The organism is Lentilactobacillus diolivorans DSM 14421 (genome assembly GCF_001434255.1).
GTDB lineage: Bacteria > Bacillota > Bacilli > Lactobacillales > Lactobacillaceae > Lentilactobacillus > Lentilactobacillus diolivorans.
In genome coordinates this window covers 1-41,374 of sequence record NZ_AZEY01000050.1, presented here as the reverse complement: position 1 = coordinate 41,374, position 41,374 = coordinate 1, and the positions used below count along the sequence as shown (strand labels likewise).

Here is a 41,374-nt window from a genome sequence, read left to right as displayed (position 1 = left end):
GCCCATACCGATGGTAACGTGCCAAATATGAGCGTCCATATTCCGGATCAAACCCCTTATACCTTGGGCTACTTGATTTACTTCTTTGAGGTCGCCGTTGCGATTTCCGGTTACTTAAACGGGATTAATCCATTCAACCAACCAGGTGTTGAAGCTTACAAGCAAAATATGTTTGCTTTATTGGGCAAGCCGGGTTATGAAGACTTAAAAAAGAAACTCGAAAAAGATTTATAATATAAAGACCTATAGCGATTAAAAGTCGTAATCATTTTTAGGATTACCAAAAGGAGTCCCACATTTCAATATCGAAATGTGGGACTCCTTTTGGTAATCTGCTAATTATCTAACAGACCATGGAACGAAAAGTGCGCATAAGGCTACTGTGACTTGAACTTATTGAACAACTTTTCAAAATTAATTGTTCCCAAGCCGGTTGCTTGATTGTAGAGTTTGCCAGGCTGGCCAGTGTAATATAAATTATTATCATCAGCATCACTTAGAACATTAAATGGCGTATCAGCCTGGGCTGCAAATTGATAAATCTGGGGGTTCCAGAAGCCGGTTCCAGCTTGCAAGCCACTATTCATAACAGCATTGGCGGCAGCCATCTGTGGCGACGCATAACTTGTACCACCGCCAATCGTCCAAATCTTAATCTGAGGGGCCTTGGCCTTTTTCTTCGTCCCGCTAGGAGCCGAAAGATAAGTCGCGTAGCCAGTCACGATGTCCGCATTACTTGAAACATCTGGTAAATTTCTGGAGTTGCCGGTTCCAAAAATAATCCGAGGATGCTTGTTAATGAAGTAATGCCCCTTCTTATATCTTAGAAGATCAACTGCCCGAAAAGTATTGACGCCTGAAAAGCCTTGTTGATATCTTGGCGTTGGATTTAATGCAGAAAAACCACCACCACTACCTGGAAAGTTGGCGCCCTGGTTTTTGGCTGGCACAGCGGAATAGGTATCCCCCCAAGCCCTTTCTTTTTTAACAGTGACAACTCGCTGATTAATAACTTTTTCGTATGGGAGTGTCGTCCCGCCGACAATGACTTGGTATGGTGAAGTTGTCACAGCATGATTCTCAATTTTACTGGGCATATCACGCGGACCATTATCACCACTGGCTCTAAAAACAGTGATCCCCTGAGCAGCCGCTTGTTCCAGAATTAAATTAAAGGCATGATTATACTGACGAAGAGTTGAACTATGATCATCCCACTGGTTAGCTAACTCAACGGTTGGTGCAATACTTGTGGAAATCTGCTGATCTCGATTGTCTGAAATGGCTTGGGCAAATGTTGCAAAATATGTCGATGGGCTTCCCGTTGCACCATTAGCCGATTGACCACTATAAAAATCAATATCCGCATCAGGTGCCAAGGCGCTGGCCGATTGAACGTCAAGTGTCGCTTCAATTTGAGATTCCGTTAACGATTTATTCAAACTATTTGTCACTTTTTTAGCATTATCAATTGTATAGACTTTATGAATTCGGCTTAAATTGTCATTAACACCTGCTTGTTTCCAATACGTTTTTAAATCACTATTATGAAAATCGCCATCAGAAATAATCCCAATTCGTTGACCTTTACCGGTTAATCCCTGCTGATAAAGCGGATTAAGGTGATAATGATCAGCGAATTTTCCAGCACCATATTTTTTGGAAAACTGGTTGGCAGATAAATTTGTTTGTGGCTTTTCTCCGTTAGTTGGGACATCGGTACTTGTTGCCCGTTTTTTTCCACTCTGCCTGGTTTGCTTAGTAGTCGGTTTCTGAGCATATAATCCAATGACTGCCACGACCCGGTTGGATAATTTACCAGGCAATCGATACTTGGTGCGTGAAAGGCTTCCTTTCGCCTTAGTATACTTCGCTTTAAAGGCTTTATTCATATCCGCTCGATGCCCGCTAACCTTAATCGCCAGGTTTCCAGCAAACGTGGTTGTTTTCAAGTGATACTTGTTTAAGTATTTTTTAACCATGTTAACATACGCGTTTGGTTGACCAAATTTTTCCGCAAACTGCGTCGGTGTTAAATATTGATGATAATCTGACGCAGAAGGATCAACTGTATCATAAACATAGTTTGTTAAGTCTGATTCGCTAGTGGGTTTAAAAACAACACTAGCCGTCGTAACATGATTATCCACCTTTTTCGGTTTAGGTTTGGCATTAACCGTAATTGTGATCCCCAAGGCCAGCAAACCGCTCACGGTGCTAACAATGATTTGTTTTCCTCTCATGTAAAAGCCCCCAATAACTACCTAAATTTTAAACTGATTTAGTTTACCTAGTCCATGTTACCGTATTATAACAGTTCAATAAATCGATTTTTGTTTTAACACTCATTATTTTGCCCAACAAATTTTGAATTCGACCATCATATCATGGCAAACAAAAAAGGCCGGACAAAATAATTTGCCTCAGCCTTTATATCACTTAAATGAAATCGATTAATCAGCAACATCTTAATAACCAGAGTTAAAAGTTATCTCTAGGATCTCCAATTAGCTTGTTGTAAATAACTAATTAACGTTTCGCCTTGAACGACCATTAGTTTGCCCTTTATCCAAAATTTCCGGCTCATCATTTTTAGCGCGGGCATACTGACGGCCAAATTGGTCGCTTCTGTTTTTAGTTTGATTGTTATTAGAACGTGTTAGGACATAGTAGATGGCAACGGATGCCAGTAAAAGTAATGTAATCATTTAGAAAGCCTCTCTTTATTAGTAAACTTAATTGACGACAACATAAAAATCAATTTCTTAAAGATTGATGATTATCAGATTAACTTGATAATTGATTTTAGTTTACCTTCAATCAGGAAACAGTCAAGATATTTGACGTCCCAGCTACCATCCCAATCTGCAAACCGCTATTAAACACTATCAGGGCGGACTTGGGGAACGGTTTAAGGAAGGGTAAAGATTAGCTCTTTTCCGTTCGCTATTACGACTACTACCGATTCTTTACAAGGAGCTTGCCACTAATGATACAAAATACCGCCAGTAAAACAATGGTACTGACAATTAGTCCCAAGACACAGCGAAACGTATCGTGCATCCCAGACCGGAGCACCCCGATAAGTTAATCGCCTTTCACCCCATTCTCCGGAATCTAATCGCTTCTTTTGGCACTTTTTCCGACCGAATGCGCCACAATCGCCCTTTTCTTTACCGCGCTATTTTTATCTTGATTTCCCTCAAATAGTAAGTTTACAGCTGCCCGTCCCATTTCGATTGGGTGTAAATCTACCGAATGGAAATGCTGATCCGTTAATTCATTGGGTAATGAATTATTATAGCCCACCACTTCAATTTTCTTATCCGGATATAATGCCTTATACCAGTTGTAAATTCGCAGTCCCGTGTAATCATCAGTAGCGACCACTCCATCCATTTTCGGATGTTCTTGAATAAATTGGTTAACTTTCTGCTCATCGTTTTCAGGAACTGAAAAAACAACTGCCTGTTTATCACGTCGATGCATTGCCTGCAAATAGCCTTCCCGACGGTCTAATTCATACGGCCAGCCATTTTGGGATTCAGCAAAGACCGGATTTTGAACATGCAACTGATCAATTAAATAGTTTGTCCCATCAGCACCAGCCTTAATGTTGTCGTTATCCACATAGAGCCATTTTTGGCCGGCAGCCGGTTTCCCAATTGTTACAAATTCAACCGGTTGCTGTCTTAATAATTTGATGACGTCATCATTGATGTGCGAGTATAACAAAATAAAGCGCTTAATTTGCGCCCGATTAATCATCGATTTAACATTGTCTAAAACCTGCTCAGTTGTGTTGCCAATCGCAATCGATAACACATAATTTCGTTCCGTTAACTGCTCGTTAATCCCTCTTAACAAACCTACGTAAAAAATATTATCAACCACTCGATTATTAACTGGGAAGATAACGCCAACCGCATTAGCTTCCTGGTTCGTCAAATTTCGAGCATTGTAATTTGGTTGATAGCCCATTTGCTCCGCGACCCGCTTCACTTCTCGTCGAGTCTTCTCGCTAATTCGCTGATTGTCATTAAGTGCCCGTGATACAGTTGAAACTGACAACCCCATCTGTTTGGCAATATCGCGAATCGTTGCCATTTTAAATCACCTCTCATCTTTTGAATTGTGATCATGTCGTCCGCATTAAAATTTTGTATCTTTTATTAATATTCGGCCATAGTACTAGATTTTGCAAGTGTTGTGTGATAATTTCATCATATGAGGTGAATATTAATGAAAACAAGCAAGTCATTAGCCGCTATTTTTGTAGTGGTTGCATCAGTTACGCTTATCCTTGCCGGTTGCGGTAATTCTTCTAAGAAATCATCAAATCCTAGTAGTAAGACCAGCATGCAGAATCCGACGGCGGATAAATCAGCCAAAGAAGCATTAACATCAAACAATAATCTTTGGTATATGAACGGAACAATTAACTACAAGAGTAAGACTGGCATTGATGCCTACAAATTTAATAAAGAGAACAACACCGTCACGATCTATAGTGTCGATAAGATGTACAAGACCTACAACGATGCCAAAAAGGCTAATGATTTGAATAAGCAGGGAACTTTGACCTATTCCTTTAAGAATACATCAAGTGATAACCCTGTCCTTTACATGAAAGGAAAACTTTCAGACATTCCAATGGATCAAACCGTTTCCGTTAAAGACAAAGTTGCCGGTAAAAATCACGAAGCCAATTTGAAAGTCGCTGGGTATAAAGTTGTCCGCGACTTGGATAATGATCCAGCTAAGCAAGTCCTGGTAACACCAACCGATTAAAGTTAATTCTCTAAACCATCAATATTGTCCAAAAATGAGAGATTATGACAAGCCCATCTTGTCTAGTCTCTCTTTTTTGTGCCCATGACGATCGTCGCCACCAAACTTACGTTAATGTCTGAATTTCCCGTTATTTAGCAACCCACTCGGCAGCCAGGTCGGCTTCACAAAAATAACCAATAAAGTAATTACACCAATGATGAACGGCACCACCATCCCAACTTTTAGCCCTGAATTATGGTACTGCACATCAACTCGATAGGAGCCACTCGTTAAATGATTCAACTGAATCACGCCTGATGGGGAGATTTGCCACGACACATTTTTACCGTTCAACCTGACTTGGTAGCGGTGATCATAGGCCACAAACGGTAACTCAATATTACTCCGCTTACCTGTCAGGTTGAATTCAAAATAAATGCCATCAGGCTTGGGTCGATAGCTCATCGGAATCGTTTCCCCATTAGCCAAATTAAACCCTTGATGCTGCATAATTCTGGGTAAGGTTGTCCCGTTACAAGTCTTAACCGGGTAATAGTCCCAGCTAATACTATACCCCAATAAATTTTGGTACTCAGCCTCATTGGTTACCTTATAAATCTGTTGGCCATTTTGATCCATTGGAACCCCTCGTTGCGCGACAACGCGATAATTAATTTCCTGAGTGTTAATTTGTGATTTGATAAACTGCTCGGACCGCAGTAATGCTGATCCAACAAATAAAACCGTACCAATGACGGCAATTCCAACCGGCGAATAATGAAAATCAAGCCTTCTAATCATCGCAATCGAATTAACAACTAACAGGTAACTGAAGCAAACTAACGGTATGATCAACAACCGCCATGGAAACTGAATGATACTTAACGGTGTATCAGCCAGCTTTTTCCAAGGAATAAGCTGAGACTGCAATAAAATCAGCAATAGGCCCAGCACAAATAAGTCAATTTGAAATTTACTCATCCGCTTAAAATTAACGAGGCTCACCACAATTCCAAGCAGACTTCCCAGCCCTAAATACATTGATGCATTATTAATTGTGAAAAATTGAAAGATGTTTTTAAATGCAGTTCCGGTTAAACCATACGGAACTGATGGTGTCCAATACCTCACTGGCGTTATCAGCGTGAAGTAAATTAAGGGAACACAGGTTAAGCTGGAAAGTAATCCCGCTAAGACTGCTCCCTTAAATAGCGACTGCCAGCGTTTTAAACTAAACAGGACCTTATAATTAAACAGAGTCAAAACCACTAAGCTAAAGAGAACAATGACGAATGTGAGGATATGGCTTAATAAAATGCCGCTAAGCCCGATGGCCAAACCAACCCATTTCCCAGTTTTCAACCATTGATAAAAGCCAGCAAAGACCAGGGGAATCCAAATCAGGCTCCACATAACCCCAATATCCATTGTTTGATAATCATAGGCCAGAACCATATTGGAGGTCATATACAGCAGTGCAAACAAGTAGGCAGAAAGATCATCCTTTTTGATACTTTTAACGCTGTAAAATGCAATCACTAATCCTAGGAAGGTCTTGATCATATCGGCAATAAAAATGCCTCGGATTGAATCCTTAAACAGCATTTGAGCAAATGCATAGAGATATAACGGCCATTTTGGATAAAGGGAGATGACTGCATTACCATTATTATTAAATGCAAAAGTCGCAATTAATGGGTTTAAACTTCCGTGACTGATATTTTGACGTAGTTCATTGATTTCATGGAGATGGAATTGCATATCATTTGCTGCGAACAACCAACCATGCCATAAAAATAGACAATGGATCGCAATTGCAATTAACGCAAAGCTCCCATACACAAACGACCCCTGGTGCTTATTGATAAATAGTCTCATGTTTTACCTCTCATCTATGTCTCGTTTATGTCTCGTTTTAAAAAACGATTTGATCAATCATTGACGCCAACTATGTCATTTAGTTTTACCCATTTACTACTCTTAATGATACGGGGTGAACGATCAGTTTTCAATTGTCATTTTACAAAAAGCCCTTACAATAATTATGTAAGAAGGTGTTGAAAAATGACCCGAATAAACCCAATCAACAAATTAACGGTGATCAATCAAGCTGCGTTTCGCAAATGGTTGGTCACCCATCACAACACAGAACCGGAATGCTGGGTTAACGTGAAGCGTGGGATTCCAACGGATAACCACCATTTTTGGTATGTAGACGCCGTTGAAGAAGCAATGTGTTTTGGCTGGATTGACAGTACTTATAAAGTAATTGAACCAAGTAAACCGGCAGCTCAAAGGTTTGTGCCTCGCCGACCGGGAAGTACCTGGTCAGAGCTCAATAAAGCCCGCTGCAGACGGATGGAGAAGCTTGGACTCATGACTGATGCCGGCAGAAGGGTCTTACCAGATATGACGATAACTGACTTTAAAATTGATAGCCGAATCAAACGAGCTCTTAAACGCCGACCGGGCGCATGGGACTTCTTTCTTGGTTGTCCACCACTTTATCAGCGAGTTCGCATTGATACGATCCAGATTAAAAAGAATCAGCCCAAGCTGTTTCGGTCAAGAATGACCAAATTTGCGAATGCTTGCCGGGATCACAAAATGATTGGTCAATGGAATGACGGTGGCCGACTATCGTAGCGTTGGTAACCTATGCTGCCGATCACGTCCCTTGATAATTGCTTACAAAACACAAAAATCGCTTAATTGACATCCCCGACTCAAGAGATGCTGATTAAGCGATTTTAGTTCAAAAACCGACTCATTATTTCTTTAAAACTTGGTTTAATGCAGCCGCCGTATAAGACTTTGATTGCGTCAAAATTCCTTTGGGCGCGCCTTCATACAAAATATGGCCACCAAAACTACCAGCATCCGGGCCAACATCAATTAGCCAGTCTGCCTGCGTCATCACCGTCAAATTATGCTCAATTAAGATTAACGTATTCCCTTGTTCGACTAACTCGTTGAACAGGTTTAATAGTTTATCAATATCCTGCATGTGCAATCCGGCAGTTGGCTCATCAAGAAAAATCATATTTCCCTGACCGTTTAATTGTGTTGCCAATGATAACCGTTGCAATTCACCACCGGACAAGGTTGTTAATGATTGATTTAGTTTAAGGTAGCCCAAGCCGACCCGCTGCAGATCATGGATTCGCGGTCCAATAACCGAATCGTCGGCAAAACTCTCAATGGCGGCATCCACGCTCATTTCAAGAACATCTGCAATGGTATGGCCTTGATAATAATAGCTCAGCGCTTCAGGACTATAACGCCGACCGTGACAGGCCTCACAGGTTTGAACAACCGGATCCATAAACGCCATGTTGGTAATGGTAACACCCTTTCCCTTACAAACCGGGCAGGCACCCTTACCATTATAGCTGAATAAACTACTGGAAACCTGATTAGCTTTAGCAAATCGTTGGCGAATTTTATCAAAAATTCCTAAATAGGTGAGTGGCGTTGACCGCAAATTAACACTGGCTGCCCGCTGATTTAAATTAATAACCGGCGTTTCAATACTATTCATTAAAGATTCTGCCAAAGAACTTTTCCCGGAACCGGCAACCCCAGTTAAAACCGTCATCACACCCAAAGGAACTTGGACATGGACATCGTTTAAGTTATGAGTCTGAATATGATCGCGTTTTAACCAACCATCTTTAGGGGTTCGCGGTGCTTTTAGCGAATAAGATCGACGAAGATATTGCCCGGTTAACGTGTCCGATTTGAGTAATGCGTCAAAAGTCCCGGTAAACGTAATTTGACCGCCACCACTACCGGCAACCGGACCAATTTCAACCGCGTAATCGGCGCCAGTCATCATTAGTGGGTTATGTTCAACAATCAGAATCGTATTCCCCTGATCTTGGAGCTTATGAAGGGCCTGTTTTACCAGCCGAATATCGTGAGGATGCAAGCCAACACTAGGCTCATCCAATATATAAACCAAATCCGAAAGCGAACTATTCAGATATTTGGCAATCTTTATTCGTTGGGATTCACCACCGGAAAGGCTACTGGTTCCTCGATCTAATGACAAATAACCTAACCCGATATTAATAAGTGAGTTTAACATCGTCGTCAATTCACGAATAATCGAAGCAGCCAGTGGTACCTTGATATGATTTAAAAAGGTAACAACCTCTGAAAGATTCATTGCGCAAACATCAGCGATATTTTTATCATCAATATGGTTTGACCGAACCAAATCATTAACCCGAGTTCCATGACAGGCTGGGCAATCTTTGTGGGTCACAACTTTGGCAATCTCCTGTTTATGATGTTTTGCTTCCGCCTTATGAAGAATCGATCGGCGAATTCGGGGAACAATCCCCTCATACAAAGCTGTCGGATGCCAATTTGCCGGTGCATTGTGCAATTGTTGCTGGGGCGCATGCATCAATAATTCCCATTCCTTATCAGAATAGTCTTTTAACGGCTTATCATTATCAAACAACCCACTGTTCGCATATCGTTTCCAGCGCCACGTATCGACGCCAAAACTAACAAATGTAATCGCACCTTGATTTAACGATTTATTCTTATCAACTAACGCAGATTCATCAATCTCATCAACATAGCCCAGGCCTTGACAAGTGGGGCACATTCCTTGAGGCATATTGAAAGAAAAGGTGTCAGAATAGCCAATAAATGGTTTGCCAATTCGCGAAAATAATAATCGTAACAACGAATAAATACCTGTATAAGTCGCAACTGTTGAGCGAGCATTTTGACCTATTTTCTTCTGCTCGATGACAATCGCAACCGGCAAATGATCAATTGCTTTAACTTGAGGTTGACCATACTTGGGTAAATACTGCTGGGTAAAACTAGGAAACGTTTCATTTAGTTCCCGACGTGATTGGGCCGCAATCGTGTCAAACACTAATGAAGACTTTCCCGCCCCGGACAGGCCAACAAAAACAGTCGTCCGCTTCTTAGGAATTCGAATATTAATGTCTTTTAAATTATTTTGCTTAGCACCATGTACGGTAATTTCACCATCGGCAAATAAGTTATCTTGAGTCATGTCATCATTCCCTTCAATAAAGTCAGTTTATCCAGTGTAGAACAGTGGTTGGGAACAAGTCAAGCGCCTCAAAGGCCGTTAAATGCCGGGGTTGATTGGTAACACGAGGCAATTTGGAGTGGGCAAATAACCAATCCAAATATTACCAAACTCAGGAATCCAGATTGATCACAAATTTAAAACATGGTGTGTCCCTCCGCCTAATGGTAAATTTCAAGAACAGGACCCGGCCATATAAATAACTTCAGCCAACATTTCGATATTTGGGAAATGTTTAGATTATTTGGATTGGCTATCGAGCTAAAACGTGCGAAAGAGAAGCAGTTCCCAGAATATAAGCAGTTTAGCGGGTAAGCTCCAGAATCAGGAACTTACCCGCTAAAGGGGCGTATTGCTACCAAGCTGAAACGTGGTGTGACAAGCAACCCCCGGCCATATAAATAACTTCAGCCAACATCCCTAAAGACCAGGGATATTGGCTGAAGTCACTTATATTCTGGGGGCTAATCGCTTGTCGCACCACTCTATTTCTATGCCAGTGAATCCCACGCCGGCAATTCAATCGGCGCCTGCTTCAATAAGGCTTGTTGCTCGTCGGTCAAATACTTCTTGTGAACCACGACCTCATAAACATAATCATCCATCCAGTCGTCGTTCATCGTGAAATAACCCTTGGTACCATTCTTATCACCCCAAGAATTCTCAACCTTCCACTTAGTTGGTTTTCCGTTATCATCCAAGTCAACACCGGCAAAAGTCATCGCATGTGAGACCATGGCTTGGTGATATTCAAGCCGTTTACCTTTATCCATTTCCAAATCAACATTGAACAAGTCGGAATATCGGTATAAATGGCTATCCAAAAAGCCCTTTTTTCGATCCATTTGCTCCAGCACATCGTTACCAAACCAAACTGTTTCGCCATCTTTTAATTGAGCGATGGTTGTCTGTTTCAACACCTCCATTGGCAGGTTTAAGAACGTAATGTGCTTACCGCCAACAACGTTGTCTTGACTTGGCAGCGAGAATACTTTGTTGTATGCTTTGTCGGGCGAATTGGAAAGCACCACGTAATCATCCAAATCGGTATCAAAATATTGATCATAAAATTCCTTTGGCGTTAACCCAGAAATTTTATGATACTTTTTATCATCATCCCGATAAGCAAAATTAACCGTGGTTGGTGGTTCACCAAATGAATAAGCCACAATTCGATAAACTTCGCTCAACATTTGTTTACGTGCTGCATTAATCTCATCATCGGACTTATTCGCGTTGACCATATCACGAAGTTTCATTCCGTCAATTCGCAGTTTGCGATTTAAAACCGTCCCAAAAGCACCCGTGTTTTCAGTATTAACAGTTTCAGGAAAATCACTAACTGGAACCACGCCATATTTTTGAACAAGGGCAGCCGCCATTGCCCATTGGCCACCATCATCATCGGGCATGCTTAAGTAGTAATCAACTTCCCGATCATCGGCCGGCCGGCTGGCAGTTGCAATAATCCGATCATAGTAAATGTTTGCCCGTTCAATTTTATCCCAAAAGAATAAATACTTTTGCGATAAATCAAAATCCTTTAATTTGTACTTTTTCGCAAACTTATGGCGTAACGTATTAACCAATGAAAATAGCCAGCAACGGCCACTTTGCTTTTGATTGGTCACAGCACCCGTTTGTAAATCCACTGAAAAAACCGGGTCCAAACGAACTTGGGCATCGGGATCCTGAGCCGCTTGATTAATCCCATTTTGTGTCACAATTCGTGATAGGACATCACTCTTAGGTTCTTTTTTAAAATTGTCATGCAACTGACCGAAGTCTTTCTCGCTCAATGTAAAATCAGTTTCACTCATAGTCTCGCATCCCTTCTATGTAATTGCTAACTATTGTAGTGCTTTTACTAAATTTCGGCAATCAGCTTTAGGGCCACATCAAAGTTAATTTTTTCATTGATTGGGTCCAGCTCGTAATAATCACTGAATCGTTAATCCTTTTATGGACTATAAAGGCATGACATACACTTGACATGGATTCCACGTGTCCCACAATGTCGGAAAAATTTCCAGTTTTTTAAATCCCATTGCTTGGTAAAACTGATTTGTTTTGTCATAAGCGAGATAATGTCCCTCCGCAACCGTCCTAACTTGCAAAAGGGAATAGCCATGCTGCCGACTGTATCCCGTTATCGTATGAATCAATTGCCGACCCAATCCCTGTCGATGATACATAGGGAGGATACCCATAACGTCAATTTCAGCCGTATCTGGACTACTCTTCTTGACGGTCGCGAAACCGACAATAATTTGTTCGTTAATGATAACCGCCCACAGTGGCAATCTTTGGGCATGATCAACGTACTCGGTGATCGCTTCTGGAATCCCAAACCAATCCGGCAGCTGACTTAAAACATCCTTGGCAATTTGTTGTTTTTCGATTGGGGGTTTTAATTTGTCTAATTTTGGACGTCATTACCATCCAGCCTACCTTTACTCATTACTTTTCCGATTAAAACATATCACCAACAAAAAATAAACAGCGACCCACCAAAATACCAATGATATGAAGGCCATCAACAAAAACTGCCAATCCCAAAATCGAAAACCGATAACATAACATGCGAACGTCAAAAAAGATGCGATGAGAATCATCGGTAATAATGTTATTATTCGCAGAACTTTTGACTGTTTGGGGTTCCGCCAAAATCCGACAATGTTTCCTGAAAAGAAAAATGCAAGCGAACTAATCATGTCTTGTAATATAAGCGTCTTGGCCTCCTAAAACCCACATATATTATCTGTATATTAACATAATACTTATTAATTAGAAACGGGCTTTAATACTTTTTGAAAAAGGGCACAAAAAAACAGGATAACCGTTACCCTGTCCCCAAATTAGTTTTAATTATTAGATTCTGCCCTTTAATCGTGGCGTGACAAAGTAGGCAATCACTGCGCCCACAATTCCCTGCAGTAAATTAGTGCCAATGCCGACAAACCCGGCATAGGGCGTATATAATACTGAGTCAGCAACAAAATAGCCTGCAACCATCACAATAATGCCAATAATAACTGCCAACGCCTTTGTCCATTTGGTATCCACCTTCTTATGGGCAATTAAACCAACAATCAGTCCTTCGGCACCATGAACAATTAAGGAAAACCACATATACTGCGTATAACCGGATGTTAAGTCAAGCAGTAAGCCACTGGCACCCCCGACAACGCCACCAACAACCGGTCCTAATAAAATAGCACTAATAAAGATTCCGGCATCACATAAGTTAACGTTTCCGTGAGTCATCGGAACCGGAATAATAAAGAATCGGCTAATGGCAACTGTTGCAGCAATAAACATCGCCGTCAGGATTACTTTAAACAAATGTTTTGATGCACTCCCGCCAACACTTTTTCGATCCATTCAAAAACCTTCCTTCTAATTAATTTCTTTATAGTTTGCTTCTGAAAATTGATACATTGCCCGCTCACCACCAATTAACTTGGGTCGGGAAACCAACCCGACAACGTTAGCAGCACCAACTTTTCGATGGGTCATTCTGACAGGAATCTGGACAAACTTAACATGCATCCCAATCTCCGTGCCCCCAATATCAATCCCACCGAATGCCGTAATGTGTTCCACCTCAACGGGGTCGGACATTTGTTGATAAGCGGCAACTTGCGTCCCACCACCAGCATGAATCGCCGGGACAACCGATACAATCTCTAAATCGTGTTTTTCGGCAACCTCACGTTCCACTAGAAGCGCCCGGTTAATATGTTCACAGCCTTGAACAGCTAAGTAAATTTTTCGTGGCTTTAGAAAGCTTATCAACTCGTCAATGATTGTTTGGCCGACATCCAACCGCGAAGATGTTCCCTTCCAAGCGCCACTAACCTCGCTCGAACTACAGCCAAGAACAAAAATCCCGTTTTCAGGGAATGTGATCTTATCAAAATATTCAGTTAGGACTGCTTCCAGGTCACGCTTAATTGTCTCTAATTGCATCAAATTTCCTCCCGATCTTTTCCAAGCGTAAACTTGGTCACATCATTTAAAGTCTTAGTTAAATCCAAACCAAATTTCCGCTTATTTTCAGAAACCTGCCCAGTTCGTGACACGGCCTCATAGACGCCAAAGACCGATCGCTGAACTGCCGTTTCAAAGCTAACGCCAAAGTTCAGATAGCCGCATAACAACGTAGAAAAAAGATCGCCGGTTCCATAAAAGTGACCTGAAACAAAGGGTGAACTAACCCATTTTAATTGCCCATGGCTGAGAAAACAACAACCAATTCCGGCATCTCGTTTAATGCCAGTAACCACCACTCTCGCATTGAGCTTATTTTTCTGGCGACACGCTTCAATTGCACGGACAACCTCAGCATCTGATGCATTGTCTGTCAACTGGTTTCCACTTAGCAACTGTAACTCCGTAACATTTGGTGTAATGACCGTTGCCGCCTGAATCAACTGCTTAATGGCATCAAGATAACCGTCGCCAAATCCATCATACATGACACCACGATCCCCCATAACCGGATCAACCAATACATGTTTTAACTTTAGCGTGGTTAAATAATCATGCAGCAACTTAACTGTTTTGGGTTGACCAACATACCCAACTACCGCTGACGCCAAGTTCAAGTCAGTGATCTGGTTCCAATGACCGATTGTCTTCTTTATCCAATCATCATTGTTTGTGGTTATCGGCGTGCCAAATCCTTCTGACTGCGTGGAAAGAATTTCAGTCGGGATTGCAGCTGTTTGAATCCCAAATCCGGAAAAGATTGAAATCGCAGCAGTCATGGACATCCGTCCAACCGCGGAGAAGTCTTCGGCAACCAGTACATTCGAGTCTAACATGTTAATCTTCCTTCCCACTAGCATCTAACTGAATTGTAACGCGCCTCGACTATAATTAACCATTTACCAATCAAATGTCACAATTTCACATAAAAGCAAATTTATTATAACAAGTTTTATGTAAGAAACAATCCCCAATATCTCAGGAAACCGAAAACCGTGATGAAGAAAATGGTTACCGACCACGTTATTTACAGGATCTCGCAAGTTGAACCACATCTGAACCCAACCGTTGACAATCGGGTCAAACTAGTTTAAAGTAAATTAAAATTCAATTTGAACAACTTACGAATTATTAAGCTATGAGGAGAAGAGTAGCCGCTTGAATCATTTTCAGAGAACCCGGATGATGAGAATGGGCAATGATTCAGCGACGAAGATGAACTCTAATCAGCAATTATTCCGTTCACGCGAAATAATCGGTAGGAACCGTTAACTTCCCGGGTATTATTGGTACCGATGAGGCATTGTTTGTAAAAGCAATGTGAATTAAGGGTGGTAACGCGAGCATTCGTCCCTTGGCTGTTAAAGCAGTCAAGGGACGAATGCTTTTTTCGTAAGTTGCGTACCAATTCATTTCAGTTCATTTATTAGTCGTTAACACGTATTGATATTCTAGGAGGAATTCACCCATGACAGAATCAGCAACCCAAATCAAATTTCCATATCGTTACGATATCGTTGGTAGTTTACTAAGAACCCAAGCTTTAAAGGACGCTCATGCAAAGTTTAGTGCCGGCCAAATTGATGCCAGCCAATTAAAAACCATTCAACGTCAAGAAACTCGTAAAATTGTTGCTAAGCAAGTCGATCTCGGTCTGAAAGATATTACTGATGGTGAATTTAACCGCAGTTGGTGGCACCTTGACTTCTTATGGGGCTTAACCGGTGTCGGTCACTATGACTATCACAAGAGCTATAAATTTCATGGAAGTAAGACGCGAACCGACAATGCGGAATTGGTCGGTAAAATTGCATTTAATCCTAACCACCCCTTCTTTGAGAGCTTTGAGTATCTTAAGTCAATCACTCCAGATGGTGTGACCCCTAAGCAAACAATCCCATCACCATCAATGCTTTTCCGTGATAACAGAAGTGATAACTGGTCAGACTACTATGACTCATGGGACGCTTATTTAGACGACCTGGCCAAAGCCTATCACGAAACGATCTTGCGTTTCTACGAACTTGGCTGCCGCTATATCCAATTAGACGATACAACTTGGGCCTTTTTGATTAGTAAATTAAACGAAACAGCCAGCGACCCAGAAACGCACGCCAAATATATTAAGCTCGCGGAAGATGCTGTGCTGGTTATTAACAAACTACTTGAAAACCTACCAGAAGATTTAACAGTCACAACTCACATTTGCCGAGGTAACTTTAAATCAACTTACTTGTTCTCTGGCGGCTATGACGACGTTGCTGATTATTTGGGCCAACTTCACTATGATGGCTTATTTCTCGAATATGACAGCGACCGAGCCGGTAATTTTGATCCACTTGACCGAATCTGGAATGGCGACAGGGACAAACGAATTGTTTTGGGGTTAATCACCTCCAAATCCCCAGAGCTTGAGAATCAAGATACCGTTATTACTCGTATTAAACAAGCCGCTGAAAAAGTACCATTAGAAAATTTGGCGCTTTCAACCCAATGTGGATTTGCTTCAACCGAAGAAGGTAATAAATTGACTGAGGACCAGCAATGGGCTAAATTAACATTAGTTAAATCAATCGCTGAGAAAGTTTGGCACGCTTAATTTAACAATTCTAAAGTAAGGCCAGGGGAACCCATACTCAAATTTATTTGAAATAGGTTCCCTTTATTGTTTTATTACGACACTAACAAGGAATCCGAGGTGAACTATCTTGCTCGCATGGATTAGCTTACAACACAGCATTATTCAGATCCAAACACTTCAGTAGCTGGTCACGTACCCGAACGTGTGCACAGACTTAGTTAAAATGATGTTCCAACTTCAAAATACGGCTGAGAAACTGTCACGCGCTCATGAATACTGGAGTGTTTAAAAAATGAAAACTAAATATCCAAGAAATATTAATCATGGTTATGCATATACCTTTTTCTCATATTTTGGTATTACCGGACTGTGGGTAATGTATCTGCAAACCCAAGGACTTAGTTTGGTTGAAATTGGCTTGTGTGAAAGTATTTTTCACATCGCGAGTTTTATCTTCGAGGTCCCCACGGGCGTTCTGGCCGATCGCTTCACCTACCGATCAGTGTTAATTATGGGTCGCATTTCAGCCATCCTATCCGCCATTGTCATTTTACTCGGTCATAGTTTTTGGTGGTTTGCGATTGGGTTTGTACTAAGTGCACTTTCCTATAATCTTCAATCAGGGACAATTGATGCCTTGATGTATGACTCACTAATTAAGTCCAAGCAAACTAACGTGTTTCCCAAAATTATCAGTAATGTCAACGTGATCATCGAATTTGGTGACACAGTTGGTGTTGTTATCGCCGGGTTCTTTGTTCATTGGCACTTTGGCCTAACCTATGTTATCAGTATTCTAATCGGTTTCCTAGGTTTAGTAACCGTTCTTTTGATGAACGAGCCAAAACTTAACACATCACTTAATGAACCGCATCAAACAATAAAATCCATTGCAGTCACCGCTTACCAAACGCTAAGCCACAACCGACAACTGCGTGGATTAATGTTGTTTCAAGCCTTTTTTACGGGAATCTGTACCACTTACTATTATTATTTCCAATCACTGATGAGTAAAAATCATTTTTCGAGTATATTCATTTCATCATTGTTGATTGTGTCAGCAATCGTTAACATTATTGGCATTAAATTAACTCCGACTATTCAAAAGCAATTTTCGAAACGAAAACTGCTCACATCACTAAGTTTTTGCTTAACAATTTTATTATTAACCAGCTGGCTTAACCTGCTGCCTTTGCTAATCACATTATTTTTAGTTTCTCAATTACTGGGATCTTTAGTTGAGCCCATTTTTAGTAGTTACTATAATGATCTTATCGATTCACAGCAACGAGCGACGTTATTGAGTGTCGCCAGTGTTCTGTTTTCAGTTTCAATGATCGCTCTTTTTCCAGCGATGGGATGGCTCATCCAAACTCACAATTTTTCATTTGCCTTTGGATCGGTAGGGATTATTTTATTAATTGTCTTAACCATGATGTTTCATAATTTAAGATTAACAAATCACAATTGAATTAGTCATCAATTTATTTACGGAACAGAGCGGGACAAAAGGCGCTTAACTTCCAGTGTAATCGGATTATCCGAATATTCTGAACTTGAATATTTGGATAATTCGGTTACACGGCCGGAAGTTGCCTTTTGTCCCGCGTTTTTTCTCAGTAATAATCGCGTTTACATTAACAGAGACTGAGCAAAATCACTTTTGTCTCAGCCATTTTTTATCTTGAGATTTTGTTATCTTAATGACCATCCATCCGTAAAATACCGCCAAACAAATTCAGAAACTAATTTTTACTTCATCCCAAATAATCATCCTCTTTTATAATAGCCTAGTATGCTTTACAAACTAGTAGATTATGATATCCTACTAGTATGCAATGCAAATTAGTTGGGAAGTGATTATTTGTCTAAAGCTGACGTTTCCAGCCAGATGCTTAAAGGAATTCTTCAGGGGTGCTTATTAATTTTAATCAGTGATCAACCTTATTATGGTTATGCCATTAGTCAGGAACTTTCCAAATATGGTTTTGCGAATGTTCCCAAAGGGACAATTTATCCATTATTAATGAATATGGAGAAAAAGGGCCTTATTATTGGCAAAACACAACCATCAAAAGAAGGACCACAACGAAAATACTACTATGTAACGGATGCGGGTAACCAAGCTCGACAACACTTTCTCACACAATGGAAATCTTTATCCACGGGCGTCAACGATCTAATCAATGAAAGAAGGCATAGACAATGAAAACCGATAACCTCATAGAAACCAACAACCAACTTCGTAAAAAATTAAATACTGAAAATCGGAAATACTATGAAGACCTGTTACGCTACATTCGCGGTAAATCCACGTTTAGTCGGGAAAATGTTGTCGAACAGCTTTTATTGGATATCCTACATGATTTAATCGATGCCCAAGACAACGGTCAAAGTGCCGAGGACTACTTTGGTAAAAACCCACAATCCTTAGCCGATAATATTTTACAAACGTTACCCAAATCATTCTCCGAGATCCTTAAGCTTGCTTGCTATATCGTCGTGGGCTATGTGCTTTTATTTACAATTCCCACTATTATTCTGCCAACAAGCAAGTTTGATATTGGTAATTTGATCATCGTGGGTACGACTGCTTTTATTTTTTCACTAGGCCTTCTATGGGTAATTGGGAAAGAAACTTATCAGAAAAACAATTTGAAAAAATTTGCCAGCTATACCGTTAGCATACTCGTTTATGTTGGCCTCGTCATCGTCAGCGTCTTCTTAAAAACACCATTATCTGTAAGCTTGCCTGGTTGGTGGGGGATTGGAACAATCCTCATTCTAGTTATCATCTCCACAGTCATTTATGTATCAGAACGCAAACAACTCCCCTTCCTAATCATTATTTATATGATGATCATTATCGATGCGTTATTAGGAATTGGTACCCGAATCCCGGGAATTAGCGACTTACTCACAAAACCAATTGCCCCCAAATCACTGCTCTTATGGATCTTAATTCCCGGTTGTATTATCGCTGCACTCATTGGTGGCTTTGGCACTTGGTTTTATTTGAAGAAAAAAGATCATTAATTTCGCAATGTCAGACTGGATTAACAGCGGTTTTATCCGTTGACTATCTTGTAAACACTAATCTTACTTACGATAAAACATGGGACAAAAAACAACTTTCGGAGTGAAAGCCGTTTTTTGTCCCATATTTGTTATGCCTTGAAAATTTAACTGGTATGAGCAAAAGAATCGTATAACGATACTTTGTTTCTTTATAGTAAACGTTTGCGTTATTGTTTTCACTGCTACTACCCCTTACACTTAGATTAAAGGGGGAAACCTAAATGAATACAACAATTCATCTCACCATTGCCAATCTACGCAAACAAAATCATAAATCACAACAGCAACTCGCTGATTTCCTTGGCATTACCAAAGCTTCAGTGTCTAAATGGGAAACCGGCCAAACAAGCCCGGACATTAGTTCATTACCATTGATTGCTGCTTACTTTGATACATCAATCGATCATCTTCTCGGATACGATGCGCAATTATCCAAAAATGAAATCGAACGGTTATACAAAACACTGAAAAAAGCCATTATTGATTCGCCGGAAAATGGTTTATCTCAAGTTCGAAAACTTATTAAACGTTACTGGTCCTGTTACCCATTCGTCTTTTCGATGGCAAATCTATTACTTAACCATCTAACCGTCCTTACTAAAAATGACCCAATCACAACTCAAACACTATCAAACGAAATCCGTGAGCTGTTGGACCATGTTTATCGAAAATCTGATGACCAAGACATTCAAAGTCAAGCCAAAATTATGCTAAGCGTTCTTTACCTAAATAATAGCAAACCTCAGAAAGTGTTGGAATTATTAGGCACCACTGTCCCACAACTTGTGCCGCCTGAAAGTATTATTGCCTCAGCTTATCATCTTCAGGGTAACTCAGAACGTGCTGAAGCAACTATGCAAACAGCGCTATATCAGTATCTGGTTGTTATGGTCAGCACCTTTACCAACTACTTGAACTTACTCGATAACAATCATCAAAAGTTTACCGAATTAGCGACCAAGGCAGATCAATTCATTACCCTATTCGAAATTGCCAGTTTCCATCCGATGATCGTTTTAAATCTTGATATGGGAATTGCTGCCGGTTTTATGAAGTACGATGATCATCCCAATGCGCTTCAATTTCTCGAAAAATTTGCCAATCTCCAATCAAAAATAACGTTTCCGATTGTTCTTAAAGGTAACCACTTTTTCGATAAAATTTATGATTGGATTAATCAATTAATGATCGGTAACCAAATGCCACGTGACAGTCGAATCGTTAATCGCGAACTTAAACAATTTATCTTAGAAAATCCAACTTTTGAACCACTAAAAAACGACCCCAAGTATCAATCGATCGTTTCACAAATTAAAAAGGACGTGAAATAAAATGCCATTACATGACACCTTTCCCATCTTAATCCCACTAATTATTTTACAGTTTGGTTTGGCTATCTGGGCTTTAATCGATATTTTTCGGCATCAACATTACAAGATCGGTAACCGCTATTTATGGATCCCGGTCGTTTTGCTCATTTCGATTTTTGGTCCAGTTATCTATTTTGTCTTTGGAAGGAGAGATTACTGATGAATGCAGTTACAATTAACCATCTCAAGAAATCATTCGGATCAAAATCCATCTTAAATGATGTCTCTTTTTCCGTTCCCCAAGGCAGTATATTCGGATTTGTCGGCGAAAATGGAGCGGGTAAAACTACCACAATGAAAATCATTTTAGGCTTGTTGGAATCAGATCAAGGCGAAGTTATCGTTAATGGTCAGCAAGTGAGATATGGCCGCTCACTTACCAACCGTTTCATCGGTTACTTACCTGATGTCCCCGCATTCTATCCGTATATGACTGCCCGTCAATATCTCCAACTAACTGCAGCGATTTCTGGTATGGCTCACACCCAAATTGATCGTCGAATTTCATCGGTTCTCAATACTGTCCAGCTCAAAGATGACCTGACAAAGATTCGGGGCTATTCCCGTGGCATGAAACAGCGGCTTGGCATGGCAGTGGCAATGTTAAACCAACCCCAAATTCTGATTTGCGATGAACCGACATCCGCTTTGGATCCATTAGGGCGAAAAGCATTTTTAGACATTTTAGCTAGTCTTAGAGGCCAGACAACGGTCATTTTTTCAAGTCACATTCTATCGGATATCGAACGCGTTTGCGATAGGGTTGCGATTCTCCACAATGGACACATACAAGTCTCCGGAAAAATCAGCACATTAACCCAAACCCATTCCAATAAAACTTTTCAAATTGACTTTGTAAATTCAACAGATGTAAATAAGTTTCTGGTTCAAACGGGACTCTCTAAAACAACTTACAAACAAGATCAACTGACCCTGACAATCTATGAACAACCCGGTCAACCATTAGGAGAATTACTATTGGCAGATTTGTCAAAAAGCCGCATTGTTCCAAAACAATTTCAACAGTTTGAACCCTCCCTGGAAGATGTTTTCTTGGAGGCGATTAAATGAAGCAACTATTTATCTTCAGTAAAAAAGAACTCACTGAATGCATTAAAACAAAACGATTTTTAATTGCTGAAATTATCTTTATTCTCTTCGGTCTTATGAACCCGTTGCTCGCCAAACTAATGCCCAGGATCATTGAATCTACTCTTCCTAAAAACACCTCCACCTCAATTCCAACGCCAACCTCACTAGATTCATGGACCCAATTTTTTAAAAATATTAATCAACTTGGACTCATTATTCTGGTTATTTTGTTTTGCGACATTGTTTCTCGTGAACTGGCAAATGGTTACCTGATTAATTTCCTAACAAAGGGATTGTCTCGATGGGCCATCATCTTGAGCAAACAATTTCTAATCTGGTTTGTTTGGACAATCAGTCTATTAACGAGTTTCCTTGTAACGGCGGGTTACACACGCTATTATTTTAACGACCAGCTCAGCCGTCACTTGTTCCCGGCGATCTTCGCCTTATGGCTGTTTGGCATGTTGCTAATGACCGTTGTTGTTACGGGATCAACTATTTCGGCTAACGGCGCAAAGGGATTGTTTCTCAGCGGTGGTTTCTACGCACTAGGACTGTTTTCAACAATTTTTACAACTACTAAAAGTTACAATCCATTTTCGTTAATGACCCAAAATGTGCAACTACTGCAAGGAAAACAAAATTTGGCTAACTATGGTTCAGCTTTGCTTATTACCGTGTTTCTGATAATTACCAGCCTTATCATTTCACTGACCGTTTTGAATCATAAACAAATTTAGTTATCATACTGGGTTCTAAAGAAAAGTTTCTTCATCCACATAGATAAAATCAAATCCTTTGATTTAGCATTCGAATTGCTAAACCAAAGGATCTTTTAATCTCATTGTTAACGCAAAGTCATTGATTTGTGAGAAAATCCGTCCCCATTTACTGAATAAATGAAAACGGCACCATTGTTTTCAGAAACACCTTATTTTAATCACATTTTCGGGTTATAATTTTATATAAGATTTTTATGAAAAGGAGTGACAGCATGGCTTTAGGACAACTAACTAACCAAATCGGATTAATGTTTTGTTTGATGTTGGTTGGCGTATTAATCAATAAACTCAATTTTATGCATTCACAAACCTCCAACGATTTAACCAACATCCTGCTTTACATCGTATCCCCCTGCCTGATTATCGGTGCCTTTGAACAACGATATTCCGCAAACCGGATGCAACAATTATTACTGGTTTGCCTTGGGATTGCGATTTTTTATATTGTCGAAATCACAATTGCCAAATTTGCTTTTTCAGGAATAAAAGATCACAACCTTCGTCGAATTGCCAAATATGGCAGCATTTATTCCAATGCCGGATTCATGGGGGTTCCGCTGACTAGCGCCTTGTTTGGCAACTCAGGTGTCTTTTTTGCGGTTGCTTCTTTAGCCGGCTTCAATATCTTCAGTTGGACCCATGGCGTTTCGCTGTTCAAAAATAAGGCAACAACCAATGACCGGTGGCAGAATATCCGGGAAATTATCATCAATCCCAATATTATCGCTATTATTTTGGGACTGATCATTTTTAGCGTTTCATATCAACTACCCGGTCCTGTTAACGAAGTTGTTCACTACGTCAGTTCAATTAACACGCCGCTCTCGATGATCGTCATCGGCAATAGCCTCGCTAACATCAAAATCAGCCGGCAACTGATTGATTGGCACCTTTGGTTGGCACTGATCTTTCGAAATCTGATTTTCCCGGTCGTTGCTATTTTAGTGCTGACGTTACTTGGCGTTTCAGGGATTGCCCTTGACACAACCATTTTAATGGCAGCGTGCCCGGTTGCCGGAATTGTTGTTCTATTTACGTTACAAGCCAAAGGGGATGCCAGTCCAGCCGTTGCACTAATGAGTTTATCAACTATTCTTAGCTTAATCACGATTCCATTGGTATTTGCGGTAATGAACTGGTGAAAAAGCGTTTAACTATCCATCAAAATTTCATCTGCCAAACACGGACAAGAGTGGACCGCGCTTTTTCCGTGTTGGCGATGATAGATCGACTGGGACAATCCTCGTTTATCCCAGTCTCTTCTTCGTGTATGCACGATCGTTACCCGGAAGAAACGCGAAGAAAGGCAGTTCGGGCTTTATGGCCTAATTATCTAAGCTTGTTCTTTAGAAATCCCATTATAATCTGTTTTAACCGACATTTAATAACAACTCAAAAATCGGATGATTTATTTTAATAATCGAATTGTATTAACTGAAATCTTAGCCTATGATAATAATGAAGTAAAGATTACACATATTGAGGGGTATTCCAAATGAAAAAAGTTTCCGTTCTATTAGGCTTATTGGCTGTAGCCACATTAGGACTTTCCGGCTGTGGAAATTCTAAAGCCAGTCAGAGTTCCAGCAGTTCCACTAAAGTCACCCTTAAAAATCAAGACAAAATTTCTGAGTATGAGGGCATTATCAAGACTGCAAGAGATTTCAATGAAAATGGTCATTATAAGGCATCCAACAAGGCTTTAAATGGGATTCGGATTGCTGATCTGGGCAAAAAAGGATTCAGCGCGCTCAAGACTGAATATTTTCAAATTCAGAAGAGCAATGATGCTTTTCTACTAAAGCAAGGTAAAAAACAAAATCAAGCGGCAACAAGTAACGGATCAACAACTAATTTAAACACCAACAACAGCTTTTCAAGCTATCCAAAGTTCGTTGGTGACTATACCTTCTATAATTATGACCCTGATCGCCTTCAAAGCGACCTGATTATCGATTCAGACGGAACCGTCGTTCAGGAAAATACTGACGGTACTAGTTTTCATGGGGTTGCAACAATTTCGTCATATAGTCAAAGTGGTATTTTATCATACGATGTCACCTCTGATACAAATCGAACAAAATCAATTAATTCAAATGTAAAAATTGTTGTCACCTGGAGTAATGGCCAAAATGAAACGTACTATGGTTATACTTCTTATGATGGCGGTGCGGTTTTGACTGATGGGAAGACCTATAGCGGGGATTTAGTCAATGAAGTTTGGGTTCAGTAAATTACTAGGCATTGTGCTTGGATTGATTTTGATTGGGGGTTGTTCGGCCAATAAACAATCAGCAGATGATAAGCGACCGGCGAAGTCCAGCCAAACTTTATCCAGTCAAAGTAATTCCAGACACATACAAGTTGCCAAAAAAGCCAGCCGGAGAAAAACCAATTCACAAGGTGTCGAACTAAAGCATAAAATATTAGCAGCCGAAAAACAATGTATCAAATCATCTGCCGGCAAAACATCAGTTTTTGTCGATAGTCTCAACAACGGCCAACTAATTGTTACCAACAACCAAGTCCAACGGTCAGCAAGTGTTATTAAGTTGTTTATCATGATTGACACTTTTCATCAAATACAGACAGGCCGCTTAAAACTTAATCAGTTAGTCTCGTTTCCTAAAAGTGACCGAGTTGATAGTACCGGTGAATTAGCCAACCAAGCTGTTCACCAAGTTTCCGTCAGCGAGCTACTAAAGCTCATGATCCGAAATAGTGACAATTCAGCCACCAATGTCTTGATTGATCATTTAGGGGGCCTAAATATCGTTAACGAGGAAATTAGGCGTCTAAATTGTAACCACACGAAATTACAACGAAAAATGTTGGATTACCAAGCATTACAAAGTGGAAAAGATAATTTAACGACTTCAAAGGATATCGGGAAAATTTTGGTAAGGCTTTATCACCATCATGTATTGAGAAATCCTTATGACTCTGCAATGCTGCAATTACTCAGGCACAATGCTAATCAAAGCAAACTACCCGCACTTATCAATCAAAAATCAGTCATTTATAATAAAACCGGAGAATTTCCTCAGTATGGCGTTCAAAATGATGCCGCAATTATCAAGAAAGGCAACCAGGCATTTATCGTTGTTGTGCTATCAGAAAATGGTGTCCAAACCAAGCAAATAAACGCAATGCAACAGCTCGGTGAAAACTTGTATACCATTATTTTCCATTAGCTTTGAACAGCAGGATAGAAAAAAAGACGGGATCAAAGCAAAGTTTAAATTCTTTGCTTTGCTTCCGTCTCCTTTTTAAACGCAGGCAAACAATTATTTTAATAATTTGTCAATAACGCCTTACCCTTTGCATAATCAACTTTCCGCTCACTTTCCGGCATCATGTTACCGCCAGTTGCCCAGACAATATGAGTTGCGTTGGCTGTATTAAAAGCAGGAACTTCTTTAATAACGGGCGCAATAGCCGTAAATCCGGCTGCGGCAGAAGGTTCAACCATTATTTTTTGTGTATCCATTAACTCAGTAACGTAACGATAAATTTGGTCATCTTTAAATGTCACACTGCCGAATAACAAGGTTCGCATCACCTTTCCTGCTAATCGAGACGGTCGACCAACTGCCAATCCATCTGCTGCAGTCAAGCCATCCAACCCGATATCATAGACAGAAATTTTACTGTTAAGCTTCGTCATCATCCCCAGCGTTACAGAAGGTACATGGGTCGGTTCGCAAAAAATAGCGTGAATATACGGTCCAATAATTGATTTTAGCCCAAACGTGACACCGCTCGGACTGCCACCAACGCCAGCCGGTAGATAAACCAGTACTGGATGCTGGCGATCAACCTTAATATGTTGATCCTTTAACTGTTTTTGCAATCGTACACCAGCAACCGCATAACCCAAAAACAAGTCCGATGAGCCCTCATCATCAATAAAATGGGTTTTAGGGTCGGCGGCAGCGTCGTTTCTCGCAATCGGAATGACATCGGAAAAATCAGTATCGAATTCCTTAACGGTCACCCCATTCGCTCTTAATTTGTCTTTTTTCCACTGACGAGCATCATGGGACATATAGACGGTTGTTTTAAATCCAAACGTTGCAGCAACAATGCCAACACTCAAAGCAAGGTTACCAGTAGACGCAACGGAAACGCCATAGTTCGCGAAAAGTTTGTGATACTTTTCAGACGCAAGGACACTATAATCATCCATATAAACCAAATCACCCTTAGTTGTCGCAATCTTTTCAGCAAATTTCAAGACTTCATAGATCCCACCGCGTGATTTTATCGAACCCGAAATCGGCAACTGGCTGTCAGCTTTAAGATAAAGTCCACCAGCCAAATCGGAAGTGTGATCATTATTCCATTGATTTTGCATTCGATCCAAACGAACCAGTGGTGATTCAATAATCCCATGCATTTTAGCTGTTTCTGGAAATGCCTGTGCTAAATAAGGCGCAAATCGTTCCCATCTGGCAACAGCATCAAAAATATCAGCCCGACTAAAGGGTAATGGCACCTTTTGTCCATAATCAGGATTCCGCCAGAAGATAGGCTTCTCATGTGCCAAGTCACTAACTTGTGGATACTTTGTCATAAGCGTTTGATCAATTGTCATATCGCTGATCTCCTTATATGTCTGAAAGATTTCGCGACTATTATATCCCGCTAAAATTGCGACTAACTGTGAAAAGTTAAAAACTTTGCTAATAATTAAACATGCTCCCAGATCAACGTTAGTTTACGAAGTTACATTGGTGTGCTTATAGATGCCCATTCAGCTGATGTTTTCACAGATTTTGGAATGGTAAACTTCTTTACTTGATTTAAATATTGATAGTTACCCATCAACTTTTCAGTTACTGCTTTTTTCGACGAACCCATCGTATATCCCATGGTAATGGCCAGCTTTCTTGGTAAATAATCTGTCTTATTAACGAGATATAGATAGCTAAATTTGGTGATCTTTAAATGTTTCATCATCTGCTTGGCTGCTGATGAATTTCCAGACTCAGCCAGGATCAGTTGCTTGGCGGTGTGACTGCCTAACTTCCCAATACCATGGTAGGATAGACGATAATTTGCTTGAGTCTTTGCTTTCTTCAGATGATGTCCAAGCATCCCTAATCCTTTTTGACCACTTTTAGCCGTCATTTGGGCCTTTAAGTTTGCTACAATCGGACTTTTCGAATTAACTTTTTGTTTAATCCATTGGTGCTTGGGTTTGCTATAAATCATGCGGTTGGTGATGTAATAATGAATCCGACTGCTGCCACCATTAGCCAACTTAACCTTCATCACAAGCGGATTTGAGCCAAACTTCCCACTAATTGTTCCAGATATTGTCCGTTGATTGGCAATTGTTCGAGTCACAATTTTGGCCTCGCCGCTTTTGATTTTTTGGGTTGCTTGTTGAGACTTTTCAATAACTGTTCCAATTTTTGGGTCAACGGTTTGCGTTTGGCCTTTAACACACCCTGTCAAAAGCAATCCCATACCGGCAACTACTGGAACTAACCATTTTTTCATCATAACTATTCTCCCGCAGAATTATCTGGAAATGATTTAATATGATTAAGAATACCACAAACTGCTAATCCATTATTAACGATCACCAACAGCCATTTCACGTAAACATGAAAATAATTGAAACCGGGTTCGCTAATTATTATTTGGCCTCTAAAATGATATTAATCACGCTGTAGATAAGCGCCGATCCAACTAATGGCAACCAATTCGTTTTCAATTTAATCCCCACCGTCACCAACCAACTCAAAAAGTAGTTGCCACGCCAATGATACTGAACGTTGTGAATAATCTGAATGCTAGTTAGCAAGGCATAATAGGCAAAAACAATGTGCGCGATAACGGCACAAATATCCAAGATAATGCCAACCAGATTACCAGTCATGATAATTGGAATAACAGTCAGAATCGCCAAAACAATTGATCCCAGAACCGGCAAAGATGGTAAAATCACGATATTTCTCCACGGAACAATCGAAAAAATAACGTAAGCAGCTAACAGGATGAACCGAACCCATAAATAACCAAATATATTGGTAAAATGAAACGTAAAATGCAGTGGAATCGGTTTAAATAAATTTCCCTTGGCAATGCTAAGCCAAAAGATGATCATTAAGATGGTCCAACCAATCAAAGAGTATTGCGTGAATTTGCTTAACTTGAGTTTTGTCATTTTTAGCCTCTCCTAAGTTTCCGGTTTTTTATTTTGGGGTTGCAATATGGAAAGTCATCCGATTTAGTAAATACTGAATGTGGCTTTATATTGGATCCAACACAGGCAATTGTAAACTTTCTTGCTTAATCGCTTCTGGAAGCCATAATTTAACTGACGGTAGTATGCCAACGTTGATTCTGGACCAGTGCCACCAATGATACCCAACTTTTCCATTTCAATCATCCTCTCTAAAGTAACTTCATAATCTCTGCAACCGTCTGAAAAACTGTTTGATTCGTCACATCAATTTTTTGCGAATTGACAGCGGCATATAACGGTAACCGTGCCACTGCGCCACTGACTGCTTGATTTTCACGAATGCCTTTGGTGACATCCTTGTTAAAACGTTTCCTTAAGGCTTCTGGAGTTGCAACCAGCGAAATTGAAACAAATTGATAATCATCAATTAGACCTGCCATGATTCGATCAATAATAGCTTGCTGATGCATCACCCAAACAAAGACAATGTTTTCAATTTTAGAATTTTCAATAAATGAATTTAATAAAAATTGAATGTTCCGAACTACCATCTGTTTATTCTCGTCGTTCACAATGAATGGACTCAAATCCCAACACCAATCGCCATCCAAAAAGACGGCATTTGCTAATTCATTTTTAACTAATGCCCTACCAATCGTCGTCTTACCAATCCCCATTGGGCCACCAATAAAAATCAACCGCTTCATCAAATCACTCCAATCGCAATCGGCTAATAAAACAAAAAGGAGGACTCAAGCAACTTTAGCTGCTTGAATTCCCCCAATTATTTTAATTACTGATCCTCATCTGTTTTAATGTATGCTTGAACCAAATCACTCGTTCCCTCACGTTTCAAAAATTCGGATGGTGACCCCTCAAACCGAATTTTACCGTCCTTCAAAAAAAGTAAATGATAGTGATCATTATTAATATTTTGAAATTGATGCGATGTTAAAATAATCTTTTTACCCTCAGAATTCAATTGCTGAATCCGCTGCATCACCACCTGTGCCATTCGTGGGTCCAGCCCGCTTTCTGGTTCATCAAACAGATACAACTGGCGATTTAATCGTGAGAAGGCATCAATAATAACCAACTGTCTTTGACCACCTGATAATTTACCATATTTTACATCAGCAACTTTTTGGAGCACGTCAGGTAAATCAGCCTTGGTAAACCGGTTATTTGGCGTTTGAATATCCATAACCATTTTAATCGTATTATAGACCGTTGCTTCGTAAATAAAGGGCACCCCTTGAATTTGATACGCAATCTGTTTGAATGCCGGAAACCCTTCAAATGATGATAGGTCTCGTGGCTTAACCGTTGAAATAAAATCCAGCAAAGTCGTTTTACCGACACCGTTTGGTCCCAGTAAAATGTTAACCTTATCGTCTTCAAAATGAGCATTTAAATGATCGTACAACTGACGCTTATCCGGCAACGTGTATGTAAAATCCTTAATTTCCATTATTTTCTCCTCTTAACTAACGACTGATTACCGAATTTAAACTCATTTTTGCTACAATCACATTTCCGACAATGACATAGGCAAGCCCGGCAACACTCACCGTAATCAGTGTCGTCATTAGATCGGTCTGCGCAAAGAATAAGCTATAAACACCTACAACAAAGCTGCTTGGGTTAATAATAACCAACAAGATGTTGAGTAATTTGGAAGTTGTCCCATACGACAATAGCAATGCCAGCAACAAGTATCCCGTCATGAACACGCCCAATGTTTGAGTTCTCATTGGAATCGCCAACAAGAAGCTGGTATAAAAGGCCACTACCGGGATGATAATAAAGTTCAGTAACCAGCAGGCAAACATAAATTCCAGGATTTCTAAATCCGGTCGATAGAACACAGCCGCAATGATATCAAAAATCAGAATTTCAGCTTGAATAACTAGCGTCTGTGGAATTAAATTCGCATAAAAAATTAATCGTCGATCACCTGAGATAAACGTAAACATTTTCAAAAAGTTGTTTTCCCGCATACTAATCATTGCCGTGATCACTTGATTTAAAATACCACTCAAAATGATATAGCTCCAGAATCCCAACAAATGATACCGAATAGCGAGGTTAGTAAGATCATGACTACTGCTAAAGAACGCGTAAATAAAGTAAAGTGCCGGAAAAACCAGGGTGTAAATAAAGAGGCCTTTATCATCTAATGCTATGTTAACCTCAAATTTACTTAAAGCAGAGAGCTTCTTGAACATTTTCACATCTCCTATAGACTATGGACTTACAAACATCATCATCGACTAAAGTAATTGAAAGCATTAGCATTTAGTCACATTATTTCTCTTAATATTAAAGCATTATGAGAAAAAATCAATGGGCTTACTGAATCAATTCGTTCGAGAATACCATCGGCGCGTACAAACGTTCCTACAATTTGGTAATATCTATTACACATAATCTTCTAAATTAAAGATGAGAATTAACGTGAAAACGGTTAGAGAAAACCATCTCCAACCGCTGATCAAAAACTATTTAGCTGGCGCTTGCAATACCCAGTGATCCGGCTCCACTTCAACCAATTTACCCGTTAGGTTGAATTGATCACGATCATAAGTTACAAATTTCTTCCTTCGTTCATAATATAGATCAGCTTGGGGGGCAGCAGACAGCAAAGATCGTGTATATTGATGCAATGGGTGCTGATATACTTCTTCTGCCGGCCCCGTTTCAACTATTCTCCCCTTATACATCACTAAAATTGAATCACTAATATAGCGAACAATTGACAGATCATGAGCGATAAATAGATACGTGAGGTTGCGCTGCTTCTGAATATCTTTTAGTAAATTAATAATTTGGGCCTGAATAGAAACATCCAGAGCGGAAACCGGTTCGTCTAAAATCAGAAACTTAGGCTGAATCGCCAACGCCCGGGCAATTCCAATTCTCTGCCTCTGACCACCAGAAAACTCGTGAGGATAACGATCGATAGCGTCAACGGGTAAGCCAACAGAGATCAGCAATGCCTCAACCTGATGAAATCGATCATGCTTGTTTTTGGCAAGATGAAAATTATCAATTCCTTCTGCAATAATTTCACCAACTTTTAGTCGTGGGTTGAGTGATTCAAAGGGATCTTGAAAGATCATTTGAACGTTACGCCGAAATTTTCGTTTATCTGCAGAATTAAACTGTTCAATTGATTTTCCTTCATAATTAACTCTCCCAGACGTAATTGGTCCAATTTTTGAAATTGCTCGAGCAATCGTTGATTTACCGCTCCCTGACTCACCGACTAATCCAATCGTTTTCCCACGTGGAATTTGAAAACTAACGTCATTAACCGCCATTTGCCGTTGGCGATTCTTACCAAAGACCACTGACAGGTGACTCACATTAAACACTGATACTTGCTTCATTCAGCCGCCCCCTCTGTCTTGCCTTAAAAGTCTGCCACCGCTTTTGGATTGTTTCTGGAGGGGTATAAGCCGGCGTTCTTTTATCAAGTAACCATGACTTCACGAAATGAGTGTCTGATAACTGAAATACAGGGGGCTTTTGTTCAAAATCAATATCCAATGCATATGGGTTCCGCGGTGCGAATGGGTCACCTTTACTAATTGTTTTCAAATCCGGTGGCGTCCCCGGTAATGTGAATAGTTTTTCATCCGGGTTTTGTTCGCTTGGAACAGCTTCAAGCAGCCCCCATGTATATGGATGCTGTGGATGATAAAATATTTCTTCGGCTGTCCCAACCTCAATAATTTCACCAGCATACATTACCGCTACCCGATCAGCTATTGCAGCCACAACGCCCATATCATGCGTAATAAAAATCATCGAAAGCCCATATTTTTGCTTCTGCTGTTTTAACAACTGTAAAATTTGTGCCTGAATGGTTACGTCCAATGCCGTTGTTGGCTCATCGGCAATCAGTACCTCTGGATGATCAATTAATGCCATTGCAATCAAAATTCGCTGACGTTGGCCACCAGAAAGCTGATGGGGATACTTCCGATAAGTTTGACTTGGATTGGGAATGCCGACATCCTTAATCTGTCGTAAAACACGTTGCTTTAACTCGTGGTGACTAATATGTTGGTGATGTGTCAGCGCTTCAGCAATTTGTTTACCAACACGCATCGTGGGATTTAAAGCGCTTAAAGGATCCTGAAAGATCATTGAAATTTTAGCACCACGAATTTGCTGCTCTTGTGACTTGGTTAAATTCAACAAATCGGTTTTACCAAATGCCAGCTTATCCGCGGTTACTTTTGCATTTTTCGGTAATAACCCCATTAGTGAATGGGTGGCAATCGACTTTCCAGACCCGGATTCACCAACTAATGCCAACGTTTCCCCCTGAAAGAGATCCAGGTCAACGCCTCGGACAGCATAAAGGGGACCCTCGTTGGTTTGGATTGTGACCTGAAGTTTTTTTGCCTCAATTACCTTTACCATTAGAACATTAACCTTCCTTCCAACATATTTGTTAACCAACTAAATAGTTGCACGAACACTAAACTGATTATTGTCAATATTAAGAGTGTGACGGTAGGTGACAATTTTCCCTTTTGGAATGATTGGTAAGTAATTGTCAGTCAATGAACAGGATGATGTAAATATCGTTGGTTCATTATCAGATGAATGGCGATAAACAGCATTAGGACTGCCGTAACAACCAGATAGAAACGAGTCATCTCTGCTGTAAAATTACTTAATGATCGTGACCGGTTCAGCCACGTTCCAAAAACTGATAGTATGAAACCCAGTGACAACGAATAACCAACTATTTGAAGTATTTGCTTGGTTTCGACAACTATTTGTTTAGTTTGCGTTTTAGTTTTCATTCAAATTTCCTTTATTTATCCTGATATTTAGGATCTAACGCATCTCTGACACCATCACCAACAATATTGAATGCCAGAACTAAAAGAATTAATACAATAATCGGCACATATAGTTGATATGGATGTTGTAGCATTTGATCTTGGCCAACAGAAATTAGAATTCCTAAACTGGTATTAGGTGGTTGAAGACCCAGGCCTAAAAAACTCAGACTGGCTTCAGCAAAAATATTATCAGGGATACTTTGACCAATATCCAGGATTAAAATACTCATCATGTTGGGAACAAAGTGTCGAGTGGTTGTTCGCCAAAAAGGTGTATCCAGCATTTTTGCTGCCGTTACATAGTCTAAATTTCGTAACTGCATCACCAATCCACGAGTTTGTCTGGCGGCATCCGCCCACGACGTAATCGCAATCGCAAATAGCAAAGCCACAATTCCGTTACCCAAAACAGCCATTAAAATCATCGTAATTAAAAGACTTGGAATTGAGTTAAAGATTTCAATGATTCTCATCATTACTTCATCCACCCAACCACCAGCAACTGCCATAATGACACCATAGACTGTCCCAAAAACAATTGATAATATGGTACTGACAATGGCAACTAATAACGAAACCTGCAAACCAGTGCAAGTTCGCACAAACAAATCTCGACCTAACTTGTCTGTTCCGAAGAAATGGGCAAAACTAGGTGCCTGATTTTGCAAGGCAGCATCGATGTGATTAGGATCATAATGAATAATCAACGGTCCAATAATGGCAGCACCGACTATCAGTATCAAGACGATTAACCAAATGACTGTAATTGGTTCGCTTAAGAATTTGCTGATTGCAGTTTTCCCAAAACCACTCTTGCGATGAATGGATACATTAGCCTGTGAGTGCTGCTGATTGGCTAACAACTCGTGCTGATTGCGAGAAACAAAATGAAATATTTCTGATTGCTGTATCCGGCTTTCCGCCATTCATTGACATCTCCTTTCTAACTCTCATAGAGCTTAATTCGTGGATCAATCACTGTATACAAAATATCAGTGATAAACAGCGTCACAATATACAGGGCTGCTAAGAGAACCGTTTCACCCAGCACAATTGGCACATCCCGATTTGTCAACGCCTGAACGAAAAATTGGCCAACACCAGGGATAACAAAAATACTTTCCACAAACACAGAACCCGTGATACCAAATGCGATTGAAACCGGCAATGAGGTTGTGACTGGAATAAAGGCATTTCTGATAATATGATGTAAAATAACACTCCGGCCAGACAACCCCTTTGCATATGCTGTTTGGATATAGTCACTACCAAGAACATCAAGCATTGAATTTTTTAGTAATCGTGCATATCCGGCAATATAGCCAATTCCACCGGCAAGTGTTGGTAAAATTGTATAGGACCAACCACCCCACCACAATTGGTTTCCTTCAGGCCAACCAATAATGGGAAACCAACCCAGCTTACCACCGAAGTAGCTTTGCAATAATAAACCAATCACTAAACTTGGAACTGACATCAATAGCAAACTCAACACCGTCACGAAGCGATCAATCCAGTGATTCTTATAGATAGCTGCCAAAACACCCATTATAAGGCCTAATGGAATGCCAAAAAGCATCTGTTGAATTCCCAACCGTGCAGAAGCCGGTAACTTTTCTTTTAAAACTTTTGTCATTGTTTGACCTGGTGTCACAATCGATTCACCAAATTTTCCATGGACCATGTTATCCATCGTAATCACATATCGGGTCATCACAGGCTTATTCAATCCAGAATTTTTATAAACTTGTTTACGGGCCTGCTCTGGTAATCGATTGGTTTGTGCAGATAAAGCATCTCCTGGAATTGCTGCCAACAAAAAGAATGTTGCCGAAGCAATTAGAAACAGTGAAATCAATAACTCAACTGCTCGACGAAGAATCATCTTTAGCATAAATTGTTATCCTCCTTTCGCAGGGATCAACGCTAAAGCTATTTCTTATAAGCATAGATATAGTTTGATGTCGGCCCAAAAATTGGTGTCTGATAGCCATGTAGTGACTTTGAAATAAACACTTTGGTCTTGGGGACGGTTGTTGGCGCGACGCCAAAGTCTTTGGTAATCAATAATTTTTCAAGTTGCGTATAAATTTTCAATCGTTGTTGATCCGTCTTAACCTTGGATAACGAATCAAATAGTTTGTCATAACTGGCATTTTTATAGCCACCAAAGAAGCGCTGGAAACCATTACTGGAGTCCCAAAGTTCTAAGAAAGTTTCGGGATCGTTATAATCACCAAACCAGCCATTAGTTAGAAGATCATAATTACCTTTATCACGTTGTGCAATAAAAGAAGCATCATCCGGCTGAGAACTTGACTTTACGGTAATCCCTAATTTGTCTTTGTACTGTTGCTTAATAAATGAAATAATATCACTATCATCACTACTACTGTTTTCCGTTAAATAAACCAGCTTAACTTTACTCAGATTCGTTGATTTTCCAAGCTCTTTAAGCCCTTGTTGGAATAATCCTTTTAGTTTAGCAGCACTATTATACTGTTTCTCAGGCCCTGCTAAAATATTGCCAGCGTACTTGCGGTAGTTAGTGCCACCAACCGTTACGCTACCCGGTAAATATCCCTGGGCCGGCTGCTCTTGACCACTAGAAATAATTTTGTCATATTGCTTTCTGTCAATTGCAAGTGTTAATGCTTTCCGGATCTTGGTATTCTTCAGAAGTCCCTGAGTGCCACCCGTTTTTTGGTTAAACACGATTAGATTAGTCCCTGATCCCAGTTGATTTCGAACATTCAATTTACCGCTTTTAGCAATTTTCTTAAAGTCAAGTGCTTGAGTACCACTAGCCTCAACGGCATCCAATTGCCCTGACTGAAGCAGCGCGGAAATTGTGGCATCTTTCGAACTCGAAATATATGTAACTTTTTGTAATTTGACCTTTTTGGCATTCCAAAACTTTGAATTCTTCTTTAGTACAATTTTGTCGTTAGTCTTCCATTGGGTAATTTTGAAGGCCCCATTTGATACTTGATCCTTCCAGTCCGTTTTCCACGATTTATTGCCGTGCTTATTAATTAAATCCAATCGAACAGGATAAAATGCAATATTTGATAACTTTTGCAAAAAGTTAGCGGTCGGATGCGCAAGGGTAATTTGAAAGGTCGATTTATTAGGTGCCTTCACACCTACTGATGCTGCAGTGGCTTTACCAGTATTATATTTCTGAGCGTTTTTAACATCATAACCAAGTGTAGAGTACGCGAATCCGTTTTTAGGATTTAATTCACGAAGAACCGAATCAACATAATCTTGTGCAACAACCGGTTTACCATCAGACCATTTTGAACTTCTTAATTTAAACGTGTAACGCAACCCATCCTTAGAAACAGTGTAAGATTTTGCTCCGGCTAACTGTAAAGAATCCTTGCCATTTTTCGATACCGTCCGGAACAACCCTTCTTGGGTAGCATTTAAGATATCGAATTCATTTGAGTTTCGGACATCATTTACATCTAAAGTTGTTGGATCATTCGCCTCCACTAAGTTTAAATCTTGTTTATTACTGCTACTACTGGACTTCTGTCCACATCCCACTAATAACAGAGACAACGGAACTGCCACTGCCGCCGCCCAAAGAACATTTCTTAACCTGTTTACCATCAATTTCACTCCTCCAATTTCGCTATCAACAAAATCCCATACAGCCAAATCACACAATCTACAAACCACCCACTTTAAATCTGCCCAACAAAAAACTCCGCCCTTACACAGTCAAATTAACTGTATAGGGACGGAGTACTTCCGCGTTACCACCCAAGTTCATGATTGCTTAACAACAACCACCTCAACAACTCATCAGCAAACTGAATAAGTCAGGGATCATAACGCATCCTTGCGTAGGCATCGCTTTCACGTACCTATTGCTCCGAGCTCATATTCGTTATCCTTTCAATTCAACCTTTTCAGCAACTGGTTTTCTCTTTAGAATCTAATTCGAACAACTACTCTTCTCGTCAAAGCAATATCTTAATTTGTTAAAAATGAGTATACTCATCATTTTCTTAAAGTCAACACGGCGTATATCATCCATGCTAGCATAGTATAATTCCCCTTAACCGTGGTTACATATGGCATCAATCAACTTATTAGAAGTAAGTTAGCGTTGGTTTTCATTTGGTTTGCGAACCAGTCATAAGTCCCTATAAAAGGGTGATTAATGCAATTCAAAAAAATTTTATTTAATTTGAAAATATCAATGAAAATCCATTTATCAGAATAAAACATTAAGAAATCGCCATCATTTCCAAAGAAAAAAGGCCCAAGTTGCATTTATTGGCAGCTTAGCCTTTTCATTAATAATTCGATGATTTTAAATTCACAATTTGTTATTTCTGATAAGCCAGTCCCCGCTTCAATCGTTTCCAGAAACTCGTATCATCCGTTTGTAAGATCAATCCTTCATATATTCGACTGATATAGATGACCAGTCCCGCAATGCTTGCAATTAGAATGACTAGTGACACACCAATCTCTAACCCACTGGCATTAGAATTGATCACCCGCAATGGCATGAAATACGATGAAAAGAATGGAACGTAGGATAAAATCTTAACCAACAATGCATCAGCGTTATTAGAAAACGGAATCGTAATAAAGAACGCGATCATGCTCAAATAAATAGCCGGCTGAGCAGCTTTAGGCGCGTCTTCGGCTTTAGCAACCAGTGCCCCACTAAAGGCTGAAACAATTGTATAAATAATGACGCCGAGCAAGACAAATGCCAGATTAACGTTTACCAAATTACGAACAACCGCACTGACTAATGAATGGTATTCGGTCATAAAGTCTTTAACTTTTCCAAGCTGCATCGCTAACTCAAAGAAAGCATAACCGCCAACCAAATAAACCACGATCTGTGTCAAAATAACCATTAACACACCAACAATTTTGCCAATGAAGTATTTCGATGCTTTCGTACTGGAGAAAATGATTTCCATGATCTTAGTTCCCTTTTCAGAAGCAATCTCTTGGGCTGTCACTGATGAATAGGTAATCAGAACCATGTATATCATAAATGTCAAAATCCAAAACGATGCCATTTTAGCTAAACTAGCGCCACTAACCTTCTTTTTGATTTGTTGCTTAAATGCGGGTGGCTCGTTTAGCGACTTTAGTTGACCTGCACTTAATTTAGCATTTGAAATATTTAGTTGTTGTTGTGTCTTTCCCAAAAAGGTATTAATCTTTGTTCTCATGCCGCCACTTAATGAGTCATTAGCATGGTAAACGCCGGAAACCTTTGTGGCATCAGAAGAAATCACCAGATAGCCTGCCAGGTTATCCTTGGCCACTTTCTTTTTAGCAGCGCTGACAGTCGTCACACTCGTCTTAACATCATCTTGATTATCTTTAATAAACTGTTTCCGCAACGCCGGCTGGTTAGAAATAACCGCAATTTTAGTCTGATCAACGCTTGACGTCGCGCTAAAATAACCAACTCCAAGTGAAATTGCAATTAAAACAAATGGTGATAGGACCAACATAACAAAGCTCCACGATTTTACCTGGCGCAAATAAGTTTCTGCTGCCACAATCCAAGTTTTATTCATTGTTTAATCCCCGCTTTCATTCTAAAGATTTCATCCAGGGTCGGCGGTTGTTGACTAAACTCCTGAATATACTGGCCATTGGTTAATTGTTGAAAAATTTCAGGACCAGCTTTTTCATCGTCCAGTCGGAGTAAAAACCGATCGCCGCGAAGTCGATTCACATCCGTTACATGTGGCAGCTGACGCAGTCTTTCTTCTGACCAATCTGTCGTAACATAAAGCTCCGAGCGACCAAATTGATTTCGAACATCTGTAATGCTCCCGTTTAAGACAACGTCGCCTGTTCGCAGCATGACTAATTGATCGCAAAGGCTTTCAACGTTTGCCATATCATGACTGGAAAAAATGATCGCGGCACCTTGAGCTTTGGTTTCCAAAATTGCTTGTTTTAATAAATCCGCATTGACTGGATCCAAGCCACTAAATGGCTCATCCAAAATGACCAACTTAGGTCGATGGATTAACGTACAGATCAACTGAACTTTCTGCTGGTTTCCCTTTGATAAGCTCTTAATTCGATCGGTTTTTTTACCTTTAACCGCAAACTTTTTTAACCAGTTATCGATTTGCGGCCGAATCACTTTGGCTGGTTGATCCTTCAGCCTTGCTAAGTAAACAATTTGCTGTTCGATCGTTAATTTAGGCATCAGACTTCGCTCTTCTGGAAGATACCCAATTTCATCAAAAACAGATTCAGTAATGGGCTTACCCTGCCAGCGAATCGTACCATCATACTTTAGAAAATTTAAAATACTGTGAAACGTCGTTGACTTACCAGAACCATTCTGACCAATCAGACCGGTGATTTGACCATCTGGCACTTTGAAACTAACGTCATCAAGTGCAGTCAGATTGCCAAATTGTTTGTGGAGATGTTCAAGTGTCAGCATATTGGTTAACCCCTTTCATTTGATCTTATAATATCATAACCGAATTATTTATTGAAGCAATCTTTATTGAAATGAAACAATGTCAAAGCATTTATACATCAATAAATGAGCACCACTTGATATTTAATCTTTAGAATAAAAAACACCTCAGCCAATCTCTCCATTACTCAGAAATACTAGCTGAAGCGTCTTATTATAATCGAAAATGAGTTATACCTGGTTTAAATCATCATTATTCGCAATCAAAACAGATCTTCACTCGTTTTAGTGATACTGTTTCATTGGTTCAACAAACTGCCAGCTCTTTTGATAATAAGCCTGGTCCCAAAAATCCCATTCGAGTTCACAGCTCTTTAAAAATTCTTCTTTGACAACATCCAAATGGTGCTGGTCATATTTAGGTGCTTCGCGATCAATCAAGTCAAATAGCTGCGATAAAACACTCTCGCCATCATCCGCCATGTTTGCATAGAAATCAATCCACGGCTTAAAGACGTTATCATCAGAGTTCTTACCCTGTTTAACAAACCGGTTTGCGATTTCTAAGTAAGTCCATGGACAAGGCGTCATCGCCGAAACAATATCAATCAGATCACCAGTTCTGGCAGCGTTATACATATGTTCATTATACAGGTAGGTCCCCGGTGCCTGAGCTTCATGCTGCAAAGTTTCGTATTTAACCCCGGCAACATTGCAAAAATTGTGGTGCGGATGAATTTCACTATTCAAAATAAAATCAATTTGTTTTGCAAAAATGGTCATGTCAGCTCTGGTTGCCGATTTTTGAATTGCAGCCGCATAAACTTTAATAAAGGCATTAAGATAATTAAAATCCTGACCAACATAAAAGGTCAGCGCCTGCTTGGGTAGCTGGCCGTTTCCAATTCCATCCACAAAGGGATGCTTGTAAATTTCATTTAAAATAGGTTGCCCGGCAGCGACTAATTGTTCTGAAAATTTCATTGTGTGGCTCTCCTAAAATGCAAAATTTCCAAATAGCACTTCACCGGATTTGGCATCATTAATATCATGCCTATCACTTCCCTACGTTGGTAGTTACTTAAAAGCAATAAGCACCGTCATATAAGCAAGTTTGCG

The 41,374-nt window shown here is 40.0% G+C and carries 39 protein-coding genes and 1 pseudogene; 14 read left to right on the top strand and 26 right to left on the bottom strand.

Features of this window, described 5'->3' with window-relative positions; all coding sequences use genetic code 11:
- A pseudogene (pgi, locus tag FC85_RS05335) lies at nucleotides 1–234 on the top strand (glucose-6-phosphate isomerase); the annotation flags it as partial.
- Nucleotides 235–377: 143 nt separating this feature from the next.
- On the opposite strand, the gene FC85_RS05330 reads toward pgi, so the two are convergent.
- The 3 genes from FC85_RS05330 to FC85_RS05320 all read right to left on the bottom strand — a co-directional run bounded on the left by FC85_RS05330 (nucleotide 378) and on the right by FC85_RS05320 (nucleotide 4,107).
- The gene (locus FC85_RS05330; RefSeq protein WP_057864518.1) at nucleotides 378–2,243 is read right to left on the bottom strand and encodes a S53 family peptidase; all 1,866 of its coding nucleotides are present in this window, start codon (nucleotides 2,241–2,243) and stop codon (nucleotides 378–380) included.
- Nucleotides 2,244–2,525: 282 nt separating this feature from the next.
- Nucleotides 2,526–2,708 (bottom strand): hypothetical protein, encoded by a 183-nt coding sequence (locus tag FC85_RS05325; RefSeq protein ID WP_057864517.1) that lies wholly within the window; start codon nucleotides 2,706–2,708, stop codon nucleotides 2,526–2,528.
- A 409-nt stretch (nucleotides 2,709–3,117) separates the two neighbouring features.
- Entirely contained in the window at nucleotides 3,118–4,107 is a 990-nt protein-coding gene (locus tag FC85_RS05320; protein WP_057864516.1) for a LacI family DNA-binding transcriptional regulator, read from the bottom strand.
- Between the two features lie 135 nt (nucleotides 4,108–4,242).
- Here FC85_RS05320 and FC85_RS05315 point away from each other — a divergent pair, with 135 nt between their 5' ends.
- Nucleotides 4,243–4,791, top strand: a complete 549-nt coding sequence (locus FC85_RS05315; protein WP_186825094.1) for a hypothetical protein — start codon at nucleotides 4,243–4,245, stop codon at nucleotides 4,789–4,791.
- A gap of 111 nt (nucleotides 4,792–4,902) precedes the next feature.
- On the opposite strand, the gene FC85_RS05310 is transcribed toward FC85_RS05315, so the two are convergent.
- Nucleotides 4,903–6,651: a glycosyltransferase family protein gene (locus tag FC85_RS05310; protein WP_057864514.1), complete on the bottom strand. Its 1,749-nt coding sequence runs from the start codon at nucleotides 6,649–6,651 to the stop codon at nucleotides 4,903–4,905.
- Nucleotides 6,652–6,837: 186 nt separating this feature from the next.
- Between FC85_RS05310 and FC85_RS05305 the strand changes: the two genes are divergently transcribed.
- Nucleotides 6,838–7,419, top strand: coding sequence for a YdeI/OmpD-associated family protein (locus tag FC85_RS05305; RefSeq protein WP_057864513.1), 582 nt, complete (start codon nucleotides 6,838–6,840; stop codon nucleotides 7,417–7,419).
- Between the two features lie 124 nt (nucleotides 7,420–7,543).
- On the opposite strand, the gene FC85_RS05300 is transcribed toward FC85_RS05305, so the two are convergent.
- The 6 genes from FC85_RS05300 to FC85_RS05270 form a co-directional block, all read right to left on the bottom strand.
- Nucleotides 7,544–9,817 (bottom strand): ATP-binding cassette domain-containing protein, encoded by a 2,274-nt coding sequence (locus FC85_RS05300; protein WP_057864512.1) that lies wholly within the window; start codon nucleotides 9,815–9,817, stop codon nucleotides 7,544–7,546.
- Nucleotides 9,818–10,347: 530 nt separating this feature from the next.
- A complete protein-coding gene (locus FC85_RS05295) occupies nucleotides 10,348–11,676 on the bottom strand; it encodes a C1 family peptidase (protein ID WP_057864511.1) in 1,329 nt (442 codons plus the stop codon).
- A gap of 147 nt (nucleotides 11,677–11,823) precedes the next feature.
- Entirely contained in the window at nucleotides 11,824–12,189 is a 366-nt protein-coding gene (locus FC85_RS05290; RefSeq protein ID WP_225427631.1) for a GNAT family N-acetyltransferase, read from the bottom strand.
- A 538-nt stretch (nucleotides 12,190–12,727) separates the two neighbouring features.
- Entirely contained in the window at nucleotides 12,728–13,240 is a 513-nt protein-coding gene (locus FC85_RS05280) for an ECF transporter S component (protein WP_057864508.1), read from the bottom strand.
- Nucleotides 13,241–13,255: 15 nt separating this feature from the next.
- Nucleotides 13,256–13,828 carry a TIGR01440 family protein gene (locus FC85_RS05275; RefSeq protein ID WP_057864507.1) on the bottom strand — a complete coding sequence of 191 codons (573 nt, stop codon included), beginning with the start codon at nucleotides 13,826–13,828 and terminating at the stop codon, nucleotides 13,256–13,258.
- Nucleotides 13,828–14,685, bottom strand: a complete 858-nt coding sequence (locus FC85_RS05270) for a bifunctional hydroxymethylpyrimidine kinase/phosphomethylpyrimidine kinase (RefSeq protein ID WP_225427630.1) — start codon at nucleotides 14,683–14,685, stop codon at nucleotides 13,828–13,830. Before FC85_RS05270 ends, FC85_RS05275 begins: the two co-directional genes overlap by 1 nt.
- Before the next feature lie 632 nt (nucleotides 14,686–15,317).
- On the opposite strand from FC85_RS05270, the gene FC85_RS05265 reads away from it, so the two are divergent.
- From FC85_RS05265 to FC85_RS05215, 11 genes are all read left to right on the top strand, one after another.
- The gene (locus tag FC85_RS05265) at nucleotides 15,318–16,448 is read left to right on the top strand and encodes a vitamin B12 independent methionine synthase (RefSeq protein WP_057864506.1); all 1,131 of its coding nucleotides are present in this window, start codon (nucleotides 15,318–15,320) and stop codon (nucleotides 16,446–16,448) included.
- A 274-nt stretch (nucleotides 16,449–16,722) separates the two neighbouring features.
- Nucleotides 16,723–17,901 carry an MFS transporter gene (locus tag FC85_RS05260; RefSeq protein WP_057864505.1) on the top strand — a complete coding sequence of 393 codons (1,179 nt, stop codon included), beginning with the start codon at nucleotides 16,723–16,725 and terminating at the stop codon, nucleotides 17,899–17,901.
- Nucleotides 17,902–18,321: 420 nt separating this feature from the next.
- Complete coding sequence (locus FC85_RS05255) at nucleotides 18,322–18,639, top strand: PadR family transcriptional regulator (RefSeq protein WP_186825091.1); 318 nt, start codon at nucleotides 18,322–18,324, stop codon at nucleotides 18,637–18,639.
- Complete coding sequence (locus FC85_RS05250; RefSeq protein ID WP_057864503.1) at nucleotides 18,636–19,466, top strand: DUF1129 domain-containing protein; 831 nt, start codon at nucleotides 18,636–18,638, stop codon at nucleotides 19,464–19,466. The genes FC85_RS05255 and FC85_RS05250 overlap by 4 nt, the downstream gene beginning before the upstream one ends.
- 263 nt (nucleotides 19,467–19,729) lie before the next feature.
- Nucleotides 19,730–20,839, top strand: coding sequence for a helix-turn-helix domain-containing protein (locus FC85_RS05245; protein WP_057864502.1), 1,110 nt, complete (start codon nucleotides 19,730–19,732; stop codon nucleotides 20,837–20,839).
- A gap of 1 nt (nucleotide 20,840) precedes the next feature.
- A complete protein-coding gene (locus FC85_RS05240) occupies nucleotides 20,841–21,038 on the top strand; it encodes a PLD nuclease N-terminal domain-containing protein (RefSeq protein ID WP_057864501.1) in 198 nt (65 codons plus the stop codon).
- Nucleotides 21,038–21,949, top strand: a complete 912-nt coding sequence (locus tag FC85_RS05235) for an ABC transporter ATP-binding protein (protein ID WP_057864500.1) — start codon at nucleotides 21,038–21,040, stop codon at nucleotides 21,947–21,949. Before FC85_RS05240 ends, FC85_RS05235 begins: the two co-directional genes overlap by 1 nt.
- Complete coding sequence (locus FC85_RS05230) at nucleotides 21,946–22,710, top strand: ABC transporter permease (protein WP_057864499.1); 765 nt, start codon at nucleotides 21,946–21,948, stop codon at nucleotides 22,708–22,710. The genes FC85_RS05235 and FC85_RS05230 overlap by 4 nt, the downstream gene beginning before the upstream one ends.
- Before the next feature lie 254 nt (nucleotides 22,711–22,964).
- Nucleotides 22,965–23,894, top strand: a complete 930-nt coding sequence (locus FC85_RS05225; RefSeq protein ID WP_057864498.1) for an AEC family transporter — start codon at nucleotides 22,965–22,967, stop codon at nucleotides 23,892–23,894.
- A gap of 353 nt (nucleotides 23,895–24,247) precedes the next feature.
- A complete protein-coding gene (locus FC85_RS05220; protein ID WP_057864497.1) occupies nucleotides 24,248–24,985 on the top strand; it encodes a hypothetical protein in 738 nt (245 codons plus the stop codon).
- Complete coding sequence (locus tag FC85_RS05215) at nucleotides 24,966–25,946, top strand: serine hydrolase (protein WP_057864496.1); 981 nt, start codon at nucleotides 24,966–24,968, stop codon at nucleotides 25,944–25,946. The genes FC85_RS05220 and FC85_RS05215 overlap by 20 nt, the downstream gene beginning before the upstream one ends.
- Before the next feature lie 98 nt (nucleotides 25,947–26,044).
- Here FC85_RS05215 and FC85_RS05210 read toward each other — a convergent pair whose 3' ends face one another.
- From FC85_RS05210 to tenA, 16 genes are all read right to left on the bottom strand, one after another.
- On the bottom strand, nucleotides 26,045–27,349 hold the full coding sequence (locus FC85_RS05210) for a D-serine ammonia-lyase (protein ID WP_057864495.1): 1,305 nt from the start codon (nucleotides 27,347–27,349) through the stop codon (nucleotides 26,045–26,047).
- A 131-nt stretch (nucleotides 27,350–27,480) separates the two neighbouring features.
- Nucleotides 27,481–28,263, bottom strand: a complete 783-nt coding sequence (locus FC85_RS05205; RefSeq protein ID WP_147008606.1) for a DUF6612 family protein — start codon at nucleotides 28,261–28,263, stop codon at nucleotides 27,481–27,483.
- A gap of 136 nt (nucleotides 28,264–28,399) precedes the next feature.
- Nucleotides 28,400–28,930, bottom strand: a complete 531-nt coding sequence (locus tag FC85_RS05200; RefSeq protein WP_057864493.1) for a hypothetical protein — start codon at nucleotides 28,928–28,930, stop codon at nucleotides 28,400–28,402.
- Between the two features lie 63 nt (nucleotides 28,931–28,993).
- Nucleotides 28,994–29,146 carry a hypothetical protein gene (locus FC85_RS15980; RefSeq protein ID WP_186825090.1) on the bottom strand — a complete coding sequence of 51 codons (153 nt, stop codon included), beginning with the start codon at nucleotides 29,144–29,146 and terminating at the stop codon, nucleotides 28,994–28,996.
- Between the two features lie 14 nt (nucleotides 29,147–29,160).
- Nucleotides 29,161–29,658 carry an AAA family ATPase gene (locus tag FC85_RS05195; RefSeq protein WP_057864492.1) on the bottom strand — a complete coding sequence of 166 codons (498 nt, stop codon included), beginning with the start codon at nucleotides 29,656–29,658 and terminating at the stop codon, nucleotides 29,161–29,163.
- A gap of 86 nt (nucleotides 29,659–29,744) precedes the next feature.
- On the bottom strand, nucleotides 29,745–30,422 hold the full coding sequence (locus FC85_RS05190) for an AAA family ATPase (protein WP_057864491.1): 678 nt from the start codon (nucleotides 30,420–30,422) through the stop codon (nucleotides 29,745–29,747).
- A 16-nt stretch (nucleotides 30,423–30,438) separates the two neighbouring features.
- The gene (locus FC85_RS05185) at nucleotides 30,439–31,179 is read right to left on the bottom strand and encodes a hypothetical protein (RefSeq protein ID WP_057864490.1); all 741 of its coding nucleotides are present in this window, start codon (nucleotides 31,177–31,179) and stop codon (nucleotides 30,439–30,441) included.
- Between the two features lie 273 nt (nucleotides 31,180–31,452).
- On the bottom strand, nucleotides 31,453–32,343 hold the full coding sequence (locus FC85_RS05180; protein ID WP_057864489.1) for an ATP-binding cassette domain-containing protein: 891 nt from the start codon (nucleotides 32,341–32,343) through the stop codon (nucleotides 31,453–31,455).
- Nucleotides 32,321–33,385, bottom strand: coding sequence for an ABC transporter ATP-binding protein (locus FC85_RS05175; protein WP_057864488.1), 1,065 nt, complete (start codon nucleotides 33,383–33,385; stop codon nucleotides 32,321–32,323). Before FC85_RS05175 ends, FC85_RS05180 begins: the two co-directional genes overlap by 23 nt.
- Nucleotides 33,386–33,525: 140 nt before the next feature.
- Nucleotides 33,526–33,774 (bottom strand): hypothetical protein, encoded by a 249-nt coding sequence (locus FC85_RS05170; protein ID WP_057864487.1) that lies wholly within the window; start codon nucleotides 33,772–33,774, stop codon nucleotides 33,526–33,528.
- 11 nt (nucleotides 33,775–33,785) lie between these two features.
- A complete protein-coding gene (locus FC85_RS05165; protein WP_083484985.1) occupies nucleotides 33,786–34,742 on the bottom strand; it encodes an ABC transporter permease in 957 nt (318 codons plus the stop codon).
- Between the two features lie 17 nt (nucleotides 34,743–34,759).
- Nucleotides 34,760–35,710: an ABC transporter permease gene (locus tag FC85_RS05160; RefSeq protein WP_057864486.1), complete on the bottom strand. Its 951-nt coding sequence runs from the start codon at nucleotides 35,708–35,710 to the stop codon at nucleotides 34,760–34,762.
- A gap of 38 nt (nucleotides 35,711–35,748) precedes the next feature.
- Nucleotides 35,749–37,437, bottom strand: a complete 1,689-nt coding sequence (locus FC85_RS05155) for a peptide ABC transporter substrate-binding protein (RefSeq protein ID WP_057864485.1) — start codon at nucleotides 37,435–37,437, stop codon at nucleotides 35,749–35,751.
- 725 nt (nucleotides 37,438–38,162) lie between these two features.
- On the bottom strand, nucleotides 38,163–39,386 hold the full coding sequence (locus FC85_RS05145) for an ABC transporter permease (RefSeq protein WP_057864483.1): 1,224 nt from the start codon (nucleotides 39,384–39,386) through the stop codon (nucleotides 38,163–38,165).
- Complete coding sequence (locus tag FC85_RS05140) at nucleotides 39,383–40,276, bottom strand: ABC transporter ATP-binding protein (RefSeq protein ID WP_057864482.1); 894 nt, start codon at nucleotides 40,274–40,276, stop codon at nucleotides 39,383–39,385. The genes FC85_RS05145 and FC85_RS05140 overlap by 4 nt, the downstream gene beginning before the upstream one ends.
- Before the next feature lie 264 nt (nucleotides 40,277–40,540).
- Nucleotides 40,541–41,239 carry a thiaminase II gene (tenA, locus tag FC85_RS05135; RefSeq protein ID WP_057864481.1) on the bottom strand — a complete coding sequence of 233 codons (699 nt, stop codon included), beginning with the start codon at nucleotides 41,237–41,239 and terminating at the stop codon, nucleotides 40,541–40,543.
- Nucleotides 41,240–41,374 lie beyond the last annotated feature (135 nt).

Bases quoted from the DNA above. Each gene is read 5' to 3' on its own strand.
- FC85_RS05330 (WP_057864518.1), bottom strand. From the start codon at position 2,243: ATGAGAGGAAAACAAATCATTGTTAGCACCGTGAGCGGTTTGCTGGCC.
- FC85_RS05325 (WP_057864517.1), bottom strand. From the start codon at position 2,708: ATGATTACATTACTTTTACTGGCATCCGTTGCCATCTACTATGTCCTA.
- FC85_RS05320 (WP_057864516.1), bottom strand. From the start codon at position 4,107: ATGGCAACGATTCGCGATATTGCCAAACAGATGGGGTTGTCAGTTTCA.
- FC85_RS05315 (WP_186825094.1), top strand. From the start codon at position 4,243: ATGAAAACAAGCAAGTCATTAGCCGCTATTTTTGTAGTGGTTGCATCA.
- FC85_RS05310 (WP_057864514.1), bottom strand. From the start codon at position 6,651: ATGAGACTATTTATCAATAAGCACCAGGGGTCGTTTGTGTATGGGAGC.
- FC85_RS05305 (WP_057864513.1), top strand. From the start codon at position 6,838: ATGACCCGAATAAACCCAATCAACAAATTAACGGTGATCAATCAAGCT.
- FC85_RS05300 (WP_057864512.1), bottom strand. From the start codon at position 9,817: ATGACTCAAGATAACTTATTTGCCGATGGTGAAATTACCGTACATGGT.
- FC85_RS05295 (WP_057864511.1), bottom strand. From the start codon at position 11,676: ATGAGTGAAACTGATTTTACATTGAGCGAGAAAGACTTCGGTCAGTTG.
- FC85_RS05280 (WP_057864508.1), bottom strand. From the start codon at position 13,240: ATGGATCGAAAAAGTGTTGGCGGGAGTGCATCAAAACATTTGTTTAAA.
- FC85_RS05275 (WP_057864507.1), bottom strand. From the start codon at position 13,828: ATGCAATTAGAGACAATTAAGCGTGACCTGGAAGCAGTCCTAACTGAA.
- FC85_RS05270 (WP_225427630.1), bottom strand. From the start codon at position 14,685: ATGTTAGACTCGAATGTACTGGTTGCCGAAGACTTCTCCGCGGTTGGA.
- FC85_RS05265 (WP_057864506.1), top strand. From the start codon at position 15,318: ATGACAGAATCAGCAACCCAAATCAAATTTCCATATCGTTACGATATC.
- FC85_RS05260 (WP_057864505.1), top strand. From the start codon at position 16,723: ATGAAAACTAAATATCCAAGAAATATTAATCATGGTTATGCATATACC.
- FC85_RS05255 (WP_186825091.1), top strand. From the start codon at position 18,322: ATGCTTAAAGGAATTCTTCAGGGGTGCTTATTAATTTTAATCAGTGAT.
- FC85_RS05250 (WP_057864503.1), top strand. From the start codon at position 18,636: ATGAAAACCGATAACCTCATAGAAACCAACAACCAACTTCGTAAAAAA.
- FC85_RS05245 (WP_057864502.1), top strand. From the start codon at position 19,730: ATGAATACAACAATTCATCTCACCATTGCCAATCTACGCAAACAAAAT.
- FC85_RS05240 (WP_057864501.1), top strand. From the start codon at position 20,841: ATGCCATTACATGACACCTTTCCCATCTTAATCCCACTAATTATTTTA.
- FC85_RS05235 (WP_057864500.1), top strand. From the start codon at position 21,038: ATGAATGCAGTTACAATTAACCATCTCAAGAAATCATTCGGATCAAAA.
- FC85_RS05230 (WP_057864499.1), top strand. From the start codon at position 21,946: ATGAAGCAACTATTTATCTTCAGTAAAAAAGAACTCACTGAATGCATT.
- FC85_RS05225 (WP_057864498.1), top strand. From the start codon at position 22,965: ATGGCTTTAGGACAACTAACTAACCAAATCGGATTAATGTTTTGTTTG.
- FC85_RS05220 (WP_057864497.1), top strand. From the start codon at position 24,248: ATGAAAAAAGTTTCCGTTCTATTAGGCTTATTGGCTGTAGCCACATTA.
- FC85_RS05215 (WP_057864496.1), top strand. From the start codon at position 24,966: ATGAAGTTTGGGTTCAGTAAATTACTAGGCATTGTGCTTGGATTGATT.
- FC85_RS05210 (WP_057864495.1), bottom strand. From the start codon at position 27,349: ATGACAATTGATCAAACGCTTATGACAAAGTATCCACAAGTTAGTGAC.
- FC85_RS05205 (WP_147008606.1), bottom strand. From the start codon at position 28,263: ATGATGAAAAAATGGTTAGTTCCAGTAGTTGCCGGTATGGGATTGCTT.
- FC85_RS05200 (WP_057864493.1), bottom strand. From the start codon at position 28,930: ATGACAAAACTCAAGTTAAGCAAATTCACGCAATACTCTTTGATTGGT.
- FC85_RS15980 (WP_186825090.1), bottom strand. From the start codon at position 29,146: ATGGAAAAGTTGGGTATCATTGGTGGCACTGGTCCAGAATCAACGTTG.
- FC85_RS05195 (WP_057864492.1), bottom strand. From the start codon at position 29,658: ATGAAGCGGTTGATTTTTATTGGTGGCCCAATGGGGATTGGTAAGACG.
- FC85_RS05190 (WP_057864491.1), bottom strand. From the start codon at position 30,422: ATGGAAATTAAGGATTTTACATACACGTTGCCGGATAAGCGTCAGTTG.
- FC85_RS05185 (WP_057864490.1), bottom strand. From the start codon at position 31,179: ATGTTCAAGAAGCTCTCTGCTTTAAGTAAATTTGAGGTTAACATAGCA.
- FC85_RS05180 (WP_057864489.1), bottom strand. From the start codon at position 32,343: ATGAAGCAAGTATCAGTGTTTAATGTGAGTCACCTGTCAGTGGTCTTT.
- FC85_RS05175 (WP_057864488.1), bottom strand. From the start codon at position 33,385: ATGGTAAAGGTAATTGAGGCAAAAAAACTTCAGGTCACAATCCAAACC.
- FC85_RS05170 (WP_057864487.1), bottom strand. From the start codon at position 33,774: ATGAAAACTAAAACGCAAACTAAACAAATAGTTGTCGAAACCAAGCAA.
- FC85_RS05165 (WP_083484985.1), bottom strand. From the start codon at position 34,742: ATGGCGGAAAGCCGGATACAGCAATCAGAAATATTTCATTTTGTTTCT.
- FC85_RS05160 (WP_057864486.1), bottom strand. From the start codon at position 35,710: ATGCTAAAGATGATTCTTCGTCGAGCAGTTGAGTTATTGATTTCACTG.
- FC85_RS05155 (WP_057864485.1), bottom strand. From the start codon at position 37,437: ATGGTAAACAGGTTAAGAAATGTTCTTTGGGCGGCGGCAGTGGCAGTT.
- FC85_RS05145 (WP_057864483.1), bottom strand. From the start codon at position 39,386: ATGAATAAAACTTGGATTGTGGCAGCAGAAACTTATTTGCGCCAGGTA.
- FC85_RS05140 (WP_057864482.1), bottom strand. From the start codon at position 40,276: ATGCTGACACTTGAACATCTCCACAAACAATTTGGCAATCTGACTGCA.
- tenA (WP_057864481.1), bottom strand. From the start codon at position 41,239: ATGAAATTTTCAGAACAATTAGTCGCTGCCGGGCAACCTATTTTAAAT.